Genomic DNA, 57295 nt, shown 5'->3' on the forward strand with positions numbered 1-57295 from the left:
TTTCCTCCATTGTGCAATATTCCCCACTGCTGCCTCCCGTAGGAGTCTGGGCCGTGTCTCAGTCCCAATGTGGCCGGTCACCCTCTCAGGTCGGCTACTGATCGTCGGCTTGGTGGGCCATTACCCCGCCAACTACCTAATCAGACGCGGGTCCATCTCATACCACCGGAGTTTTTCACACCGGACCATGCGGCCCTGTGCGCTTATGCGGCATTAGCAGCCATTTCTAACTGTTATTCCCCTGTATGAGGCAGGTTACCCACGCGTTACTCACCCGTCCGCCGCTCAGTCAAATGCCAAATCCTCCGAAGAGTCAATGGCAAGTGCTTCGCTCGACTTGCATGTGTTAAGCACGCCGCCAGCGTTCATCCTGAGCCAGGATCAAACTCTCTGATAAAGTGTCTGTTCCAGTTCAAGATAACTACTTGGCTATCTATCCCTTTTACTGTTTTGGTTCGTTGAACCTAAGAATAAAATGTAAAAGAATTTTCGATTCATGTGTTCTACTGTTCAGTTATCAAGGTTCCTGTCGCTTTGACAGCTTTGATATTTTATCATATCTCTTTCAGCTTGTCAAGAACTTTTTCAAAAAGTTTTTTCAGCTATTCAGCTGAGCCGTTCTTTTTTTTCGACAGCCATACTAGATTATCACATCTGCATCGCTTTGTCAAGAACTTTTTAAAACTTTTTTATCGACCGAAGTCGTCTTTCTGTTCTTTGTGACAGCTAAATTATATTACCATTCTTTTTTCCTCCTGTCAACAGTATTTTACATTTTTTTCACCAACATCAAACACAACCGTTTCTATATCCATATCAGAAAAACAGACATGAAAGCTGCATAAGGCACTTTATAAACATAACGATACCAAAATGCAGCTCCTACAAAGCATTACTTTCTGTATAAAAGAGGATAACTTTTTCTGTCTGCTCCTGCCAAAAGAACATAAAAGACAATTCCCAGAATACCTGCTCCTGTCACACACTGCCATGCAGTCATTACCGTTCCCGTTTTCAGCACGCCGCCTATCAGCCATTGTGAGCTATACATCGAAGCCCCTAAAAAGATATTGGAAACCGAAGAAATTCTTCCTCTGTGAGATGCAGGAATTCTCCTGGTAAGATAAGGATACGACCCCAGCGTAGTCATAATTTCTCCTATCGTAAACAGAACCATGGACACATAATACATAGGAATTATCCCCTGTATGAATCTATACATAGCAAGGCTGACACTCACCAGTATCTGCCCAATCAGCAGCTTATTCACGTCACCCAGACCTGCTGCCCACTTTGTCAAAAGGGGGGTTCCGATAATCACCACAAGTCCATTCAAGCTGGTCATGAAACCAAAGTAAACTGCCCCTTTCCCACCATACAGGCTTTCCATATTCAACGGAATCAGGAAATTAAACTGTGCATAGGAAAATTCATATACCGCCCAGCAAATCAGAAAAAACAAAATCACCTTCTGTCCGGATAATATCTGCCAGGTAGACTGTCTATCCCGCGCTTTCTCATAAACATTTTCCGCTTCCTGCACCGGTGTAATATCTTTAATAAAGAGCAGAATCAAAATGGTGGACGACAGTGTGGTCAGTCCGTCAATGGCATAAGCCAGCCCCAGATGATTCTGAAACAGAATCCCCCCTATAGAAGGCGCCAGAATCAAACCCAGGTTCAGCCCCAGGTAAATCAGACTGTAGGCCTTCTCCCTGTTTTCAGTAGTGCTCAAATCCGCCACCAGGGCGTCATAAGACGGATTTTCCATGGTTTGGAATACCCCTGCCGTAAAAAACAGGAGAATCTGTGTCATGGATACGGGAAGAAACGCCGCTGTCAGATAGCAGATGACCGTCACCAAATCGCACACCACAATAAGTTTTTTCTTATTGCAATGGTCTGCCAATTTTCCTCCTATCAGATTTACCGGAAACTGTACAATTCCCATAGAAATCGTAATTTTTGCAATTTCTCCGGCATCCATCCCCAACTTATTGCTCAAAATCAACGTCAGCATAGGCCATATCATAGCCCCCATATTGGTCGCTGCCTTCCCCCAGAAAAGCACATACAGTTCCCGCCGCAAGCCTCTATACTGTCCAAACATTTTGTCAAATATCTTTTTCATATGTCTTTTCCCCTTAAATGTATTCCATAGCCTCCTTAATATTGGCTACTCCAATAAGCTTTATCTTATATTTTCCCTGTATTCCCTCCACATTGGTTTTTGGCATAATGCAGGCCGTAAAGCCCAGCTTTTGAGCTTCCCGCACCCTGGTTTCCGCCATGCTGACGCCACGAACTTCCCCCGAAAGTCCCACCTCTCCAAAGATTAAAGTTCCCTCATCTATTACCTGATTTTTATAACTGGACACAATAGAAAGTACAATGCCCAAATCAATGGCCGGCTCTCCCAGTTTCATGCCTCCTGCCAGATTCACATAAGCATCACAATCTCCCAGACGCAAACCGGCTCTTTTTTCCAACACAGCCATCAAAAGATTCACACGGTTGTAGTCAATACCCACAGAAGTCCGCCTTGGCAATCCGAAGTTGGTTCTGGTTACCAGCGCCTGAATTTCTATGAGGATGGGGCGGGTTCCCTCCACAGAACAGACCACCGTAGTTCCGGACGCATCAGTGGGACGCCCATTTAACATGGCCTGGGAAGGATTTTTCACCTCTTCCAACCCTTTTTCCTGCATTTCAAAAACCCCGATTTCATTGGTAGAACCAAAGCGGTTTTTCACTCCTCGCAAAATTCGGTAAGCAAGCTGGCGGTCTCCTTCAAAATACAAAACAGTGTCTACCATATGTTCCAGTACTCTCGGTCCTGCCACACTGCCATCCTTTGTCACATGCCCCACAATAAAGACGGAAATCCCCAGTCCCTTGGCAATCTGCATCAGAATTCCCGTGGATTCCCGAACCTGTGAAACACTGCCCGGTGCAGAAGACACCTCTTCGTTATACATGGTCTGAATGGAATCAATCACCACCGCTTCTGGCTTCAGCCGTTCAATGGTACTGCGGATAATTTCCAGATTTGTTTCACACAAAAGATAAAGATGTTCATTAAATTCTCCGATTCGCTTTGCCCTCAGCTTAATCTGACGCAGGGATTCTTCCCCGGATATATACAAGACCTTATGCTGCTGCAAAGTCAACTGCCTGCACACCTGTAAAAGCAGGGTGGACTTTCCGATACCGGGGTCACCGCCTACCAGTACCATAGAGCCGGGCACAATGCCGCCGCCTAAAACCCTGTCTAACTCCTCCATATTGGTTTTGATTCTGTCCTCTTCCCTGACCTGAATTTCGGAAAGCCGAACCGGTTCGTTTCTCTTTCCTGTCTGACCCTCCGTTCCGGAGATCCCTTTAGCGGCAGCACCTTTTCCTGCCCCAGAAACGCTCTCCTCCACAAAAGTATTCCACTCCCTGCAGCCCGGACACTGTCCCAGCCACTTTGAAGATTCATATCCACAGTTCTGACAAAAAAATACACTTTTTTTCCCTTTTGCCATATCTCTTTTCTCTTCCTCCTGTTCTGCCCACTCAAATACGGTCTGCTGCAAAAGAAAAAAGCAGAGCCGGGAAGTCACTCACCCGACTCTGCATATCGTCTTTTTTATTCTGTAAGACAATCACCACAAAGACCGACCGTTCAGACTCTTTCAATGCTCACAGAAACCTGCTCTGCCTGTTCCAGTTCCACACTGAAAGATAATTTTCCTCCCAGATTTGTCTTCATCTGTCCTGCCTCTTCCCCGTCAATGGTTACTTTATACTCTGCATCTTCTTCCAATTCCACGGTAATCTGCGCATCTTTTGGACCTTCTACAGTAAAACTCATTCCTGTTTCTTCTGTATGCAGATTCAATACAGTAGTGCCTGGTACAGATTCGTAGACAAACATTCCGTTTCGTTCCAGTTTTGTAATTTCATTATATGTTTTAACTTTGTACATATCTCCGTCATACTCAAAATCGGATAATTTTGATTTTTGTGTCAACTCATAGTTGCCAAAGCTGATTTTGCCGTTTTCTTCTGTACGAATTAATTCTTTTACCACTGACATAGTTATGTCCTCCCGCTTACGTCTTTCGTTTCTTCGATTCCTTTACAGAACCGTTCTTTTTTGTATATCAATGTTACCATAAACACACAAATTTTTCTAGTCATTCTGTACATTTACCATAAATTTTATAGTTTGTTTAGACAGTCCAATGGTAACGCTGTTACCGGCCTGAACCCGCCCCTCCAGAATTTCCTCTGCCATAGCATCTTCAATTTTGTTCTGAATGGCTCTCTTTAAAGGTCTCGCCCCATATTTCGGGTCGAAGCCTTCTTTTGCAATAAGCTCTTTCACACTGTCTCTGACTTTTACCTCTATATCCATCTGCACCTTGCAGCGGGTCACAAATTCTTTCAGAAGCAGTCCCGTGATTTTCTTGATTTCCTCTTTATTCAGCATATGGAAGACAATAATATCGTCGATTCGGTTCAGAAATTCCGGACGGAACAGACGCTTTACTTCCTCCATGACACTGTCTTTCATCTTTTTATAATCTGCTGACGCGCTGTCTGCTGCCCCGAATCCCAGCTTTTTGGGCTCTACAATGGACTGGGCGCCTGCATTGGACGTCATAATAATAATGGTTTCCTTAAAATCCACCTTTCGGCCCTGAGCGTCTGTAATATGTCCGTCGTCCAGTACCTGCAGAAGAATGTTAAACACATCCGGGTGCGCTTTCTCAATCTCATCAAAGAGCAGCACGCTGTAAGGATTCCGCCGCACTTTTTCGCTTAATTGTCCGCCTTCCTCATACCCTACATATCCCGGAGGAGAACCTATCAGTTTGGACACACTGTGTTTTTCCATGTATTCGGACATGTCCACACGAATCATAGCGTCTTCTCTGCCGAAAACCGCTTCCGCCAGTGCTTTGGAAAGTTCTGTCTTTCCCACACCCGTAGGTCCCAGAAGGAGGAAAGAACCAATGGGACGTTTTGGATCTTTTAAACCTACCCGGCCTCTTTTTACCGCTTTTGCCACGGCTCTCACTGCTTCCTCCTGACCAATCACTCGCTTATGCAGAATCGTTTCCAGCCTGGCCAGACGTTTGGATTCACCCTCTGTCAGCTTCTTCACCGGAATCTTAGTCCATTCTGCCACTACCTGTGCCACCTGGTCTTCGGTAACAACCAGCCTTTTCCGCTTACACTGTTTTTCAAAACGCTCTCTTGCCTTTTCCAGCTGTTCTTCGGTTTCTTTCTGCTCCTGCTGCAGCTGTTTTGCCAGCACAAAGTCCTGCTGCTTCACCGCTTCCTCTTTTTCCTGATACAGACTTCTGAGATGTTTCTCCATCTCCACCAGACCGTCCGGGGTTTTGTATCCGTCCAACTGCACTTTTGAGCAGGCCTCATCCAGCAAATCCAGGGCTTTATCCGGCAGAAAACGGTCATTGATATAGCGGATTCCCATAGCCACGGCTGCCTTTACCGCACTTTCTTCAATGGCAACACCGTGATGTTTTTCATAATAAGGTACCAGACCTCTCAAAATTTCCTCTGCCTCTTCTTTTGCGGGTTCCTCCACCATGACAGGCTGGAAGCGTCTCTCCAATGCCGCATCCTTTTCAATATGTTTGCGGTATTCTTCAATGGTTGTGGCGCCAATAAGCTGGATTTCGCCTCTGGAAAGAGCCGGCTTCAAAATATTGGAGGCGTCCAGCGCCCCCTCCGCACCGCCTGCACCGATTAACGTGTGCAGTTCATCCAGAAACAGCAGGATTCTTCTGTCACCGGAAACCTCTGCAATCACCCGCTTAATGCGTTCTTCAAACTCTCCCCGATACTTGGACCCTGCTACCATAGCAGACAAATCCAATATCACAATCCGCTTATCTGCCATACTTTCCGGTACCAGACCTCTGACTATCTGCTGGGCAAGCCCTTCGGTAATAGCTGTCTTTCCCACACCCGGCTCTCCAATCAGACAGGGATTGTTTTTCATCCTTCTGCTGAGAATCTGAATCATGCGGTTAATTTCCTTTTCTCTTCCCACAACAGGGTCTAACAATCCTCTTGCTGCCATTTCTGTCAAATCCCGGCCATACTGTGCCAGCATAGGTGTTGAGGATTTTTTGCTGCCTTTTAAAGAGCCTCCGAAAGAGTCCTCCTTCGTCAGCACGCCTTCTCTTCCCAGCGTTTTCATCACTTCTGCATAAAGGGCCTGGATATTGACTCCCATAGTGTGCAGAAGCCGCGCAGCCACACAATCGTATTCTTTTAACATGGCAATCAAAAGATGTTCTGTCCCCACTTCCCGGCTTTCCATCTTTTCCGCCTCTTCTCTAGCCAAAGCAAGCACCTGCCTGGCTCTGGGCGTATAGCCCTGGGGCTCTTCTAAAAGCACACCGCAGGATGGCGCTACCAGGTTTTCTGTCAGTTCCTGCAGCTTTTCTTTTGTCACACCGGCCTCTCCCAAAAGAATGCCCGCTGTAGTCTGCTCTCCTGCCAGAAGCCCTGCCAGAATGTGCTCTGTCCCAATATAATTATGACTGCAGGCTCTTGCTGTCTGTTCAGCAGTTTTCAATGCCTTCAGTGCCCATTTTGAATATTGATTCCTCATGCAAATCTCCCATTCTATTTATACTTTATACTCTTCAAAAATCTCGTCAATTAAGGCATGAACCTCTTCCCGCGTAATGTTTTTACAGCAGCCTTTTGCCAGCACTACCAGAAGATTTTCTTTCATTTCCTCCAAAGCCCGGATTTTATTCTCATCAATAGAAATCACCGCCCCTTTGCGGCGGTCAATGGTAACAAAGCCTTCCTGCCTCAAAACGGAATACGCCTTATTTACCGTATGCATATTAATCCCTACGGTATCGGCAAGCTGCCGCACGGAAGGCAGTGTTTCTCCGATTTTCAGCTGGTCTGTGGCAATGCCCATAATAATCTGGTTACAAAGCTGTACATAAATAGCTTCATCACTGTTAAAATCTATTTCTATCAGCATATTCTCACCCGCTTCCTGTTGTTATATTTAATATAGCATAGATAGCACTTCCGGTCAAATCTAATTTCTTCTCTTTACTGTTTTTTCGAGGCTATGTATCCGTACTGTTCCTTTTTCCGGATGAAATAGTAAACCGACAGCAGAACAGTCATAAATTCCGCGCTTGGCACGGCCAGCCACACACCGTCTACCCCTATCAGATACGGCAGTAGCAGAATATTCAGCACAATCATGACAAAGGTGCGGATAAAAGAAATAATGGCCGATATTTTTCCGTCCGAAAAAGCTGTGAACATGGATGATGCAAAGATATTGATTCCGGCAAAAAAGTAATTAAAAGAAAAAAGAAAAAAGCCTGTACGGGCAATTTCGTAAGTCTTGCTTCCCTTCGGGGTAAAAATTTCCACAATCATTCCCCCGGACAGAAGGGCAAAAATCGTAATCAAAACAGACGATATCCCTATAAACCAAAGACAGATTTTAAAAATCCGCTGCAACAATGCTCTGTTTTTTCTCCCGTAATTGAAACTGATAACCGGCGCAACTCCCATGGAAAATCCCATATACAGGGCATTAAACAGGAACTGACCATACAGCACAATAGTAATAGCCGCCACACCGGCTTCTCCCAAAAGCCGCATCATGACAATGTTAAAGAGAAAGGTTACCACTGCAGTAGACAAATTGGTCACCATCTCAGAGGAACCGTTAAAGCAGCTTTCTTTTAACACCAGAAAATCAAAACGCGGCTTCACCAGGTACAGGGAGTCCCTTACCCAAAGGAAATACAAAAGCCCTACCACGGCCGGAAGAAGCTGTCCGATTCCGGTGGCCCAAGCTGCGCCTGCAATTCCCATCTGCAAGGGTCCCATAAAAACATAGTCTAAAATCATATTCAAAAGACCGCCGCCTATGGTAAGCGCCAGACCAATAACCGGTTTTCCGGCAGTCACAAAAAAAGTCTGAAACAAAAGCTGCAGTACACAGGCCGGTCCCATAAATATAAGAATCCTCAGATATTCTTCACAATAAGGCATAAGCACATCTGTGGCTCCCAGCATTTTCACCAGAGGTGTCAGGAACATATTTCCTGCTATAAGAAAAAACAGTCCTACTGCAATTCCTGTGACCACAAGAAATGCAAAATCTCCTCTGGCTTCCTCCGGCCGGTGTTCTCCCAGCTTTCGGGCAATCACTGCGCTGCCGCCTGTGGCCAGCATAACTCCCACCGCTATCATCAGACTGATAACCGGATACACAATATTCACAGCAGAAAGCGCCTGGGTATTTACCAGCCTGGATACAAAAATCCCATCCACAATGGTGTAAAGGGACATAAAAACCATCATCACCATGGTTGGAAAGGCAAATTTCAGTAAAGAAAACAGCCTGAAATCTTTTGAAATTGCATTTGACATAATTCTAAAAACCCTCTCTTTTTGCATGATTCTCTGATTATAACACAGAGATTTTTTCGGTGCAAGAAATGAAAAAGGGAATACCGCCCCTGCACTGCCTGCAGCGTCATGCGGTATCCCCATTCCTTTCTTATACTTCGTCAATCGCTTTTCCGATATCGTTTCTCTTATACTTATTGGCAAACTGAATCCATTCCGTTGCCTTATACGCATTGGCTCTTGCCTCTTTCAAATCTGCACCCTTGGCGGTAACACCCAGCACACGACCGCCGTTTGTAACGATTTTACCGTCCTTTAAAGCAGTTCCTGCATGGAACACATAGTAACCGTCTTTATCTTTGAAGTTTTCCAAACCTTCAATGGGGAATCCTTTTTCGTAGGATACCGGATAGCCGTCAGAAGCCAGTACCACGCATACGGCTGCGTTGTTTTCAAACTGCAAGTCCACTTCGTCCAGTTTTCCGTCTACACAGGCTTCAAACACTTCCACAATGTCATTTTTCAGTCTCGGAATGACAACCTGCGCCTCCGGGTCACCGAAACGGGCATTGTATTCCAGCACTTTCGGACCTTTCTCTGTAAGCATTAAACCAAAGAAGATAATGCCCTTAAATTCTCTTCCCTCTGCTGCCATAGCGTCTACGGTAGCCTGATAAATATATTTTTCACAGAAATCATCTACTTCCTCTGTGTAGAAAGGACTTGGGGAGAAAGTACCCATACCGCCGGTATTTAAGCCCTCATCTCCGTCCTTTGCACGTTTGTGGTCCTGAGCGGAAGTCATGGTTTTGATCGTTTTTCCATCCACAAAGGAAAGTACCGAAACCTCACGGCCTGTCATAAACTCCTCTACCACCAGTGTATTTCCAGCAGAACCGAATTTCTTGTCCAGCATAATTTCCTTTACGCCTTCTTCTGCTTCTGCTAAAGTATTGCAGATTAAAACACCTTTTCCCAGCGCCAGACCGTCTGCCTTTAACACGATGGGAAAATCTGCCTTTTCCCGAAGATAAGCCAGCGCCTCGTCCGCACTCTGGAAATTCTCATAGGCTGCAGTAGGAATGTTATATTTTTTCATTAAATCTTTTGAAAAGGCTTTTGAACCTTCCAGAATTGCCGCATTCTTTCTCGGTCCGAATACGCGCAGCCCTTCCTTTTCAAAGACGTCTACCACACCGCCTACCAATGGGTCATCCATACCTACAACAGTTAAATCAATCTCCTTTTCTTTTGCAAAAGCTGCCAGCTTGTCAAATTCCATTGCTCCGATATTGACACATTCTGCTACTTCTGCAATTCCCGCATTTCCCGGCGCACAGTAAATTTTGTCCACTTTCGGACTTTTTGCCACCTTCCATGCAATGGCGTGTTCTCTTCCGCCGCTTCCGATAATTAATACTTTCATGTGTTCCATGCCCCTTTCACGCTTTGATACTTTTTATGCTTCACGGATTTTTACAATTCCGTCTGTAATTTCTACCTTCTGGTTGGCAATCAGGTCAATCGCCTGCGGCATAATCTGCCATTCCGCCTCTTCCATCACTCTCCTCTGCAGAGTTTCCGGTGTATCATCCTGCTGTACTTCTACTGCCTTCTGCAGAATAATGGGACCGGTATCCGTTCCCTCATCTACAAAATGCACGGTAGCGCCAGTCACCTTCGCTCCTCTTTGCAGCACACCCTCATGTACCTTCAAGCCATAGTACCCTGTTCCGCAAAAAGCAGGAATCAGAGATGGGTGAATATTGATAATTCTATTTGGATAGGCTTTTACCATCATTTCCGGAATTACCACCAGACAGCCGGCCAGCACAACCAAATCCACATGATACGACTGTATAGTCTCCAGAAGTGCCCGATTGAAAAGTTCTCTGGATTCGTAGCGTTTCGGCGATACGCACTGCGCCGGAATCCCGTGTTTTTTGGCTCTCTCCAGAGCATAAGCATTTGCGTTGTTACTGATTACCACAGACACCTGTGTATTGGTAATCTTTCCGCTGTCTATGGCGTCTAAAATTGCTTGAAGATTGGTTCCGCCGCCGGATACCAAAACCGCTATTTTCATCATTTTTGTCAGCCTCTCTCTTCGACAGGAAAAGGGCTGCACTGCGGCAACCCTGACTCCCCTTATACTTATACTAATTTTACGCCCTTTTCGCCTGCTTCGATTTTACCCACAACATATGGCGTATCTCCTGCTGCTTTGATGGCTTCCATAGTCTTATCCACATCTTTGGCATCTACAGCTACAATCATTCCAAGACCCATGTTAAAGGTATTGTACATCATAGTTTCTTCGATTTCGCCCACTTTTGCCATTAAGGTAAAGACAGGAGGAATCGGATAGCTGTCTTTTTCAATTACTGCGCACACACCGTCTTTTAACATTCTCGGTACGTTTTCATAGAAACCGCCGCCTGTGATATGGCTGCAGGCTTTTACAGCAACCCCTGCTTCTTTTACGTTCTTTAAGGCTTTTACATAGATTCTGGTAGGCGCCAGAAGAGCTTCGCCCAGTGTTTTACCCAGTTCGTCATAGTAAGTATCCAGCGATTCCTTTGTCATCTCGAACACTTTACGAACCAGAGAAAAGCCATTGCTGTGTACCCCGGAAGAAGCCATACCGATAAGCACGTCTCCATCCTTTAAGTTTTCACCGTTGATTAAGTCTCTGCGTTCTACCACACCTACTGCAAAACCAGCCAGGTCATATTCTTCTTCCGGCATAAGCCCTGGATGTTCTGCGGTTTCGCCGCCGATTAAAGCCGCCTCAGACTGCAGACATCCCTCTGCCACACCTTTTACGATTTCTGCAATTTTTTCCGGATAGTTTTTGCCGCATGCAATGTAATCCAGGAAAAACAGAGGTTCACCGCCTGCACAGGCAATATCGTTGACACACATAGCCACTGCGTCGATACCGATAGTGTCATGTTTGTCCATAAGGTAAGCTAATTTTACTTTTGTACCGCAGCCATCTGTACCGGACAGCAGCACCGGGTCTTCCATTTCTTTGATTTTCTTCAGGGAAAAAGCACCGGAAAATCCGCCTAAACCGCCAAGCACTTCCTCGCGCATGGTTTTCTTTACATGTTCTTTCATTAATTCCACTGACTTGTAACCAGCTTCAATATCTACGCCAGCTTTCTTGTAATCCATTTTTATCCTCCTCGCTTCTTTTCCGTGCTTATTTATAGTTTTTATATCCTACTTCCTGCAGTTTTGCATCTTTTGCTACAACCTGGTCTTTTAACTCTTCTTTGTAGTCTTTCAATTTCTGAAGCAGTTCTGCGTCAGAAGTAGCTAAAATCTTGGCTGCCAGAATTGCCGCATTGGCTCCTCCGTTAATTGCTACCGTCGCAACCGGAATTCCGGAAGGCATCTGTACAATGGAATACAGAGAATCTCTTCCGCCCAGTGAGGTGGTATGCATCGGAATACCGATAACCGGCATTGGGAAAATTGCAGCGCACATACCCGGAAGGTGTGCGGCCATACCTGCTCCTGCGATGATAACTTTAAATCCTTTTTCTTCTGCGGATTTGGCATATTCAAAGAATACATCCGGTTCCCTGTGTGCAGAGATGATTGTCATCTCATACTCAATCCCGAATTTTTCCAGCATGTCTGCCGCTTTGCTCATAACAGGCATATCAGAGTCACTGCCCATAACAATTCCAACTTTTGCCATGATTATTCTCCTTTATCTCTATGATTTAGAATTTCTCCATACAGCACAATTTTACATATTGTGACAGGTCTTGTCAAGCAGGAAACGGCTCATTTAATGCTTCTGTTCCGGGAAGTACAAACCTGCCGTCCTCAATAATGGAAACCCAGTCCCCATGCAGGGTCTGCACTCTTATACTGCCCAGCTCATCATAAGGTATAGTAATATCTGTATGACAGCCCAAATAAGCCTTGCTTATATCCTCTTTTCGCAGAATAGACACCTCGTTATCCCTGGCAATAATCTCTTTTCCGTCCGGATTGTAGACTGCTGTATCCTCGCTCCAACTATAGCAGGTATCCCCCACTGCAAAATGCGGCCCCATCTTTTCCGCAATGAGAATGGGAAGGAGATGGCCTATCTGATATTTCTGTGCCATGACATAAGCCGTAGTGTTGGTTCCTATGGCAAATTCCCCCAAAGGCAGGGTATCATGGTGATATAACAGATTTTCCTTTATAAAATTCTGGTTTTCCTCTTCAGAGGCAAAATTGCTGCAGCTGTAACCGGAAATTCTGCCATCCGAAAATTCCACTTTCAGATTTTTGTACTCCAGTCCGTTTAAGAACACCCTGGAAACCGCCAGCGTTCCGTTTGTACCTTTCAATACCGGGGAAGTAAAGACTTCTCCCACCGGAATGTTGACGTCTGCCACACAGTTTTCAAAGTTGGTCTGTTTTGCCGGATTTTCCAGATGATGAAGTTTTACGGTCAAATCTGTGGCATTTTGGCCTTTTCCTTTAATCTGTACGGTCTCCCCTTTGTCTAAAGCGTCAATGATATTCTGCTGAATTCTGCGGTAAAGCTGATTATCCAGGGTATTGATTTTCACTGTCTCCCGGAAAATTTCTTCAAACTGCTCTCCGATTTCCATAACCGGATAGGCAATGATAGTAAAACTTCTTTCTTCCCCTTTAATATAGCGATTTACAATCTGTCCTGCTTCGTTGTCATAAGTGACCTGCAGCTTCTGCTGATGACTGGTAAGGGTGCAGGCCTCCTTTCTTTTTCCGGGAGCAAACGGTGTTTCTCCAAAGGTTTCCATGCAGGCCGGACCGCCGTGTACAGCCGCCAGACCTTTTACCTGTTCATAAGCCACCTGCAGCACTCTCAGCTTTCTCTGGACAAACTCATGGTCCAGATACAAGGCCGCATCGTCTTTGTGATCATATTCAAACTGTGGGTTTGGAATAGCGCCGTAATACCCGATTCTGTGGTGCTGCTTCTTGTTTACGCTATGAACTGCACTCCGGTAAATCACCGGTTTTAAATCCATGGCCTTAAACTGCTCAATAGCTGCCTTTACCATACGCTCAAATCCCAGTTGGAAACGTATATTCACCGTCTTTTTCTTTGTGATGTCTTTTCCTGTCAGCACAAATCCGGTGCGGTAGCCCTCTGTGAAAGTCCGTGCCATAGCCTGAATTTCCTCTTCAGAAAGAGTATTTAAAAATTTTGCCATACCTATTTCATTTTCCGTGATATATTCCCCAAAGCGATACAGATAACGGATATCCGTCAAATCACTGCTGCAGATAATATTGGCGGCAAAATCAAGAGCCGGGTCTACCCCTTCCTGCACTCTGCGGCCCACCATTTCGTCACTGTAATCGCTGACATACCAGTAAATTGCCTCTTTTACATCTTTTGCAGAAACCTCTTCATCCTCAAAAAGATTGTATATCTGTACAAATAATTCCATTGCCACCGTCATATCAAAAAGCCTGTCTTCGTAAGCAAAGACAATCAGTCCCCGGATTTCTGTATACAAAAAACTTAAAAGCTGCCCGAATTCTTCCCCAAGAGTCTCTGCCGCCCATGTTGGATTTCCATAAGAATGTCCATAGTTTTGAGGCAGAATATCTTCATACAGCTTCTGATTATTGGCCTCCAGTTCCGGAAGTTCTGCGCCTTCCAGCCAGCCCTGCTGCAGTTTTTTGTGCAAATCCGCCACCTGCATAATAAAGGCTGCCGTTGTTTTAAAATAAGTCCCATAAGGTTCTTTTACGACTTCTTCTCCGCTGATTTCCCGGATTCTTTCTTTCATAAGAGAAAAACGTTCCATCATCCATGCATCACTCATTTTTCAAATTTCCTTTCTCCACATTTTTATCTAAAATATCCTCTACATAAGCTTTCATTGTCCGGGAGCTTTCCCCCACACGGCTGTTCCGCTTTTCCACCTGTGAACGGCGGATACCTCTTTCCCTCCAGGATTTTCCGCCTGTGGCATGATTCAGCATCAAAGGCTGCACATTGTCGCACACATGGGCAAACTTTGCCTCCGGTGTCTCGTAAGCATCAAATTCTTCCCACAGCGCACGAAATTTTTCCCCCTGGTCTTTGGGCAGCATGGCAAATATCCGGTCTGCAGCCTTTTCTTCCCGTATTCTCTGGGTCTGCTTTCCCGCCTCGTCGTAGGCATATGTATCTCCTGCGTCAATTTCCACCAAATCATGAATCAGTACCATAGTAATGACCTTCAGCAAATCCACTTCTTCGTCCGCATGTTCAGACAGAAGCACAGCCATCAGGGCCAAGTGCCAAGAATGTTCCGCATCGTTTTCCCTGCGTGTTCCGTCAGACAAATACGTCTGTCGGTTGATAAATTTCAGCTTATCCACTTCCAGCAAAAAATCCATCTGCTTTTTCAACCGCTCTTCCATATGTTTTTCCTCCTTCTCTGTGTTTTATGCAAGTCCCAGCAGAAACAGCCCCAGCCAGATAACCATAAGCACGCCGTTTCCTGCTGCTCCAATTTTGCAGAAAAGCTGGTCTCTGTTTTTCTCCGAAAAACTTTTCAGTCCCAGAATAAATCCGTAAATGGAAAGCCCTATGGCAATCAGTCCCATAGCCCCCAGATACAGACCGCCTTTCCCGTGAAATGCAAGGGAACAGATGGCTGCAATACAGAAAATCCCCAGAGAGATTCCGGCAAATACAGAAGACGTAACTCCTTTCTCGGAATGTTTTTTCTTTGCAAAATCATATTTATATCGTTTTTTCGCCATTATCCTGCTCTCCTTTTCCAATTTCTATATAGTAAATGGCTGACAGCAAAAAGCAGATAACCGATTGCTGCCCCCAGTGTATTCATCACCAAATCATCCACATCAAAGCACCCCAGCTTTGTAACCAGCTGAACGGTTTCTACGCAAAGACTTAATGTAAATCCAGAGAAAGTAATAAAGAAAAATCCTCTTGCTTCTCGGCTGATAATGGGAAGAATCAGTCCAAAGGGAATAAATCCCACCACATTGCCCAATAAATTAGCCATAACCGCCAGTGCGCCCAACTGCTTCCGGTATATCCAGAATCTTTTAATTTCCTGGAACAGCACAAGATTATAATGATACTCCCTTTCTGCAAAAGCCAGCTGTCCAAACCTTTCTGCAAAAAAGAGGAAGTATATCAGTGCAAGAATATATATTACAAACAAAACCGCCCCCGCGGCTTTTATTTTCTTCTTTACCCTTTTATTCAATTTTTCAACCTCTTATCACAACTTGCTAAATAAATAATAAGAAGGCTGAAGTATTTCATTTCCATACAACAGCCCCTTATCCTGTCCATTAAAATGTAATCTCAGATTTCCTTTTCAGAAGTCTGGCTCCGGTTACCAGCATGACAACACCTGTGGCAATCCCGGTTACCAATACAACAATCCCAGCTGCAATACTGCCTGCTGCACAGCGGGACATGGTTTTATAAATTTTTTCGTTCATCAGGAATCCTTCCTTCTTTTTTATTTGGCGCCGTACTGTTCATAGTATGCGTCAATGGCTTTCTTAATTTCATGGTCAATGACGACTCTGCCGCCACATTCTTTGTTGTACAAATGCTCAACCACTTCTTCCATAGTAACAATGGCATTGGTATCAAATCCGTAAGTATCCTTTACTTCCTCAAGCGCACTCTTTTCGCCGCCTTTTCCCACTTCCATACGGTTTAGGGAAACCATCAGACCTACGATTTCCACATCGGCTGCACCTCTTACCTTTGGAACAGTTTCTTCCATGGATTTCCCGGAGGTTGTCACATCCTCAATCATAACGACTCTGTCGCCGTCCTGCAGCTTGCTTCCCAGGAAACTTCCCTTGTCTGCACCATGGTCTTTTTCTTCCTTACGGTCTGAACAGTAACGGACTTCTTTTCCGTATAATTCGCTGTAGGCAATGGCCGTTACCACGCTGATAGGAATTCCCTTGTATGCCGGTCCAAAAAGCACATCAAAATCATCGCCATATTTGTCGTGAATAGCTTTTGCGTAATACTCACCCAGCTTTTTCAGCTGAGAACCGGTAACATAAGCCCCTGCATTCATAAAGAAAGGTGACTTTCTGCCGCTTTTCAAAGTAAATTCTCCAAATTTCAAAACATTACTTTCTACCATAAAATCAATAAATTCTGCTTTATATGCTTCCATTTTTCTTAAACCTCCGTATTTGCAGGCCTTTTGTGCCTGCTCATCAAATCTCTTCAATTTTATCACAGTTCTTCACAGAAAACAACCAGGGCAGAACCCCTCTCCTCTGGTATTCTGCCCTATCTTTCCTATTTCACAATTCCAATCAATTCCCGAATGTCTTCCACGCCATTCTCTTTCATATATCGCTCCAGTCCTTCGATAATCTCCACTGTAGCATAAGGGTTGGTGAAGTTGGCGGTTCCCACAGATACTGCTGTAGCGCCTGCCATAATAAACTCCAGCGCATCTTCTGCGTTCTGAATACCGCCCATGCCGATGATAGGAATTTTTACCGCCTGGGCCACCTGATAAACCATACGCACAGCAATGGGTTTTACACAAGGACCGGACACGCCTCCTGTTTTATTGGCCAGCGCAAATGTTCTCCGTTTCACATCAATTTTCATCCCCGTCAGAGTATTAATCAGAGAAACCCCATCTGCACCGCCGGCTTCTGCTGCTCTTGCAATCTCCGCAATATCTGTTACATTGGGAGTCAGCTTCATAATCACCGGCTGCTTTGCGATTTTCTTAATCTGCGCAGTCAGTTCTTCTACATGCCTGGGATCCTGCCCAAAAGCCAGAAAGTTGGCATTGACATTTGGACAGGAAATATTAATTTCCATCATGTCAATAGGTTCCTCTGCCAGGCGCTCTACCACTGCCAGATATTCTTCCGGCGCATGTCCGCATACATTCACAATGACTTTTGTATCAAACTGCTGCAAATAGGGAATATCTCTTTCACAGAACACATCAATGCCCGGGTTCTGCAGTCCGATAGCATTCATCATACCGCTGTGAATCTCCGCAATACGCGGTGTATCATTTCCGGACCAGGGAACATGAGCGACTCCCTTTGTCACCACTGCCCCCAGTTTATTCAAATCCACAAACTCACTGTACTCTGCACCTGAACCAAAAGTTCCCGAAGCTGTCATAACAGGATTTTTCAGTTCCACTCCCGCAAGATTTACTTTCATATTCATTACAGTTCCACCTCCGTGCTCAAAAATACAGGACCATCCTTACATATCCGCTTATTGTGCACATGGGAATGGCTGTCTTTTTCTTTGGATTTACACACACAGGCCAGACAGGCCCCAATGCCGCAGGCCATTTTCTCTTCCATGGAAATATAGCAGAGTATGCTGTTTTCCTCTGCATAATTCTTAATGGCTCTTAACATCGGAGTTGGTCCACAGGCAAAAATCACCTCTGCCTCCAGAGCATTCTCCCGGATAGCATCCATCACATTTCCCTTTGTTCCCACACTTCCATCCTCTGTAGCCACTACGAGACTGCTGTTTTCAGACAACTCCTCTTTCAGGAAAATTTCACTGTTTCTGTAACCGGCAATCACGGTCACGTCTGCATCTGCTTCTTTAGCTGTCTGAACCATTGGTGGAACACCGATACCGCCGCCCATAAGAAACACCTTTTTCCCTTTTACGACCTCCATAGGAAATCCATTTCCCAAAGGACCCATAACATCCAGGTCTTCTCCTGCTTTCATACGGGAAAATTCATCGGTGCCCTTTCCTGCAACTCTGTATACAATGCGCAGTGCGCCCTTCTCTCTGTCAATCTCACAAATACTGATAGGTCTTGGCAAAATTCTGGAATTGTCCCTGCAATACACGGAAATAAACTGTCCCGGCTTCGCTTCTTTTACAATTTCCGCCGCTTCTATCCACATACTGTAAATCTCTGTGGCAATTTTTTCCTGGCTGAGAATTCTGCCCGTCATCTTTACTTTTGCCATAATTCCGCTTTCTCCTTATTTCGCTGCTTCCAATGCACCGTTGATATCTGCCACCATTGCTTCTACGGCTGCTCTTGCTGCATCTGCAAAGTTTTCTTCTCCGAAGTTTGCGTATTTTTCCTGCTTGTAAGCTGCAATGATGCCTCTGGAGGAATTCACAATGGCACCCAGACCGTCTTCATTAAAGAAGTGTACCAAATCCTTGCCCTGTCCTCCCTGTGCACCGTAGCCCGGTACTAAGATATAAGACTTCGGCATGATTTTACGCAGAGTTTTTCCCATTTCGGGGTAAGTTGCGCCTACAACAGCCCCCACATAACTGTAGGAATCTCCCATGAAGTCTTCGCCCCACTGTGCAACTTTTTCGCCTACCAGTTCATACAGCGGTCTTCCGTCTACAAGCTGATCCTGGAAGTCGCCGCTGGAAGGATTGGAAGTCTTCACCAAAATAAACATTCCCTTTTTCTCTTCTTTGCACACATCAATAAACGGATAGATGCTGTCCGCGCCCATGTAAGGATTCAGGGTCACAAAATCTTCATCAAAAGCCGCAATTCTGTTTTTTCCCACCTGTACTTTTCCCACATGTCCGGTGGCATAAGCGGCAGACGTAGAACCGATGTCTCCTCTTTTAATATCTCCGATAACCACCAAATCTTTTTCCCTGCAGTAATCCACAGTTTTCTTAAACGCCTGCAGTCCCGGAATACCAAACTGCTCATACATGGCAATCTGCGGCTTTACAGCCGGAATCAAATCATAAGTTTTATCTACAATTTCCTTATTAAACTGCCAGATAGCTTCCGCGGCTCCTTCCAGTGTCTCTCCGAACTCCTGAAATGCCTTTTCCTGAATATGCTTTGGAATGTAGTTCAGCATAGGATCCAGGCCCACTACAATAGGTGCCTTGGTTTTCTGAATCTTTGCGGTAAGTTTGTTAATCATTGTTTATTCCTCCAAATTGTACTTTTTTCCTTTTTCTTCTCAATCCTGCTGGTATACCACTTCTCCGTCGCAGATAGTAGCCTTTACCAGCCCCTTTACCTTTCTGCCGTCAAATGGTGTATTTTTGCCCTTGGACAGAAAACTCATACTGTCAATGACATACTCTGCTTCCGGGTCAATAATGGTCACATCCGCCGGACTTCCCACTTCCAGACGTCCTCTGTCACTGCCGATAATCTGCGCTGGGTTATAACTCATTTTCTCTGCCATCTGCAGCGGTGTGATGACACCCTTATCTACCAGTTCTGTCACCGTTAATGCCACTGCTGTTTCCAGCCCAACAATGCCAAAGGGTGCCTTTGTCATGGGCTGCTGCTTTTCTTCTCTGGAATGAGGGGCATGATCTGTGCTGATAACGTCCAGAATATCTTCTTTTAAACCTTTTAAAAGAGCTTCTTTGTCTGCCTCCGTGCGAAGAGGCGGATTCATCTTGTAATTGGTATCTCCTGCCACCATATCATCTGAAGTCAGGGTAAAATGATGCGGGCATACTTCTCCTGTCACTGGCAGCTTTTCTTCCTTGGCCAGCTGAATCATGCGCACACTATCCTTTGTGGAGCAATGGCACAAATGCAGTCTTGCTCCGGTTTCCTTGGCCAGTACGATATCTCTCGCCACAATCACGTCTTCCACCGCATTGCTGATACCCGGCAGCCCCAGTTCTTTAGAATGTTTGTCTTCATTGACGCAGCCGCCGTTTACCATATTCTGGTCTTCACAGTGGGCAAACACAGGAAGATCATGCTTTGCGGCAATTTCCATGGCTTCCCGGTAAAGCTTCATATTCATGACAGACTTTCCGTCCTCGCTGATAGCCGGAATCCCAGCCTGAATCATTCCCTCGATGTCAGCCAGTTCTTCGCCTTTCTGCTGCTTTGTCACAGCACCAATCTGCAATACATGTACCGGCGCCAGTTCTTTTGCTTTATTGTGTACATACTGTACCCGGTCTGCGCAATCAATCACCGGCTTGGTATTGGGCATGGCCAGAATGGTTGTAAAGCCGCCTCTGGCTGCTGCCTTTGCTCCTGTTACAATATCTTCCTTATGGGTTAGTCCCGGGTCTCTTAAATGCACATGCAAATCAATCAATCCCGGCATGACATAACAGCCTTCTGCAAAAATCACTTTATCCGGCGTTTCCTCAGGTGTAATCGTCCCTCCTATTTCCTGAATTACACCGTCTTCCATATAAATATCTCCGACCTCATCTCTCTGGTCAGAAGGGTTTAAAATACGCCCTTTTTGAATGAGTATCTTCATAATAAAATGTATCCTTTCTTCCGCATGAAGTTTTTTGTAAAAGCCGCAAAATCCGCTTAATTATATAAATAGTAACATACACATTTTCTTTCGTCAATTACACTTTTCCCTTGACTTTTCCGGTAACAGCGAATATACTTATCATGTCAAAGGTATATTGGATATTAGTATTAAATGGTTTTAGAGAGTATGTTATCATTTTTATACATAATATTTTCTCTAAAACCATTTAACATTTTATCCAAGTAATTTATTTTTTTATGGAGGTAACATTATGAACAAGGGAACTGTAAAATGGTTCAACGCTGAAAAAGGATATGGATTTATTACAGGCGAAGACGGACAGGACGTTTTCGTACATTTCTCAGCAATCAACGGAGAAGGATTCAAATCCTTAGAAGAAGGTCAGTCTGTAACTTATGATTTAACAGAAGGCGCTCGCGGAATGCAGGCAGCTAACGTAGAAAAATTATAATTATAAATGACAAAACCGGGGCTGTCGTTTCATACGGCGGCCCTTTTCTGATATTTTCATTTCTTTTTTCGCTTTTCTTCTATTTTCCATTTTTTTCTAAAAATCAGACTGTCAGTTTGCATTTATGAACCTTTAGTTCTTTTACATTACCATTGGTTTCTGTAATGCTTTTTTCATGAACACTATACTATTGTCGATACCTGTGGTTGAAATAGGAGATTTGTTTATGGATTTTAAAGAAATGGGACAGCAAATAAAGAAAAAACGCCTGGAAAAAAACTGGCGTCAGGAAGACCTTGCAGAGCAGACAGACCTGACGGCTACCTACATCAGTTTAATCGAACGAGGTAAGAAATGTCCGACACTGGAAACGTTTATTATCATTGCCAATGCACTGGATGCTTCCGCAGACGAATTACTGGCCAGCGCTCTGAATAACGGGTATGCCCTTCGTGTGTCCACTTATCTGGAACAGCTGAAAAAACTCAGTGAAGAAAAGCAGAAAACCGTATGTGATATCGTGGAAGTGCTGCTGCGAAATGAGTAGCACTAAAAAGGCTGCTGTACAAAACCTCTCAAGGTACTTTGTACAGCAGCTTTTCTCTTCGTTCTCATTTTGCCTCATTACTCTGAGGCTTCCTCTGTCAGCCCTGTCAGATAATCTGTAATAGCCGTTACATCCATTTCGGTAGTTACCACTTCCTGCTCTGCATCCGGGTCTTCTCTTGTCACCACACCGTATGCAGAATACCCAATCCAGCCCAAAGCCACCAAACAAACAGCGCCGATAGCTAATTTTTCAAAAAACAGAGCTCTCTTCTCTCTCTTCTGAAGTTTTGCACGGTTGGCTTTCTCTTTTTTATATTTGTCTACTTTTTCCTGACTCATACCGTAAATCTCCTTTGTCCCAAACTCGTCAAATCTGTTTTTTAGTATAGCATATTTTTCCTCTGCTGCAAAGAATTATTTCTCCCCTTGACCTATTCCCCTTTTTCTGTGTATACTAATAAACAGAAAAGAGCATTTGCGGATTATAATTTTTTATAATTCGTCAATGCTTTTTCTTTTCCAAGAAGGAGGGCAAATCTATGAATCTCACACACGAAAAATCCTGGTACGCCAGGAAATGGAGTATGGACGTCCTGGTTGACATCATCGGCGGTATTTTCATTGCCGTAGGTACTTACAACTTTGCCGCAGCCGCGGAATTTCCCGTTGTGGGGCTAAACGGTATTGCCCTGATTTTCTACCATTTATTCGGCTGGCCCATCGGACGGGTAGCGCTGATACTGAACATTCCCATTGCCCTGTTCTGTTTCCGTATTCTGGGCCGGAACTTTTTTCTGCGCTCTGTTCGTACCATCCTCATTACTTCTTTTATCATGGACTATGCAGCGCCTTTGTTCCCTGTATATCAAGGCGACCGCATGCTGGCCGCCATCTGCACCGGTGTCCTTTCCGGCCTGGGCTTTGCCCTGATTTATATGAGGGACTCCTCCACCGGAGGCGCGGACTTTATCATGCTTAGCCTGAAAGCAAAAAATCCGCACCTGACACTGGGCAAAATTGCCTTTGTCATGGATACGGTAATTGTCCTTCTGGGTACTGTCATTGTTTCCAAAGATGTAGACAGCCTGATTTATGGTATGATTATCAGTTTTCTGCTTTCTGTGGTGGTAGATAAAGTCATGTACGGCATTGATGCCGGAAAAATGACGCTGATTGTCACGGATTATGCAAAAGAAGTAGCAGAGAAAATCGACCAGGTCAGCGGCAGGGGCTGTACCTTCCTGAAAGCGGAAGGCAGCTTTGCCAGAGATAAAAAAGATGTGGTTTTGTGCGCCTGCAACAATAAACAGATGTATATTATCCGCACAGCCATAAAAGAAGTCGACCCCAACGCTTTCATTATCATCATGGAATCCAATGAAGTGCTGGGGGAAGGATTTAAGGCGCATTAAAGGCAGAGTCCGGATATTTGATCTGCACCAGTGTCAGCCCTCTGGCAGGAGCCGTAGGGCCGGCAGCTTTCCGGTCTTTCGCCTCTAAGATTGCGCGCATATGCGCCGGCGGATATGCCCCGCCGCCTATTTCCATTAAAGTTCCGGCAATGATACGCACCATATTGTAGAGGAATCCGTTTCCCCGAATGCGTATGGTAATCTTATCCGCTTCTTTTGTAATATCCAATGCATGAATGCACCGCACGGTAGTTTTCACCTGGGCGCCGGCGCCGCAAAAACTCTTAAAATCATGTTCTCCCAGAAGATAACCCCCTGCCTCCTGCATTTTTTCAATATCCAGGGGCACATAGGTAAAATGAGAATAAAAACGCTCCGTGGGAATGGGAAAACGGCGATTTAAAATCTGGTATTCATATGTCTTTTCGCTTTCCACATATCTGGGATGAAAGGTTTCCGGCACTTCTCTTGACTCCTGAATACGAATATCCTCCGGCAGCCTCTGGTTTAAGGCAAAGGAGAATTTCTCTCCGGGCATTCTCACCCGGGTATCAAAGACCGCTACATTTCCCAGGGCGTGAACGCCTGCATCTGTACGGCTGGCGCCAATAGTTTCTATGGTTTCTCCTGTAAGCTCAGACAAATGCCGGTTCAAAACCTCCTGCACCGTAATCCCATTGGGCTGCACCTGCCACCCACAGTAGTTGGTTCCGTCGTATGCAACGGTCAGCTTTACTCGTTTCATTATCTACGGTTCTCCTTTTACAGAAATACTCTCAGAGCAATATCGGCTCCCAGATACAGGACAGAAATCACATAAGCCGCGTAATCTCTTCTGTGATAAACCAAAGGCTTCATCTGCGTCCGGTTATCCCCGCCGTGGTAACATCTGGCTTCCATAGCCATGGCCAGATCATCGGCCCGGCGAAATGCGGAGATAAACAGGGGCACCAGAAGGGGCACCATACTTTTAGCGCGCTGAATGATGTTGCCGCTTTCAAAATCCGCACCTCTGGCAATCTGCGCTTTCATAATCTTATCTGTTTCTTCCATCAAAATAGGAATAAAGCGAAGGGCAATGGACATCATCATGGAAATTTCATGCACAGGCACTTTGATTTTATTTAAAGGCGCCAGAATCTTTTCCATGCCGTCGGTAAGCTGATTAGGCGTTGTTGTCAGTGTCATAATGGAAGAACCGATAACCAGATAAATCAGGCGGATACCGATTTTCACAGCCTGTACCACTCCTTCTCTGGTAATCTTTAAAAATCCTGCACTCCACAACACTTCCCCCGGAATCAGAAACAGGTTAAACAGCACAGTAATCAGCAGAATGATAAACAGAGGCTTTAACCCTTTCAGCATAAATTTCACCGGAACCTTGGAGAGTCCAATAGCAGCCGCAAGAAAAACCGTGGCCAGGGCATATCCCCAGAAGGAATCCGCCACAAAAAGGGAAATCAGAAATAAAAAAGTTCCGATGAATTTCACCCGCGGGTCCAAACGGTGCAGAATGGAATCTGCCGGATAAAACTGTCCAATTGTAATGTCTCTAATCATGTTTCGTTCTCCCCAGTGCCTTTAAAATACTCTCTTTTGCCTCTTTTACGGTAATGGCCGATGTATCTGCCGGAATCCCCGCCTTGCGAAGTGCCTGCATAATATAAGTAATCTGCGGCGCTGCAAGACCGATTTCTTCCAGTTCCCTATAGTGGGAAAAGACTGCCTCCGGCTTTCCGTCAAAAGCCTTTTCCCCTTTGTTCATTACCAGAATCCGGTCTACATATCTGGCAATATCCTCCATACTGTGAGACACCAGGATAACGGTAATATTCCTCTCTGTGTGCAGCCAGGCAATCTGATCCAGAATTTCGTCTCTTCCTTTTGGGTCCAGACCTGCGGTAGGCTCATCCAGAATCAGCACCTCCGGTTCCATGGCCAGTACGCCTGCAATAGCCACCCGCCGCTTCTGTCCCCCGGAAAGTTCAAATGGGGAACTTTTATAGTATTTTTCCTTCAAACCAGTCTGCTGGAGGGCCCGAACGGCTCTCTCCTCTGCCTCTTCTTTGGAACAGCCCTGATTCTTCGGCCCAAAGCACACATCAGAAAGTACATCGGCTTCAAAAAGCTGATGCTCCGGGTACTGAAATACCAGGCCCACCTGGCTTCGCAGGCGTTTCAGGGAATATCCCTCCTGCCAGATATCTTCCCCTTTATAATACACAGTTCCCACGGTAGGGCGCATCAGTCCGTTAAAATGTTGAATCAATGTGGATTTTCCGCTTCCTGTATGTCCGATAACCCCCAGAAACTGCCCGGAGGGTATTTCCAGAGAAACATCCTTTAAGGCATGGGTTTCATATACAGAACCGGGGCTGTAAGTATAAGTAACATGTTCTAATCGCAATGACATAACGCATCCACCAATTCCTTTATTGTAAGTATTCCCTCAGGAAGAAAAAGCCCTTCCTGTCTCAGTTCATATGCCAGAAGTGTTACCTGGGGTACATCCAGACGGTATGTTTTTAATTCCTCCACTCTGGAGAAAATTTCCCTGGGTGTCCCCTGCATGACCACATGGCCGTGATCCATGACAAACACTTTATCAGAGTCAATGACTTCCTCCATGTAATGGGTAATAAGCACCACCGTAATGCCTTCCTTTCGATTCAGTTCGTGAACCGCCTGCAGCACTTCTTTTCGTCCATTGGGGTCCAGCATGGCGGTGGGCTCGTCCAACACAATGCATTTCGGGTGCATAGCCATCACTCCCGCAATGGCTACCCTCTGTTTCTGCCCTCCGGACAGCTTATTGGGAGAGCGGTGGCGAAAAGGCGTCATGCCCACGGCTTCCAGGCTTTTATCCACCCGCTTCCAGATTTCTTCCGTGGGAATCCCCATATTTTCCGGGCCAAATCCCACATCCTCCTCTACCACGGTTCCGATAATCTGATTGTCCGGGTTCTGAAACACCATGCCGGCTCTCTGGCGGATTTCCCACAGCTTCTCCACAGATTTAGTATCCATGCCGTCAATCCAAAGAGTTCCCTCTGTAGGAACTAAAAGGGCATTGATATGTTTCGCCAGCGTAGATTTTCCGGAACCGTTATGTCCCAGAATAGAGATAAACTGTCCCTTTGAAATGTCCAGATTCACATCATCTACAGCCCTATAGATTTCCGAGGGCTGTCCGCTGTCGTCATATTTTATGTAGTCATATTTTACGTTTCTGGCTTTAATGATTCCCATGGCAGGCACACCTCCACACTTCCATATCTTCGCTGTCTCCCTCCAGGTGATAGTCTATTTTCTGGAATCCCAGCTTCCGCGCCAGTTCCAGCGACGGCATATTGGCGCTTTTTATCCTGCAGTACAGATAAAAAGCCCCTCTTTTTTTTGCTTCCTCCACAATGGCTCTGCAGGCCTCGTAGGCAAATCCCCTTCTCCGGAATTTTTCATCTATCATATAGCCAAGCTCCACCACTGTTTTGTTATCATTCCAGAGTTTAGGTTCTACCCCTGCTCTCCCTATAATTTCCCCGGAAGCCTTTTCCAGTATGCACCAGTAACCCATGTCACAGAGTTCATACATATAGCGCCGATACATCTCAAAGTCTTCCAGTTCTTCCTTCAGGGGTTTTGCCACACCCTCACAGGCATCTGCGGAGGTTTCCTGAGAACAGATTTCCATCATTCTAGGAATATCTCCTTTTTCCATTTCCCGAATAAGAAGCCGGTTTGTCTCACACACTTTGGCTGGTAAATGATGAAAGTGACAGTAAATTTTTTCCACAAAGGCGCTGTCCACCTCTTCAAATCCTTCCACAAGTGCAAAAGCTGTGCTTAAATCCTGTTTCCCGGAATCGGGGTTATAATAAGCCATACAAGCCATACCCGCCGCTTTTGCGGCTTTACAACCGTTTTCCGAATCCTCGATAACCAGACATTCTTCTGGAGACAGCCCCAGTATTTCTGCTGTTTTCAGAAAAACATCCGGTGCCGGCTTGGGGTGCTTCACAGTTTCCCCACTGACCAGTTTTTGAAAATACCTGTCAATTCCCCAGTGCTCTGTCACATTTCTGATATAAGAAAGGGGGGATGAAGAAGCCACAGCCAGCACATATCCCGCCTCCTGCAGCCTTTCCAGAAACTCCTTCACCCAGGGAATCAAAGAAGGATACCCTCTCTCTTCAATCATTTTCTTTTTCATACTCTTCATCTCGGCTATCAGGGCTGTATCCTGTACATCTACCTGATAATGCTCATGCAAAAGTTCCATGAGAAAACCTACCGTTGAACCGATGCAGGGCTTATAAACCTCATAGTCTATGTGGATTCCCCTTGCTTTCAAGGTCTCTTTCCACACCTGGAAATGGAAGGGCTCGCTGTTAATCAGCACCCCGTCCATATCAAAAATAATTCCCTTCAGCATATTTTCAGCTTTCTCCCTCTGTCTGGTCCTCTTTGGGACCGAATAAAAGTTCTTCTGCCAAAGCCCAGATTTCCTCTCTTCCCTGCTTGGTCTGTGCAGAGAAAGGAATCACTCTGGTGCCGGGGAGCAGATTTAAGCCTGTCTTAACTGCCTTCACATGTTTCGCCACCTGGCTTCTTTTCAGTTTGTCCGCTTTTGTTGCAATAATAATGGGCTGGTATCCGTTTTGTACAATCCAGTCGTACATGGTCCTGTCATTTTCAGACGGGTCATGACGGATGTCAATAAGCAGAAATACTGCCTTTAACTGCTTAGACTGGTGCAGATACCGCTCAATCAGCTTTCCCCACTGCTCTTTTACGGACTGGGATACCTTGGCATAGCCGTACCCCGGCAAATCCACAAGATACATCTCGTGGTTTACATTATAAAAATTAATGGTCTGGGTCTTTCCCGGAGAAGCACTGGTTCTCGCCAGGGCCTTCCGGTTCATCAGTGCATTAATCAGCGACGATTTTCCCACATTGGATTTTCCTGCAAATGCAATTTCCGGAACTTCGTTTTTGGGAAGGGTACTGGTGATGCCGCAGACGATGTCCAGCGCTACATGTTTAATAACCATGTGTTTTCCTCCAAATTTTTTCTTTATACCAGGGCATGTTTCAGAACCTCTTTCATGGTTTTCACAGGCACGATTTTCATGCCGCCTGTGATTTCCTCGTCCAGTTCCTCCACATCTGCCTGATTCTCAAAAGGAATGAGAACCTTTTTCATACCTGCGCTCTTGGCTGCCAGAAGCTTTTCCTTCAGGCCTCCGATAGGAAGCACTCTTCCTCTCAAGGTAATCTCTCCCGTCATGGCCACATTGGCTTTCACCGGTGTGTTGGTCATGGCAGAAAGCATGGCCGTAGCCATGGTAATACCGGCAGACGGGCCGTCTTTTGGCACTGCCCCTTCCGGTATATGGATATGTAAGTCATGTTTCTGGAAAAATTCCGGCTTAATGCCATATTCCTCTGCTACGGAACGAATATAGCTGATACCTGCCTGGGCAGATTCTTTCATCACGTCCCCAAGTTGCCCGGTCAGAAGAAATTCTCCTTTTCCCGGCATAAGGTTCACCTCTATCTGCAGGGTATCACCTCCGACGCTGGTCCAGGCCAGTCCCCGTACAATTCCCACTTCATCCGTCTTATTCTTCCTCTGGTATGTGTATCTGGCTCTTCCCAGAAAACTTTCCAGATTGTCCACGTTTACACTGATGGTTTCTTCCTTGTCCTCCAGAATCTTCCTGGCTGTCTTTCTGCAGATTTCACCCAGCTTTCTCTCCAGGCTTCTCACACCCGCTTCTTTGGTATAGCCCGCAATGACTTCCCTCAGCGCTTCATCAGAAATAAGCAGCTGGTTTTCTTTTAATCCGTGGGCTTTTATCTGCTTTGGAATCAGATGTTCTCTGGCAATATGCTCTTTTTCGTTCTGGGTATAGCTGCTGATTTCAATAACCTCCATACGGTCTAAAAGCGGCCGCGGAATAGTCTGCAAATCATTGGCTGTGGCAATGAAAAGCACCTCCGACAAATCCAACGGGATTTCCACATAATGGTCTCTGAATTTCCTGTTCTGCTCGCTGTCCAACACCTCTAAAAGCGCAGAAGAGGTATCTCCTTTGTAATCACTGCTCACTTTATCAATTTCATCCAGAAGCATGAGAGGATTTTTCACCCCGGCCTGTATCAGTCCGTTGGCAATTCTGCCCGGCATAGCGCCGATATAGGTTCTTCTGTGACCGCGGATTTCCGCCTCGTCCCGGACGCCGCCCAGGGACATGCGCACATACTCCTTGTCAAGCGCCCTGGCTACGGAACGTGCAATAGAAGTCTTTCCGGTTCCCGGCGGTCCTGCCAGACAGAGAATCGGACTCTCTCCCTTTTTCGTCAGGGTTCGCACAGCCAGAAATTCCATAATACGCTCTTTCACCTTTTCCAGGCCATAGTGGTCTTCTTCCAAAATTTTCTTGGCTTTTGCCAGATTTTTGTTATCTCTGGACACCTTATCCCAAGGCAGGGAAAGTAAGGTTTCAATATAGCTTCGGATAACTCCCGCCTCTGCCTGCATACCTGCCGCATTTTTAAAGCGGTCAATTTCCCGGTTGATTTTCTCCTTCACTTCTTTGGAGGCTTTCAGTTTTGACACCTGTTCCTTAAACTGGTCTGCCTCTGACAAAGTATCCTGGTCCCCCAGTTCTTCCCTGATAACTTTTAACTGTTCCCGGAGAATATAGTCTCTCTGGTTCTTATCCACCCGCTCCTTGACTTTGCTGTTTAAATCTGTGCGAATCTGCATAATGTCGATTTCATTGCACAGAATTCCGCCCAGCACCTCATAACGCTCTTCCAGATTGACAGCCTCCAGAATTTTCTGTTTATCCTCATATTTCATGGGAAGATTCACGGCAATCTGGTCAATGACTCTCCTGACATCCTCCAGTTCCAGAATCTGTCCTGCCAAATCCTTGCTGAGCTTTGGATTTTCATTGCAGTAACGGACAAAAAGTTCTTTTATTCCCCGCAGCATAGCTTCTTTAACATTGCCCTCCGGTTCTTCCTGTTCTTCTTCAAAAAGGGCAATTTCAGCTTCCAGATACAGGGGATTTTCTTCAAATCTTAAAAGTTCTCCTCTTTCCTGTCCTTCCACCAGAACCTGAATCATGTTTTTCTTTGTCTTTACAAGCTGTTTGATTTCTGCGATGGTACCGATTTTATATAAATCTTCCTGTGCAGGTTCCTCTGTTTCAGGGTCTCTCTGGGTGATGAGAAAGACCTTCTGGTCCTGAACCATGGCCTTTTCAATGGCCTTCATGGATTTTTCCCTGCTTACATCAAAATGGACAATCATGTCAGGAAGAATGGTTGTACCTCTAAGGGCGATTGCCGGTAAATGCTGTATGATGTCGCTCATGCTCGCACCTCCTTATTCCTGTACGATTTCTCTATGCGATTTCCGGTGACTCTTTTTTCTTACGGCTGCCGCTTTTGCTTCTTCTGGCTGTTGCCGGAAGTTCTCTGTATTCCAGCTTTGCTTCCCCTGTGCCGTCCACCAGTTCTTTTGTAATGGTACAGCCGGTAATGCTTTCATCTGAAGGCGCCTTGTACATCAAATCCATCATGGAATTTTCCATAATAGCACGCAGACCTCTGGCACCCGTCTTTCTCTCCATAGACTTATCCGCAATGGCTTCCAGCGCTTCCGGTTCAAAGTCCAGATGAATACCATCCAGATGAAACAAGGTCTGATACTGACGCACCAAAGAGTTTTTCGGCTCTGTCAGAATCTTCACCAGGGCGTCCTTATCCAATGCATCCAACGATACCACTACCGGCACACGGCCCACAAATTCCGGAATCAGTCCGAATTTCACCAAATCCTGGGGCATGACTTCTTTTAAAAGTTCTCCCACATTATGTTTGCCCGGTGTACGGATTTCTGCATTGAAACCAATGGCTTTTGTATCTTTTCTGGTTTCGATAATTTTATCCAGCCCTTCAAAAGCGCCGCCGCAGATAAACAGAATATTGGTGGTATCAATCTGGATAAACTCCTGCTGCGGGTGTTTTCTGCCGCCCTGAGGCGGTACGTTAGCCACCGTTCCCTCTACAATTTTCAAAAGAGCCTGCTGTACTCCTTCTCCGGATACGTCTCTGGTAATGGAGGCATTTTCCGATTTTCTGGTAATTTTGTCAATTTCGTCAATATAAATAATGCCATACTGGGCACGTTCTATATCGTAATCTGCTGCCTGAATGATTTTCAGCAGAATATTTTCCACATCCTCGCCCACATAACCGGCTTCGGTCAGAGTGGTTGCGTCGGCAATGGCAAAAGGCACATTCAGCAGTCTTGCCAGCGTCTGAGCCAGAAGCGTCTTACCAGAACCGGTAGGACCCAGCATAAGAATGTTGCTCTTCTGCAGTTCCACATCCGCGCCTCTGCCTGCCAGCACACGTTTGTAGTGGTTGTAAACTGCAACCGAAAGCACTTTTTTCGCTTCATCCTGTCCAATGACATACTCATCCAGAAATGCCTTAATTTCCTGTGGTTTCAGCAGGTTAATTTCGTCAGAAGCCATGTTGCTGTACTCTGCCCCCAGTTCTTCCTCTATGATTTCCGAACAGATTCCCACACACTCATCACAGATATAGGTGCCGTTTGGACCTGCAATCAGTTTTTTTGCCTGGTCTTCTGTCTTTCCACAAAAGGAACATCTGATTCTTGTATCGTTTCCTTTCATTGCCATGTTTTTTCCCTTTCTGTTTCCATTTTTCTTCTTTTAAAGCCGAAAGACCCCCGCAAATTTCTGCAGGAGTCTTCTCTTCTGTCATTATCTATGCTCGATTACAGAGTCAATCAATCCATATGCCATTGCCTCCTGGGCTGTCATATAATTGTCTCTTTCTGTGTCTCTGGCAATCGTTTCCAGAGTCTGGCCTGTATTCTGAGCCAGAATTGTGTTTAATCTGGTTCTGGTTTTCAGAATCTGCTGTGCCACAATGTCAATCTCTGTTGCCTGACCCTTTGCACCGCCGGAAGGCTGGTGAATCATAATTTCCGCATTGGGAAGGGCCATTCTCTTTCCTTTTGTACCGCCGGCCAGAAGGAATGCACCCATGCTGGCAGCAAGTCCCATACAGATAGTAGATACATCACATTTAATGTACTGCATGGTGTCATAAATCACCATGCCTGCTGTAACGGAACCGCCCGGACTGTTGATATATAAGTGGATATCTTTTCCCGGGTCTTCTGATTCCAGAAAAAGAAGCTGTGCTGCAATCAGGTTGGCTGATACATCGGTTACTTCTTCTCCGAGGAAAATAATTCTGTCTTTTAACAATCTGGAATAGATGTCGTAGTTTCTTTCACCGCGGCTTGTCTGTTCAATGACGTATGGTACTAAACTCATGAAACTCCTCCTATTCTGTCAAACACAGCATGTATTATTCTGCTGCTTCTTCTTTCTTCTCAACAACTTTTGCTGATTCAGCAACTAAAGTAACTGCTTCCTGAACAGCCATGTCTTTCTTAATCTGTTCTTTCTCGTAGTCACCCATTACTTCTTTTAATTTTTCTACTTCCATTTTGTACATTTCAGCCATGGATTTTAATTCTTCTTCTAATTTTTCATCAGAAATCTGAATGTTTTCCACTTCTGCAATTTTCTCTAATACCAGACGGCTCTGGATTCTCTTTAACGCCTGTGGTCTCATCTGTTCCTGGATTTTTGCATTGTCCAGACCTGTGAACTGGTAATACTGGTCAATAGATAATCCCTGGGACTGCATTCTTCTGATGAAATCCTGCATTAACTGCTGAATCTGGTTCTGAATCATAGCTTCCGGAATATCCATCTGTGCGTTTTCAATAACAGCGTCTACTGCTTTGTCTTCTGTTTCGCGTTTTGCAACAGATTCTTTGCGTTCTTTTAAGTTCTTGGCAATGTCTGCTTTGTATTCTTCCAGTGTGTCAAACTCAGAAACATCTTTTGCAAATTCGTCATCTAATTCCGGAAGTTCTTTCACTTTGATAGCTTTTACTGTGCATTTGAATACAGCCGGTTTTCCAGCCAGGTCATTTGCATGATAGTTTTCCGGGAAAGTAACGTTTACTTCTTTTTCTACATTTAATTCAGCGCCTACTAACTGTTCTTCAAATCCAGGAATGAAGGAATTAGATCCGATTGTCAGCGGATAGTCTGTTCCTTTTCCGCCTTCAAAAGCAACGCCGTCAACAAAGCCTTCAAAGTCCAGAGTTACCATATCGCCCTGTGCTACAGCTCTGTCATCTACATCGATTGTTCTGGAGTTGTTTTCCTGCTCTTTTTTCAATTCAGCAGCGATTTCTTCTTCTGTTACTTCTACAGAAGAAATTTCTACTTCCAGTCCTTTGTATTCACCTAAAGTTACTTCCGGTTTTACAGCTACTTCTGCTGTGAAGATAAAGGCTTTTCCTTTTTCAATCTGTACAACGTCGATTTCCGGCTGAGAAACGATATCCAGTCCGCTTTCTTCTGCTGCCTTTGGATATTCAGCCTGAATCAAAGCGTTTGCTGCATCTTCAAAGAAGATACCTGCGCCGTACATTTTTTCAATCATCACGCGAGGAGCTTTTCCTTTACGGAAGCCTGGGATTGTAATTTTGTTTCTGTTTTTCATGTATGCAGCCTGCACTGCTTTTTCAAAATCTTCTGCGGCAACTTCAACAGTAAGTTTTGCCATGTTCTTTTCTAAGTTTTCTACCTGTACACTCATTGTTATGAATTCCTCCTTGAATTTCTATATGCATCTGCCCTGCCAAAACAGCAGAAAACAGCGCTTTTTTCATACTTACAGTCATTAACACAGTATAGCACAAGGGTTTGGAAAACGCCAGTGTTTTTTTTCGTATCCCCCGATTTCTACAGGGTTTTCACGAAATTTTTATAAATTTTCTCTGAAAATAATAGATTTTTGGATTTCCCGGGCTTTTTCTTCCCCGTAAAGCTGGGAAATCAACTCCAATGCAAAGGGAATGGCTGTGCCCAGACCTCTGCTGGTGGTAATATTTCCATCTCTTGCTACCTCCTGCGTCCCCACCTGGGCGCCGGTAAGTTTTTCTTCAAATCCCGGATAGCAGACTGCTTTTTTTTCTTTTAAAATCCCCAGTGCTCCCAACACACTTGGAGCTGCACAGATAGCTGCCACTTTCTTCCCCTCAGCTGCAAAATCCTGCAGAAGTCTGCAAAGCCCTGTATGTTCTCCCAGATGAAGCGTTCCCGGCATACCGCCCGGAAGCACCAGCAGGTCCATCTTGCTGTAATCCGCTTCTTCAAACAGAACGTCTGCCTGGAGAACGATGTTGTGGGAACCTGTCACTGTCTTTGTATTGCTGATGGATACCATCTGCACTTCGGCCCCTGCTCTTCTTAAAAGGTCCACAACAGTCAGACCTTCGATTTCTTCAAATCCATCTGCTGTAAATACACATACTTTTGCCATAATTTTTACCTCTTTTCTATTTTTATCTAAAATACCTCTGTATTCCCCACCTCTTTACGTCTCTTCCCCAAAGCACGATTTTCTCCTGCGTAAACGGCTGATAAAACTCCGCTTTCCCGGCATACAGAGCCAGTCCGTCAAATACCGGATTTTGACCGTCCCCGTAAAGCACATCTCCCAAAAGAGGATGTCCTATCCCAGCCATATGCACCCTGATCTGGTGTGTCCTCCCCGTAAATATCCTGCACTTTACCAGCGTACAATTCTCTCTTTCTTTCAGCACTTCGTATCTGGTGCAGGCCGTTTTGCCCTGTGGGTGAATCTGCATTTTCAGCTTGTCTCCGGGCATAAGGGCAATAGAAGCAGTAATGTCCCCTTCCCTTTGCTCTAATTGTCCTTTCGCCAGTGCATAATAAATTTTCTGAAAACGCCCGTCCTGCTTCTGTGCAGACAGCCGCGCCGCTGCCATCTGATTTTTGGCATACACCATAAGACCAGCGGTATCCTTATCCAGCCTTCCCACAGCCCGGACAACGCCTCCTTCTCCCTGTTTCTGCAGATAATCTGCCACCCGGTTTCCCAGAGAATCCTCATAATGTCCCCGCCCCGGATGGCAGGGTATGCCTCCCGGCTTTTCCACCACCAGCAAATCTCTGTCCTCGTAGAGAATCTCCAGTTTCCCTGCACAGGGTTTCACCCGGCTTTTCTCTTCCTGCATTTCCGCCAGACACACCTCCAGATTCTGCCCCACAGAAGGTCTGTAAGTAATTCTCTGCCGTTTTCCATCTATACAGATACCCTTTGGCTGAAATTTTGCCCGGCTGACTTCCCGCCTGCTCAGTCCCAGATTTTCCCTCAGAATTTTTTCCAGGGATTTTCCTGCCAGCTTTTTGTCTATCTCTAATTTCAGTATTTTCATCTTACCAGCAGAGTACTTCACTGCCTTCTTCAGTCACCAGTACCATAATTTCCCACTGAGCTGAAGGCAGCCCGTCATCCGTATACACGGTCCAGTCGTCCGTGTCATCGGTATAGATTTCATGGGTTCCCATATTAATCATAGGTTCAATGGTGAAAATCATTCCCGGTACCATGAGCATACCTGTTCCGGCTTTCTGGATATATCCCACCCAGGGGTCCTCATGAAACTCCAGGCCTACCCCGTGTCCGCCGATTTCTCTTACCACGGAATAGCCGTTCGCGTGCGCATGCTCATACACCGCCTGACTCATATCTCCCAGATATCCCCAGGGCTTTACTTTTTCCAGACCTTTCTCCACACATTCCTTTGTCACCTCCACCAGCTTTTTCTTCTCGCTGCTGACTTCTCCGATACAGAACATACGGGAGGAATCTGAAAAATAGCCGTCTAAAATTGTAGACACATCTACATTAATAATGTCTCCTTCTTTCAGAACAACATCTTTAGAAGGAATTCCGTGACACACCTGCTCGTTAATAGAAGTACACACACTCTTGGGAAATCCATCGTAATTTAAAGGTGCAGGAACAGCCCCTGCTTTTTCTGTCATGGCAGATACCCAGTCGTCAATTTCCTGTGTCGTAACACCTGCCTTAATGTGCTCTGCCACATAATCCAGAATCTCCACATTGATTTTGGCGCTTTCTTTAATTTTTTCAATCTGTGCCGGTGTTTTCAGAATCTCATGACAAGGTACCAGTACTCCCTGTGACTCATAAAATTTTAATCTTTCATCAAATGCGTAATGACATTTCTTGTATTTTTTACCGCTGCCGCACCAACAGGGGTCATTTCTTTGCAGCAAATGCATCTGCCTGCGCCTCCTTCTGTCTCTGATATCCAATTCTTGGAGAACCGTCCTCCACATAAATGATACCGCATCTTTCAAATCCGTTTTTCTCGAAAACCTGCTGCATCACTGTATTTTCTCGGTGCGTATCTCCCCGCACATTGCCGCACCGGGCATAACACCAGTCCAGACAAAAAGAAGCCACGCCTCTGACTTTTCCTGCAGATGCCATACGGTGCATCACACCATAAGGTCTGTCATTTTTCCATGCTCCGGCTTCGATTCTTTCATAGCAAGGGTCTGGCTGCATGGAAAACATAAACACACCTGCCAAATCTTGTCCTTCCCGGCAGACATACAACTCTCCGTTCTCCAAATCTTTTTTTACCAGTTCTGTGGACGGATATCCTTCTTTCCATTGGCTTGGATTTCCGTGTTCCTGCATAAAAACCCTTGCCCTTCCATATATTTCCATAATTTCCGCTAAATCTTCTGTTTTCGCTTTTGTAATCTGCATATTTTCCACCATGCTTTCTTTTTTCACTATGCATTATACCATTGTTTTTCTCTTTTTTCCACTTTTGAAATTGTTGTAATTTTCTGATTTTTTATATATAAAAAATAATATAACAGTTTTATTTTATTTTTTCTTATTTTTTTCTATTTTTAATATTGACAAATCATAATTTTACTGTTATAATTCAATTATCAAATAAACCAAGAGAAGAAAACACAGAAAGGATTGATTCCACCAAAAGCTTAACGTTTTACTCATAATACAAAAGAAAGGACGGTACGGACCACCAGAAACGTAAACAAACACCCATTAAAATAATTTTTACGAGGTATCTTCCAATGGATATTGAAACACATTAAAAGGGCATCATTCTAAAACAAGTTCAGAATGATGCCTTTCCTTATCACCTTTTCTTTCAAAACATATCTAAAATGCAAGTCTTTTCTTAAAAAATTGCTCCCAACGCACCGAAAGCTCCCATACTTACAGCCGCCATGATAATACCGGCCAGAATTACGCCCAGCATAACGGCAATCACGCTGGATTTGAAATCCATATCCAGAATGCTGGCCGCCAGCGTTCCTGTCCATGCACCTGTTCCCGGAAGTGGAATGCCTACAAAGAGCAGCAGGGCTACAAAGAGGCCTTTTCCTGCTTTCTCCTGCAGCTTTTTACCGCCTCTTTCCCCTTTATCCAGACACCAGGTAAAAAATTTTCCGATAACCGGTTTGTCAGCTCCCCACACCAGCACTTTTCTGGCAAAGAAGTAAATAATCGGAACCGGAAGCATATTTCCGAGAATAGCCACAATATAATACTGTACAAAAGGCAATCCCAGCCCTTCTGCAATGGGAATCGCACCTCGAAGTTCAATCAGGGGTACCATAGAAACAAAAAATACAATCAGGTATTTTTCTAACATAAAACTCTCCTTCTATCCTTTTTCCAACACGCAATGTATCCGTTCCAATATAGCACCCTTTCTCAACCGGCGCAAGCATTTTTCGACAATCCCACGCAGATTTTACACAAGTTTTATATTTTTACATCAGATGGTTCTCTCATCTCCCCAGAAGAACAGAGCCACGGTCCCCGGACCTGTATGGGCACCGATAACCGTTCCGATACTGTTTATTAAGACTTTCCCATCCAGATTCGGAAATTTTTCTTCTATCATATCTGCCACTTTCCACGCGTCTTCTTCGCAGGCTGAGCAGGATATAAAGCACTTTCCGCTGTAAGCCGTTCCTCCCTTGGCATGCTCCTCCATGCGTTTTACCATTTCCCGGATAACCTGCTTCTTTCCTCTGTATTTGCTTCTGGGAATCAGTTTCCCTTCGGAATTGACATTCATCAGCGGACAGATATTTAACGCCTGTCCTACAAAACCGGAGACTTTGGAAATTCTGCCGCCCCGAATAAAACTGGTCAGGTCTGTAGAAAAGAACCAATGGTGCAGCTTGTTTCTGTTTTCCTCCAGCCAGGAAGCGTTTTCTTCCAGGCTCAGTCCTTCCTGCTGCTTTGTCAGGGCCATGTCCACCAGCATACCGTATCCGGAAGAAGCAGACAAAGAATCAATAATCCTGACTTTTCTGCCCGGATATTTTTCTTCCATCTGCACTTTTGCAATATTGGCAGAATTAATACTTCCGGAAATACCGCTTGACAGTGTCAGATGCAAAATATCCAGACCTTTCTGAAGAATCGGCTCAAACAATTCCATATACTGCTGAGTATTTACCTGAGCCGTGGTAGGTTCTGCCCCATCGGCGATTTTTTTATAAAATTCCTTAAAAGGCATGGATTTTCCCAAATCATCGGGATACTGCACGCCGTCCATCAGGAAATTAAAACATACAAAAGGTATCTTTTTCTCTTCAAAATACTGCGCCGGCATATCTGCTGTGGAACAGCAGGTAATCTGATATTCGCTCATAAGGTTTTCCTCCTCTGCATTCTTGCTTTTTGCATTCCTATTTTAACACTTTACCTGGAAATTGACTAGAGCATTTCCAAAAGTCCCGAAAGCCCCTGTTCTTCGTAAATGCCTTTGTAATATTCCACTTCCCGTTCAATAATCCCATCAATGACCTGAATACCCAGCAGTTCTACAGGCGCTTTATCATCTGTAAGAATATATTCCCCTTTTTTGCAGGGCGTCAGCTGCTGTGAAACCTCATACATCAGGTTCTGCAGTTCTCTGTCCCGTATTTTTGCAGTATTCTTTTCCAGATTTTCCTTAATTTCACAGTTGGCCGAAGCGAAAAGTTCCCGGTTGGTGGTTCCTTCCACATCTGCTGTATATACAGCAGGAAAGACCTCAGAAATGGTATCTGACAGATAATCGTTGATATTTCCCTCTCCTTTTGCCTGCATATTCATATTAACCACCATGACTCCGTCTGTATGCAGATGCTCCTTCACCAGAGTAAAAAATTCCCTGCTTGACATCTGAAAAGGAATGGTAATGTCCTGGTAAGCATCCACCATAATCACATCGTATTTTTTATCCACTGCCTGAAGATAGGCTCTTCCGTCATAGGTCGTCACGTTTACATTTTGAGGCAGGTCAAAATATTCTCTGGAAAGATCTGTAATCTTCTCATCAATTTCCACACCCTCCATAGACAGATTGTGAAAATAAGCCTGACACTGTCTGGCATAAGTTCCGCTTCCCATACCCAGAATTAATACTTCCAATTTCTCTTTCTCCCCGGTATCTGCCATCAGGGGCGCAGCCATGGCCGTGTCGTAATACATACCGGTAAGCCCTTTTTCTTTTTGCATTACAGACTGCACACCAAAGAGCACATTGGTAGACAACACCACATTTTCTTCTGTTTCTTTTACCTGCAGATAATTGTAGACAGACTCTCCCTCATATAAAAGGTCCTGTTCCCAGAATGCAAAATGACTGCGGTTTCCCAGCACTGCACATAAAAGAAAAACCACGAGAGCTGCTGCACAGCTGCGTTTTTTCTTTCCTGTCTGAAAGAAATAAATCAGTGCAAGCACCAGCAATACACCGGAAAAAATGAGAAAGGTAACCGCCGTTCCCACAACCGGAATGGTGACAAAGGTAGGAAGAAAGGTTCCGATAATACTTCCGATTGTATTGAATGCACCTAAAGTTCCCACAATCTTCCCGTTGTCTTCCAGACTATCCACCGTGTACTTTGCCAGAGAAGGGGTAACCGTTCCCAGCAGAAACAGCGGAAATACAAAAATAATCATGCAGGCTGCAAAAGCCGCAAGAATCAGAAAATTGTTGCTCACTGTGAATATCAGAAGTCCGGATACTCCCAGAATAATATATTTTCCCACCACGGGAATCAGGGCAATCCATACCGCCGCGATTAAAATTCTTCTGTACAGCCGGTCCGGATTGGGGTCTTTGTCTGCGCTTCGTCCGCCCCAGATATTTCCCAGAGCCATAGCTATCATAATCGTTCCGATAATAATGGTCCACACAATCTGGGAAGAACTGAAATAAGGAGCCAGAAGTCTGCTGGCTCCCAGTTCCACAGCCATAACCGCCATACCTGCAAAAAATTCTGTGAGATACAGATAATATTTATTGCTCAAAATTGATTTCTTTTCCATACACGCCTCCTGCCTGTACTTGAAAACAGACGGGGCTGCCCCATAAACACTTATGAGATAACTCCGCCTGCCTGTTTTTTACTGAAAAGATGCTTTATCCTTATAGTTTAAAGCAATATACGTTTTTCCTCTGTTCAGCTTGATTTCTTTACCGGACTGGTCATAGAAAGACAGATAGGACTCCTCGTTATTACTTTCCTTAGACCAGTGGATTTCCTGAACACCTCCGTTTGATACATAATATCCTTTGGAATTTTCAGAACCATCCCAGTCCAGTTCCTTATGCCCCACCTCATCTCTTACGGAAATGTCGGTTTCCAGTACAAATACATTGGTAAAAGCCAGCTGTTCTCCTGTCTTTCCATCCGTCTGAGGGGTATTGTTAATCTGCTTTAAGTATACCTTTTTCTCTGCATCATAGGTAAACTGGGAAGACTGTGCGCCAAACTGAATATCCACGCTGGTACAGTCTTTTCCCTCCGGTTTCACCTGCTCGTCCATACCGTTAAAGGGAAAAGCAGTTCCCTTTTTCTCCTCTTTTAAATCTGTCCGCAGATGGTTTGCTTCAATATAAGCCGGAAGTTTGGTTCCGTCAAAGTAACCGGTGTGTTCCAGAGAATATCCCTGGTTTAATTTCTCCTGGTCTCTTCCAAACAGTCCCCCTGTGTTGGTAATTCCTTCAATCTGGTCTAAATCCAAAGCTTCCAGATACTCTGCTATGGTATCATCAATTCCCCAGTTGACATAGAAGGCGTCAAAGCCCTGAGATAAAGCCGGGAAGTAATAACGACAGCTTCGGATAGGGCAGATTTGCGGTACTTTGGTGTAGTCTCCGTACAGCGCCATAAATCTGGTGGCATCTCCCTCTACAGGAATTTCAAAAATCACATCCGCCTGGGACACCCCATACTGGGGCATTGCTTTCTGCACATTGTTGACCATAACCGCCACCGGACGCTTGCCAACGGCACCTTCTGATAAATCAGCCAGTCCGGTAAGCAGGTTCTGATTGGCAGGTATCTCTTCCTGCTTCACCTCTGCCCCTTCTACAGACTGGGATTTGTCCTCCTGTGCCTCTTCCTGTACGGTTTCTTTTGGTTCCTCTTTGGAGGTTGTCTCTTTTTTCCCACAGCCTGCTGTACCTAAAAGTACCAGCGCCGAAGCTATCAGAAGTATTTTTCTGTATTTCATAGATAACTTTCCCCCTTTAGATTTCAGCAATAACCTCCACTTCACAAAGCACGTTCTTTGGCAGTGTTTTCACCGCCACGCAGGAACGAGCCGGTTTTCCGGTAAAATATTTTCCGTAAACTTCATTAAAAGCGCCAAAATCTCCCATATCTGCCAGAAAACAGGTTGTCTTCACAGCTTTCTCATAGCTGCTTCCCGCTGCCTTCAACACTTCTCCCAGGTTTTTCATAACCTGCTCTGCCTGCTCCTCTACCGTAGTTCCCATAATTTCACCGGTCGCCGGGTTTAAGGGAATCTGTCCGGAGGTAAATACCATACCGTTTATGACTATTGCCTGTGAATAAGGTCCAATTGCTGCAGGTGCTTTTTCTGTACTGATTACTTTCATGTTCTGTCTCTCCTCGCTTCCTGAATTTTCTTTTTTCTCATTATAAGCCCCACCCTCTAAAAGAGCAAGTATTTCAGATATTTTCTCCCCAGAATCTTTTGATTTTTTCTCCCACATTCTGTGCATTGCAAACCTCATAATGCTGCCATTCCGGCGGGAACAAATCCCGGTAAGTTCGTTGCAGAAACCTCTCATCTAAGAGCAGCACTACCCCTTTATCTCCCTTCGTTCTAATGACTCTTCCGGCTGCCTGTAAAACCTTGTTCATGCCTGGATACCGATAGGCATAATCAAAGCCCCTCTGTTCCCTCTTGTCATAATATTCCTTCAGAATTTCCCGTTCACACCCTACCTGTGGAAGCCCTGTGCCAATGATGGCTGCACCGATAAGCTTTTCCCCTGTAAGATCTATACCCTCTGAAAAAATACCACCCATGACACAGAAACCAGCCAGCGCCGTACTCTGTTCTTCCTCAAAACAGGCCAAGAATTCTTCTCTCTCCTGTTCTGACATACCGCTTGTCTGACAGATGCACTCCACCGGAAGCCCATTCTGCTCTACCTGCTGTTTAAAGATTGCATGAATGTCCTCCAGCATACGGTAAGAGGGAAAGAATATCAAATAATTTCCTTTCTTCGCAGAAACCATCTGCAGAAGATACGCTGCCATCCGCTCATATTCGGACTGTTCCCTTCTGGTGTATTTACTGCTTACATCATTGGCAACCAGCACTTTTAAATGCTCCCTGGGAAATGGGGAACTGGCACAGATGGCATAGTCGTCGTCCCGCATACTGAACAAGGAACGATAATATAAAAGCGGCAGAAACGTCCCGGAAAAAAATACGGTTCCTCTGCCTCTGCTCATACATTCCTGCAGATTTTTCCTTGGATTGACGCAGAACAGGGTCAGCAAAAATCGACCCTCCTCACCGTAATGAGTATAAATCACATAATTTTCATCAGTCAGTTCATACATATTCAGAAAATGACGCACTTCAAAAGAAAATTCCAGCACAGCCTTCTGTACCTTTTCCTCATGCTCTTTCTCCAGGAAGTTTTCCATTTCCCCCAACAAATTCATAAGCTGCAGGGAAAGCCCTCCGATATTTTCCAATACCTCATAGTTTTCACATTCTCTTTTGTATTCTAACATCAGCTTATTACACCGGTTCAAAACCCGGAAAAGCCGGATGCTGTGACCCTTGACGGCCTTGGCGGTTTCCAGAAAATCCTCTTTGCAGAGTATGGCGCTGTACATCTTTCTTCCCCTGTCCACCAGATTATGCGCTTCATCTATGAGAAAAAGATAATCTCCCTTCACACCGTCACCGAAAAAGCGTTTTAAATGCACCTTGGGGTCAAAGACATAGTTGTAGTCACAGATAATAGCATCCGTCCAGGTGGAAATGTCCAGACACATCTCATAAGGGCACACCTGATACTTCTCTGCCTGCAAAAGAAGATCCTCCCGCAAATATGTATCCTTTTCCTGCAGAATCTCAAACACTGCGTCATTCACCCGGTCAAAATGCCCCTTGGCCACAGGACATTTTTCAGGATTACATTCCCCGTCTCCGCTGAAGCAAAGCTTATCCTTTGCAGTAATGGTCAGGGTTTTATAAGAAAGCCCTTTGCTTTTTAAAATGGCAAAGGCTTCCTCCGCCACGGTTCTGGTAATGGTCTTTGCTGTCAGATAAAAAATTTTGTCTCCATATCCTGCTCCTACAGCCCGGACGGCGGGAAAAACCGCCGCCATGGTCTTGCCGATTCCCGTAGGCGCCTGTATAAAAAGCTGCCGGCCGGCCGCCATCGTGTGATACACGCCCGATACCAGACTGCGCTGCCCCTCCCGGTAAGGATAAGGAAACTCCAGCCCTTCCATGGATTCTCTTCGGGCAATTCGCCTGCGGTACTGAAATTCTGCCCATTTATAATATTCATTTATCAAGTCTTCAAACCATTTCTTCAGATAGCTGTGGGGAAAGGTTTCCTGAAAGCGCTTGATTTCTTCTGACTCCAGGTGACAGTAGGTCATCTGCACCTCAATTTCTTCCAGATGATTCTGACTTGCATAAAAATATGCATAACACATAGCCTGTGCTTTGTGTACCAATACAGGCTCTTCCAGAAACTGCAAATCCATGTAAACGCCCTTAATTTCATCAATGGCTGTGCGTTCCTCTTCTTCTATAATACCGTCTGCCCGGCCTTCCACGGCAATCACAAATTCCTGATATTCCTGCTCCCATTTCAACGGCACCTCTGCCCGATAAGAAGTCTTCATCTGTTTTTGGATTTTCCGGTGTATTTTGCTGCCTTTGGTCATAGCATCCCTGTCTGCCTGAAAGGTTCTTCGGTTGTCCAGATTTCCGCTCCTCAGGATAAATTCTACCAGATTGCGGACTGAAATTTTAATCACTTCTTTTTCTTTGTTCATCATACACACCATTATAACACCCGCCTGTGTGTACGTCAAAAAAACCGCTTCTCCCAAAGGAAAAGCGGTCTTAGCCAATACATATTTGCGAATGTGTGTTGTACTGGGCTCCAATACTCATCATGAAATTTTATGCAACAGCAAATTTATCCAGGTAGCTGTTAAATTTCTCGTCGTGGCCATTGCATCTTACGGTAAGAATTCTTGTCAAATCCATGCTCAGGACACCTAAGATTGATTTTGCGTCAATAATTACTCTGTTATAAAATATGTCAATATCAAAATCACATTTGCTGGCTTCGTTGACAAATTCTTTTACATCTTCTTTTGCAGTCAGTTTAATTTTGCGCTCTACCATAAAACAATCATCCTTTCTATCTGTTAAGATTCAGAAAAATTATCTGGTCTGCAGCATTCCTCTTTCTGCATTATCGGTATTATTACACTGAATTTGCCATTTGTCAACAAATTCCGCCTTATCTGGTACTACCAGTTCTCTTCTGTTTTTTTGTTATTTTTTACATTTTCTTAACATAGATTGTCTCCCTTTTCATGAATTTTTTTCAAAACTCCTTTAAAAACGCAAAAAAGAACCGGTTACTTATGTGAATACCGATTCTTTTCCACTTGATTTTTTCTGCGTTTTTTCTGTTATTTATGGGAAGATACAGCACCTTAAGGCAGATATTTTTCCACATCTCCCAGATAAGTATTAACCACGCCTGCAAACTGACCGGCATCTACGGCCGCCGCCATCTCCGGGTCTAAAGGCATCTTGCCCATAACCGGAACCTGTACCTCGGCTGCTGCCGCGTCTACTTTGCTTTCTCCGAATACATAGATGGCTTTTCCGCAGTCCGGACATTTCACATAACTGTAGTTCTCTACCAGTCCCAATACAGGCACGTTCATCATTTTGGCCATATTATAAGCCTTTTTCACAATCATCTGTACCAAATCCTGAGGAGAAGATACAATGACAATGCCGTCAATGGGCAGAGACTGGAATACCGTCAGCGGCACATCGCCTGTTCCCGGCGGCATGTCTACGAACAGATAATCCAGTTCCCCCCACACCACATCTGTCCAGAACTGTTTTACCATATTGGCCAGAATCGGACCTCTCCAAATAACGGGAGCGTCCTCCTGTGGAAGCAGCAGGTTAATGGACATGACCTTAATGTCATTGCCTGTCTCCATTGGATAAATGCCGTTTTCATCTGCTACTGCTGCACCTTTTAATCCATACATTCTCGGAATGGAAGGGCCGGTAATATCGGCATCCATAATGCCCACTTTATATCCCCGGTATGCCATTTCATTTGCCAGAGATGCCGTGACAAAGGATTTTCCCACACCGCCTTTTCCGCTGACAACTCCGATGACCTTTTTAATGCTGGAATGCGCATTCAGAGTTTCCTTGGGAATTCCGCCTCCTTTGGCACTGCTGCAGCCTGCACAGCTTTCTTTGCTGCAGGTCTTGCTGTCACATTGTTTTTTTTCTTCACTCATGACTTTTCCTCCTGGTATCTTTGTTTTCTGTATTATTTCATAAAACGGTCAATGGCTTTATTTAATTCTTCCAAAGCTTCTGTATCTCCGTGTTCGATGGCGTCTACGATACAGTGTTCGATATGATCCTGAAGAATTACTTTTCCGGTATTATTAATCGCTGATTTCACGGCAGAAAGCTGTATCAGCACCTCGCTGCAGTCCCTGCCCTCTTCTACCATACGGCGAATAGATTCCAAATGGCCGATTGCGCGGGAAAGACGATTCAGCACTGCTTTGGTATGTGCATGGCTGTGGGTATGCCCGTGACTGTGAGTCACTACGGTTCCATCTTCCAGCACATGGGTGTGTTCCTGATGATGCTTCTGATATTGCTCCATATCCTGCTCCTCCTTTCTCGCACTCACTTCATTATAACAGACCTTGCCGAAAAAGCAATGTTTAAAAGCTTCAAAACCGGGAAAAGGTGTAACGCTGATGGATGGCCGCAGTCATCACATCAAAGACTACACTGCCGTCCTCTTTATCCGTCCGTTCAATGGTCAGCTGTTCTTCATTTTTAAACTTTTCCCTTACATAGCTTTCCAAATCCGCCTGGTCGGGAAGTGCTATTTCTTCTATAAATATATCTCTCATCTGATTTCCGGGACAAAGATTAAACATCTCCCGAATGACCTCGTATTCCTGCATCTGATTTTCCTCCTGAATAATTTGACTTTATTACTCCATTTTACACCATACCACAACCGAAAGTCTACCTCTTGTACACTTTTTAGAAAAAAAGCGAAAAACAAATTGCCAATCCGCGAAATATATCGTATTATGGTATTTATCGAAAACACAGGAGGAATCACAAATGCAGCTTTTAAAGGAACGCATTTTAAAAGATGGAATTGTAAAACCGGGAAACATTCTGAAAGTAGACAGTTTTCTCAATCATCAGATGGATATTCCCCTTATTAATGAGATAGGAAAAGAGTTCAAACGAATTTACGCCGACGCACCTATCACCAAGATTCTCACCATTGAGGCTTCCGGTATCGGCATTGCCTGCATTGCAGCCCAGTATTTCAACGTACCTGTTGTCTTTGCTAAAAAAACCCAGAGCCTGAATTTGGACGGAGAAATGTACTGTACAAAAATCGAATCCTTCACACATAAGAAGGTTTACGATGTCATTCTGTCCAAGAAATTTTTAAATGCCGATGACCATGTACTGATTATTGATGACTTTCTGGCCAACGGCTGTGCTTTAAACGGCCTGATTGAAATTGTACACAATTCCGGAGCCGTTCTGGAAGGCACCGGTATCGTCATCGAAAAAGGCTTCCAGCACGGCGGCGACCTGCTGAGAGAAAAAGGAATCCGGGTGGAATCTCTGGCTATCATTGATTCTATGACGGATGACTCCCTTACCTTTCGTGAATAAGTATTTAAAAATCTGCGGCATTGAACACCCGGTTATTTTCTCTGTGTTCAATGCCGCAAATCTTCTCCCATAACTGGTATGGTTAAATAATTCGAAACTGGATATTTAACAAGTACCAGTTTTGCAGTATAGTAGGAAAAACAAATTAGAAAGGACGCCAATTTTATGAAAACTCATACAAAAACTCTTGTTTTAACTGCTCTTTTCGCGGCCCTCTGCTGCGTAGCCACCATGTCTGTCCGGATTCCCACACCGGGAACAGGCGGATACATTCACCCGGGAGACGCCATTGTCATTCTCTCCGGTGTGGTTCTTGGCCCTCTCTATGGATTCCTGGCTGCCGGCATTGGTTCCTGCATGTCCGACCTTTTGGGCGGATACCTGACTTATGTACCCATTACTCTGCTCATAAAGGGACTGGTGGCCATGACCTCCGCTTTTGCCTATCAGAAACTTTCCCATGCCGGAAAACATTCCTATGCGGGCGTTGCAGCCGGAGGCATTCTGGACATGATTCTGGTGCCCGGCGGATATTTCTGCTTTGAATATTTCCTGTACGGTGCAGGCGCGGCCGCCAGCATTCCCGCAAACCTCATTCAGGGCGCCAGCGGACTTGTCCTGGCTCTGGTACTCTACCCCGTCTTCGCTGCAATCCCGGACGTCAGACGCATTCTGGCAGCCCGGCAAGCTTAAAAATCCCCATCATTACGGACGGTCTTTTATCATTTGATAATAGTGCAGTTCTTCATACCCCAGACGCTCATACAGAGCGATTGCTCTTTTGTTGGTATAAGTAGCCTCCAGGCGGAAACGCTTCGCCTGGGGGTATTCCTTTTCTACCCATGCAAATACCTTGGTTCCATAGCCTTTTCCCCTACAGCTGCTCTTAAAAAACAATTCTTCCAGCCAAATAGCCATACCTCCGGCTTCGTTACTCCAGGTAATGGCAATAAGGAAGTATCCCACAACTCCTGTTTCGTCCTCCAGCATCAGAACTCTGGAATATTCCCGGCTTCTCATACACTCCTGCAGCGTACGCTCAAAATGTTCCTCCGGTACGTCATGGTCACAGGCCGGTCCGCCGTAAAACTCTTTTGCCATGGCAAAAAATTCCTGTCTGTCTTCTTTCCTGATATCTCTGATATGCAACATATTTTTTCCTCTGCTTTCTCTTTATTAATTTGTGATTCATTATAATTTGCTCAAAAATGAAAACACTTTTTTCATCATTTCACAGTCTTCACTGTAAGGACAATTTCCGTAATCACAGTCAATTCTATCCAGTACAAATCCCTCTTCTCCCTGCTCAAATTCTCCTATCGCAGTTCTTGCCATATCGTAATTTTTGCAGTATCCATTGAAAAATTCTTCTCTGATTTCACTCATGTTTTCCCTGCTTCTCCCTTAATGTTTTTAAGTCTACCTGCCGTCCGTCCGGGTGGCCTCCTGCCATATTTTCAACCCTGGAATTATCCAGAAATGAGGCTCGCATAATAGAATTACTGCCGAATTTTTTCCGTATTTTGTCCACTGCCTGATCCATTTTTTCCATTTTTTCATAGTCCGTGGTGTCGAATAGGCTGAGCTGGCGTCCCCTTTCCTCTCTGGATACTTTGCTGGTGTATACTCCCAAAAGCCGTATGGGGGTTCCGTCCCAAAGTTCATCAAACAACTGGCAAACCGCCTCATAAATCTCTCCTGTCAAATTGGTGGGAGCCTGCATCACCTTCTGATGTGATACAGTTTTCATCTCGAAATCCCGAATAGAAACAGACACAACTTCTGCTCTGGCCTCATCTTTTCTGAGGCGTGAAGCCACTGTTTCACAAAGAGAAAGCAGCACCATTTTGGCCGTACTTTCTTCTGTAACGTCAAAGGCAATGGTGGTGCTGTTGCTGTAGCCTTTATTCCCATGAGCATCGCTTTCCACCAGAGAAGCATCTCTGCCATTGGCAAAATTCCAGATGCTTTCCCCTTGTTTTTTCAAATGATTTTTCAGAATTTCCACATCCGTCCGGGCCAGTTCCCCAATGGTATAGATACCCAGTTTTTTCAGTACCTGCTCTGTAGAACGTCCTACAAACAGCAATTCTGATACTGGAAGCGGCCACATTTTTTTCTGAATTTCCTCTTGAAAAAGTGTATGTACACGGTCCGGTTTTTCAAAATCCGAAGCCATTTTCGCCAGATATTTTTTATCGGAAATGCCTATGTTGACCGTAAATCCCAATTCTTTGCTGATACGGTTCTTCAACCTGTGGGCAAAGGCTACCGGCTCGCCAATCAGGTGTTCCATTCCGCTCATATCCATAAAAGCCTCATCAATGCTGTACTGTTCCACATCGGGGCTGTACTCCCTTAAAATCTCCATAAATTTGGCAGAATACTGGCGGTACATGGCATGATGGGCTGGAACTACCGTAAGTCCCGGACACTTCTTTAAGGCATCTGTCAGAGGCTCTCCGGTTCTCACACCACAGGCCTTGGCAGACAGTGATTTTGCCAGAATAATGCCCCGCCTTTTGCTCTTATCCCCGCCTACCGCACTGGCAATCTCCCGTAAATCCACGGTGCCGCCCTGCTCTCTTAAACGGTACACAGCCTCCCAGGATAAAAATGCACTGTTCACATCAATATGAAAAATGACCGTTTTCATAAAATCCAACCTGCCTTCCTAAAATGCCAGTTTCTTTACCGCCCATGCAGCCTGCAGCGCCTCTTCCTCAGTATTAAACCAGGAGAAAGAAAAGCGAATCGTTCCCTGCTTTTCTGTACCCAAAGCCCGATGAATAAGCGGCGCACAGTGCACCCCGGCCCGGACTGCAATGTCATATTCCCGCCAAAGCACATCTCCCATTTCCTTGGAATCATAATCTCTGATATTCAGAGAAACCACTGCCGTCCTGTCTTCGGCTTCAAAATCTCCATATACAGTAACACCGGGAATTTTTTCCACCTGTTCATAAAAAATACGCATCAGGCAGCTTTCATGCTTCTGTATATTCTCTACTTTTGTTTCTTTTAAAAAGTCAAAGGCTGCGGATAATCCGGCAATGCTATGTCCGTTTGCTGTACCCGCTTCCAACGCCTCCGGTATTATAGAAGGGTGCTCTTTCTCAAAGGAATGGATACCACTCCCTCCTACTTTAAAGGGCGGCAATGTAATGTCCTGCCCTACGCACAACCCTCCCGTTCCCTGGGGGCCCAAAAGCCCTTTGTGTCCGGTAAAACACAAAAGCTCAATGCCTGTTTTCCCCATATCTATAGGAATACATCCTCCGCTCTGGGCCACATCTACACCCAGATGTACACCTTTTCCCCTGCATATTTTTCCAATTTCTACAAGAGGAAGTAGATTTCCCGTGACATTGGAGGCATGGGTGCAGAACAACCAGGAGGTCTCCGGGCATATGGCCTTCTCAATATCTTCTGCCAAGATTCTGCCCTTATTATCTGCTTTTACAATCGTTAGCTTCACACCTTTTCGTGCCTTCCTGTACAGAGGACGAAGCACGGAATTATGCTCTGCTTCTGTAGTTATCACATGCATCCCCGGCTTTATTGCTCCCTCTATGGCAATATTCAATGCCTCTGTGGCGTTGCTGGTAAATACGGTCCTTTCAGCCCTCCCTGCTCCGAAAAAAGCGGCTGCTTTTTCCCTGGCTGCATAGATTTCCCTGGCCGCTGCCAGCGCCGGTCCATGCATACCTCTGGCACTGTTTCCTAGTCTGTCCATAGCATCAAAAACAGCTTGTTTTACACATTGGGGCTTTTTAATCGTCGTAGCCGCATTGTCCAGATAAATCATTTTTCTACTCCTGCTTTTCTGATTTTCATATAAGCCTCCTGCTTTGTCAGGACTCTTCCAATCACAGCAAAAGGCGTTTCCATTTCCTTATTTTTCAACGCTTCTAATATAGCGTCTGCGTACTTTTCCTCCACACTCACCAGAAGGCCGCCGGAAGTCTGAGGGTCAAAAATCAGGTCCTCCATGGCTTCCTCAATACCGCTTTCCAGCAATATTTCCGGCTTTTGGTAACGCTTATTCCGGTAGGTTCCCTCCGGCACCAATCCCATAGACGCATAGTCCAGTGCCTCCGGAAGAATGGGCAGCCTGTCTGCCAGGATTTCCAGAGTCACTTCACTGGCTCTGGCAATTTCCAGGCCGTGTCCTGCCAGAGAAAATCCTGTCACATCTGTACAGCAGTGAATGGGAAATTCCTGAAACACATCTCTGGCCTTTTTGTTCAGGGTTGTCATACTCTCGATGACTTTTTTTCGGGCATATTCCGAGGCCAGCTCTGCCTTTACCGCTGTATTTACCAGCCCTGACCCCAGAGGTTTTGTAAGAATCAGCACGTCCCCGGCACGTGCACCCTGGTTTTTCCAGATTTTTTCCGGATGCACAAACCCGGTGACCGCCATACCGTACTTAGGTTCTTCGTCATTAATGGAGTGGCCGCCTGCCAGAACAGCCCCTGCTTCTTTTACCTGATCGGCCCCGCCTGCCAGGATTTCTCCCAGCACATCGGCGCCCAGGCAGTGGGGATAAGCTACAATATTTAAAGCCAGCTTCGGCTCTCCCCCCATGGCATAAATATCACTTAACGCATTAGCTGCGGCAATCTTTCCAAAGGTATACGGCTCGTCCACCATAGGCGGAAAAAAGTCCAGGGTCTGAATCATAGCCAACTCTTCGGAAATCTGATACACAGCTGCATCATCTGAGGTTTCCACCCCTACCAGAAGATTTTCGTTTTGAAATTTAGGCAGTTTCCCTACAACTTCTGCAAGAATCTGAGGGGAAAGTTTGGCAGCGCAGCCTGCGCTTTTTGCAAATTGTGTTAATTTTATTCTCTCTTTTTCCATCTTCTCATTCCACATTTATCTGTACTTCTACCGGACAATGGTCTGAGCCCAAAACTTCTGTGTGAATGGCTGCGCTAACCAGCTTATCTTCCAGTCTTTTAGACGTGCAGAAATAGTCAATGCGCCATCCTGCGTTCTTTTCTCTGGCCTTAAAACGATAGGACCACCAGGAATAAATTCCCGTTTCCTCCGGATAAAAATAGCGGAAGGTATCTGTAAATCCGCTTTCCAGAAATTCTGTAAATTTGCCTCTTTCTTCCTCTGTAAAACCTGCATTTCTTCGATTGGTTTTTGGATTTTTCAGGTCTATTTCCCGATGTGCCACATTCAAATCTCCACACATAATTACAGGCTTTTTCTCATCTAATTTCTTTAAATAAGCACGAAAATCATCTTCCCATTTCATTCGGTACTCCAGTCTTGCCAACTCACTTTGGGAATTAGGTGTATAAACCGTAACCATATAAAAATTTTCATATTCCAGGGTAATGACACGTCCTTCCTGGTCGTGTTCTTCTATACCTATGCCGTATGTCACGGTAAGCGGTTTCTTTTTTGTAAAAATGGCGGTTCCGGAATAGCCCTTTTTCACCGCATAATTCCAGTAACAATAATATCCCTCCGGTGAAAAGTCTATCTGTCCCTCCTGCAGCTTTGTTTCCTGAAGGCAGAAAAAGTCCGCATCTGTTTCCTGAAAATATTCGGTAAAGCCTTTCTGCACACATGCACGCAACCCATTTACATTCCATGAAATAAATTTCATTATCGGTCTCCTTTTCTTGTCTTTTTGCACATCTTTCTTTTTATTATACACTATTTTTTCTCCCTTGCGAAGTCAAAAACTTTTGGTAAATCACTTTACGAATCCCGAAAGCAGAGTATATAATAAGAAGTACATTAAAATTTGTTATGCAAGAAAAGGAGAACTACAATGGGTGGAATATTTGGAGTAGCTTCTAAGTCAAGCTGTACTTTGGATTTATTTTTCGGAACAGATTATCATTCTCATCTGGGAACCAAACGCGGCGGTATGGCCGTATATGGACCAAACGGCTTCAGCCGCTCGATTCACAACATCGAAAACACTCCCTTCCGTACCAAATTTGACGGAGATTTGGACGAACTGGAAGGAACTGCCGGTATCGGCTGTATTTCCGACAATGAACCACAGCCACTTCTGGTGCAGTCTCATCTGGGCAGTTTTGCCGTTACAACGGTAGGTAAAATTAACAACATGAACGAACTGGTAGATATTTCCTACAAAAATGGCTGTACCCACTTTCTGGAAATGAGCGGCGGCAGCATTAACCCTACGGAAATGGTGGCCTCTTTGATTAATCAGCAGGCAACTATTGTGGACGGTATCCGCTATGCCCAGGAACTGATTCAGGGATCCATGACACTTCTGGTTTTAACTCCGGAAGGCATCTATGCAGCCAGAGACCGTATGGGACGTACTCCAATGATTATCGGGAAAAAGGACGGCGCACACTGTGCTTCTTTTGAAAGCTTTGCCTACTTAAATCTGGGCTATGAAACGTTGCGTGAACTGGGTCCCGGAGAAATTGTTTTCCTGACACCGGAGAGCGTGGAAACTCTTTCCCAGCCATTAAATGAAATGAAAATCTGTTCCTTCTTATGGGTATATTACGGATATCCTACCTCTACCTATGAAGGCATCAACGTGGAAAATATGCGTTACGAATGCGGTAAAAAGCTGGCTCAAAGAGATGCGCAGAGAGATGATGTCAACCCGGACCTGGTTGCAGGCGTTCCGGATTCCGGTATCGCCCATGCCATCGGCTACGCCAATGAATCCGGCATTCCGTTCTCCCGCCCATTTATAAAATATACACCGACCTGGCCCCGTTCCTTTATGCCATCCCGACAGGAACAGCGAAACCTCATTGCCAGGATGAAACTAATTCCTGTGGAAGCTTTAATTAAAAACCGCAGCCTGCTGCTCATTGATGACTCCATTGTCCGCGGCACACAGCTTCGGGAAACCACAGAATTTCTGTACAACAGCGGTGCAAAGGAAGTTCATATCCGCCCGGCCTGCCCGCCACTCCTTTTTGGCTGTCCGTTCCTGAACTTCTCCCGTTCCAAATCCGAAATGGATTTGATTACCAGAAGAATCATTGCAGCAAGAGAAGGGGAAACGGTCAGCCGTGAAGTGCTGGATACCTACGCCGATCCGGATTCCCAGAACTATAAAGAAATGCTGGAGGAAATCGGAAGACAGTTAAACTTTACTACCCTGCATTTCCATCGGTTGGATGACTTGCTGTCCTCTATTAATATTGAACCTTGCAAAGTATGTACTTACTGCTTTAACGGAAAAAAATAGCATAAATAATTGCCGTACGAAATACATAGTTAAACAATTGTTTCGTACGGCAATTTTATTTCCATATGCATCTAAGACTACACCAGCAATTTTAGTATCTCCAGACTCCTAAATTCCTTCTCCACATACCGTTTCCGGTACGCCCGCATAACTCTTCCCACCTCTTCCAGCACTTCCCTATTCACGGTAAAGGAGTACAGTTTTTCCAGTTTGGCTGCAATAATAAACTGCAGAGTATAGAGCGCCGAGGGGCTGATATGTATCAATCCTTTTTCCGCCTGGCCGCAGTTTTCACAGAAAACACCCGACTGTTCTACAGAAAACCAACAGATATTTTCCGTACTTCCGCAGTCTCTGCAGGCAAAAACCGAGGGATATTCCCCGTTTATTGTCATGGCTTTCAGCTCAAATACATAGCGTATGAGGGCGTTCTCCATCTGCTGCTTTACCAGCGCTTTCAGCGTCACATACAGCAGGTTCAGCATCTGCTTTTCGTCCGTATTTTCACTGGAATAATACTCTGCCAGTTCCAGAAAATAAAAGCCATAATACACTCCCGGCTGTATAGAAGCCAGTTCTGAAAAGTATTCCATTACGGAAGCGGAACGCATCTGATACGAAGTTCTGCCCTCATACAAAAAGAACGAGCCAAAAACAAAGGGATTGGCCACCGCCAGAAGGGGGCTGTTCTGTCTTCTGGCCCCCTTGGCAAATACGGTGATTTTCCCTCTCTCCTTCGTAAGCATCACCAGTCTTTTGTCATATTCTCCAATGGGCATGGAAGACAGTACCATGCCGGTCACAGTAATGAAATCGCTCATCAGATTTCCTTCTTGTCGTATCCGAAATTCTTAATCAGGTAATCACTGTCTCTCCAGTCCTTCTTTACCTTGACCCAGAGTTTCAGATTTACTTTCATATCCAGCATTTTTTCAATCTCAAACCGGGCTGCACTTCCGATTTTTTTCAGCATGGCGCCTTGTTTTCCTATGATAATTCCCTTATGAGAATCCCGTTCACAGATAATGGTGGCATCAATATCTACCAGATTTCCCTGAGAGCGTTCTTTCATCCGGTCAATGGTCACTGCAATTCCGTGAGGAATTTCCTCATCCAGTGTACGCAGCGCTTTTTCCCGAATCATCTCTGCCACAATCTGTCTTTGCGGCTGGTCTGTCACAGTGTCCTCATCATAAAACTGCGGTCCATAAGGCAGGTATTTAAAAATACATTCCAGAAGTGTGTCCAGGTTCTGGGAACGAAGAGCCGATACCGGTACAATCTCCGCAAAACTGCAGATATTGCGGTATGATTCAATAAAACCCGCAACTTCACTTTTCTTTACGGTGTCCACTTTATTGATTACCAGAATCACCGGAAGCTTACACAGCTTCAATTGCTCTGCAATATGCCGCTCTCCTGCACCGATAAAATTGGTTGGCTCTACCAGCCACAGAATCACATCCGCGTCTTTAAAAGTTCTCTGGGCAACATTTACCATATATTCTCCCAGTTTGTTTTTAGCCTTGTGAATTCCCGGTGTATCCAGAAATACCACCTGGCCCCGTTCATCTGTATAAACCGTTTGAATTTTATTCCTGGTGGTCTGGGGTTTTCTGGATGTAATGGCAATCTTCTGTCCGATTAAATGATTCATCAACGTGGATTTTCCCACATTGGGCCTGCCTATAATGGCTGCAAAGCCCGATTTAAAATCTGCGTTCATACATTCTCCTTTTTACAGTAAGTGTCTGACCTCGCCAAACACCTTTTTCTCCTGTTCTATTTTCTCTTCACTGCCAATGACACAGATACGGTTCTGTTCCATCATGGCGTCTACAATGCCTGCCAGACGGCGTATATCTTCCGGCTGTGCATTTAAAATTTCGCTGCGCTCTTTCTGTAAGTCCTCTTCCGTCAGATTGGAAAACCAGGCATTTAAAGACATATTCCCCTTGGCTGACGGAGTCAGAGGTGTGTCGATTTCGCTGATTGTTCCGATAATGTATTTTGTCATTTCTCTTTCATCTGCATCAAAAGAGCGGATAAAATCTCCTGTCTTTTTAAACACTGCCAGTGTTTTCGTAAGGTTCGGGTCGCGGTAAGATACCAAAAATCCGTCTCCGTTTCGTCTGAAAGAACTCATACAGCCATACGCACCGCCCTTCACGCGGATATTCATCCAGAGATATTCATAACTTAACATGACTTTCAGTATCCGAAGGGCGCCTGTATAGGCAAAACCTGCCTCTGCAAAATTGCCGGCCGCTGCTACATACTGCACCTGTCCGGAGGTTTTGAAGCCCTCGTTTTTGACTTCAAACTGTGTTTTTGTTGCTCCTGTTTTTACAGCAGAAGTATAAAGAACGCCCTTTAACTGCTCTACTTCTTTTTCCAGATATGCATATCCCTCCTCATCTGCCGTATAGCTTACCAACAGATTTTCCGGTCTGAAAACATAGTGCATCAATCCTTTGAGATTTGCAATAATCTCCTGCTTTTTCTCCTGAAAATTCTTTTCCATCTCATCTACAAATTTGTAAAAATCAATGCCTGCTACTCTTTCCTGGAAATTAGAATTTTCAGAAAAATAGGAAAGTGCCCGCATAACTGCTGTGCTGTGTCCGGCAGAAGCCAGGTTCATCT

General features: G+C 45.0%; 60 protein-coding genes and 1 rRNA gene (1 of these 61 cut by a window edge). 6 read left to right on the forward strand and 55 right to left on the reverse strand.

Features of this window, described 5'->3' with window-relative positions; translation table 11 throughout:
- From WBS51_RS11950 to WBS51_RS12050, 21 genes are all read right to left on the reverse strand, one after another.
- Positions 1-397 (reverse strand): 16S ribosomal RNA (locus tag WBS51_RS11950); the annotation flags it as partial.
- 495 nt (positions 398-892) lie between these two features.
- Positions 893-2131 (reverse strand): MFS transporter, encoded by a 1239-nt coding sequence (locus WBS51_RS11955; protein ID WP_294461297.1) that lies wholly within the window; start codon positions 2129-2131, stop codon positions 893-895.
- 13 nt (positions 2132-2144) lie between these two features.
- Positions 2145-3527, reverse strand: a complete 1383-nt coding sequence (gene radA / locus WBS51_RS11960; protein WP_173747534.1) for a DNA repair protein RadA — start codon at positions 3525-3527, stop codon at positions 2145-2147.
- A gap of 140 nt (positions 3528-3667) precedes the next feature.
- Positions 3668-4081, reverse strand: a complete 414-nt coding sequence (locus tag WBS51_RS11965) for an endosialidase (protein ID WP_173747536.1) — start codon at positions 4079-4081, stop codon at positions 3668-3670.
- Positions 4082-4177: 96 nt separating this feature from the next.
- Positions 4178-6637 (reverse strand): ATP-dependent Clp protease ATP-binding subunit, encoded by a 2460-nt coding sequence (locus WBS51_RS11970; RefSeq protein WP_173747538.1) that lies wholly within the window; start codon positions 6635-6637, stop codon positions 4178-4180.
- A gap of 18 nt (positions 6638-6655) precedes the next feature.
- Positions 6656-7027: a GntR family transcriptional regulator gene (locus WBS51_RS11975; protein WP_173747540.1), complete on the reverse strand. Its 372-nt coding sequence runs from the start codon at positions 7025-7027 to the stop codon at positions 6656-6658.
- Between the two features lie 74 nt (positions 7028-7101).
- The gene (locus WBS51_RS11980) at positions 7102-8445 is read right to left on the reverse strand and encodes an MATE family efflux transporter (protein WP_173747542.1); all 1344 of its coding nucleotides are present in this window, start codon (positions 8443-8445) and stop codon (positions 7102-7104) included.
- A gap of 130 nt (positions 8446-8575) precedes the next feature.
- On the reverse strand, positions 8576-9850 hold the full coding sequence (gene purD / locus WBS51_RS11985) for a phosphoribosylamine--glycine ligase (protein WP_291683408.1): 1275 nt from the start codon (positions 9848-9850) through the stop codon (positions 8576-8578).
- Positions 9851-9883: 33 nt separating this feature from the next.
- Positions 9884-10513 carry a phosphoribosylglycinamide formyltransferase gene (gene purN / locus WBS51_RS11990; RefSeq protein ID WP_173747546.1) on the reverse strand — a complete coding sequence of 210 codons (630 nt, stop codon included), beginning with the start codon at positions 10511-10513 and terminating at the stop codon, positions 9884-9886.
- A 65-nt stretch (positions 10514-10578) separates the two neighbouring features.
- Positions 10579-11604, reverse strand: a complete 1026-nt coding sequence (gene purM, locus WBS51_RS11995; protein ID WP_173747548.1) for a phosphoribosylformylglycinamidine cyclo-ligase — start codon at positions 11602-11604, stop codon at positions 10579-10581.
- Between the two features lie 28 nt (positions 11605-11632).
- Positions 11633-12136 (reverse strand): 5-(carboxyamino)imidazole ribonucleotide mutase, encoded by a 504-nt coding sequence (purE, locus tag WBS51_RS12000; RefSeq protein WP_173747550.1) that lies wholly within the window; start codon positions 12134-12136, stop codon positions 11633-11635.
- 73 nt (positions 12137-12209) lie between these two features.
- Positions 12210-14258: an aminopeptidase gene (locus WBS51_RS12005; protein WP_173747552.1), complete on the reverse strand. Its 2049-nt coding sequence runs from the start codon at positions 14256-14258 to the stop codon at positions 12210-12212.
- Positions 14251-14841: an HD domain-containing protein gene (locus WBS51_RS12010; RefSeq protein ID WP_294461306.1), complete on the reverse strand. Its 591-nt coding sequence runs from the start codon at positions 14839-14841 to the stop codon at positions 14251-14253. The genes WBS51_RS12005 and WBS51_RS12010 overlap by 8 nt, the downstream gene beginning before the upstream one ends.
- A 24-nt stretch (positions 14842-14865) precedes the next feature.
- Positions 14866-15186, reverse strand: a complete 321-nt coding sequence (locus tag WBS51_RS12015) for a DUF6142 family protein (protein ID WP_173747556.1) — start codon at positions 15184-15186, stop codon at positions 14866-14868.
- Positions 15186-15659: a VanZ family protein gene (locus WBS51_RS12020; protein WP_291683411.1), complete on the reverse strand. Its 474-nt coding sequence runs from the start codon at positions 15657-15659 to the stop codon at positions 15186-15188. Before WBS51_RS12020 ends, WBS51_RS12015 begins: the two co-directional genes overlap by 1 nt.
- A gap of 88 nt (positions 15660-15747) precedes the next feature.
- Positions 15748-15900, reverse strand: a complete 153-nt coding sequence (locus tag WBS51_RS12025; protein WP_173747560.1) for a hypothetical protein — start codon at positions 15898-15900, stop codon at positions 15748-15750.
- A 20-nt stretch (positions 15901-15920) separates the two neighbouring features.
- The gene (gene pyrE, locus WBS51_RS12030; RefSeq protein ID WP_291683412.1) at positions 15921-16601 is read right to left on the reverse strand and encodes an orotate phosphoribosyltransferase; all 681 of its coding nucleotides are present in this window, start codon (positions 16599-16601) and stop codon (positions 15921-15923) included.
- A gap of 128 nt (positions 16602-16729) precedes the next feature.
- On the reverse strand, positions 16730-17632 hold the full coding sequence (locus tag WBS51_RS12035) for a dihydroorotate dehydrogenase (protein ID WP_173747564.1): 903 nt from the start codon (positions 17630-17632) through the stop codon (positions 16730-16732).
- Positions 17632-18408 (reverse strand): dihydroorotate dehydrogenase electron transfer subunit, encoded by a 777-nt coding sequence (locus tag WBS51_RS12040; protein ID WP_173747566.1) that lies wholly within the window; start codon positions 18406-18408, stop codon positions 17632-17634. The genes WBS51_RS12035 and WBS51_RS12040 overlap by 1 nt, the downstream gene beginning before the upstream one ends.
- A gap of 15 nt (positions 18409-18423) precedes the next feature.
- Positions 18424-19353 (reverse strand): orotidine-5'-phosphate decarboxylase, encoded by a 930-nt coding sequence (gene pyrF / locus WBS51_RS12045; RefSeq protein WP_294461318.1) that lies wholly within the window; start codon positions 19351-19353, stop codon positions 18424-18426.
- A 39-nt stretch (positions 19354-19392) separates the two neighbouring features.
- A complete protein-coding gene (locus tag WBS51_RS12050) occupies positions 19393-20676 on the reverse strand; it encodes a dihydroorotase (protein WP_173747570.1) in 1284 nt (427 codons plus the stop codon).
- Positions 20677-20950: 274 nt separating this feature from the next.
- On the opposite strand from WBS51_RS12050, the gene WBS51_RS12055 reads away from it, so the two are divergent.
- Positions 20951-21151: a cold-shock protein gene (locus tag WBS51_RS12055; RefSeq protein ID WP_111920171.1), complete on the forward strand. Its 201-nt coding sequence runs from the start codon at positions 20951-20953 to the stop codon at positions 21149-21151.
- Positions 21152-21377: 226 nt separating this feature from the next.
- Positions 21378-21698: a helix-turn-helix domain-containing protein gene (locus tag WBS51_RS12060; protein ID WP_173747572.1), complete on the forward strand. Its 321-nt coding sequence runs from the start codon at positions 21378-21380 to the stop codon at positions 21696-21698.
- 77 nt (positions 21699-21775) lie between these two features.
- Here the strand turns inward: WBS51_RS12060 and WBS51_RS12065 are convergent, their stop codons facing one another.
- Positions 21776-22039, reverse strand: coding sequence for a hypothetical protein (locus WBS51_RS12065; RefSeq protein ID WP_173747574.1), 264 nt, complete (start codon positions 22037-22039; stop codon positions 21776-21778).
- A gap of 200 nt (positions 22040-22239) precedes the next feature.
- Here WBS51_RS12065 and WBS51_RS12070 point away from each other — a divergent pair, with 200 nt between their 5' ends.
- Positions 22240-23112, forward strand: a complete 873-nt coding sequence (locus tag WBS51_RS12070) for a YitT family protein (protein WP_173747576.1) — start codon at positions 22240-22242, stop codon at positions 23110-23112.
- On the opposite strand, the gene truA is transcribed toward WBS51_RS12070, so the two are convergent.
- From truA to WBS51_RS12190, 24 genes are all read right to left on the reverse strand, one after another.
- Positions 23099-23857 (reverse strand): tRNA pseudouridine(38-40) synthase TruA, encoded by a 759-nt coding sequence (gene truA, locus WBS51_RS12075; RefSeq protein WP_173747578.1) that lies wholly within the window; start codon positions 23855-23857, stop codon positions 23099-23101. The genes WBS51_RS12070 and truA overlap by 14 nt on opposite strands.
- A 17-nt stretch (positions 23858-23874) precedes the next feature.
- Positions 23875-24675 (reverse strand): energy-coupling factor transporter transmembrane component T family protein, encoded by an 801-nt coding sequence (locus WBS51_RS12080; protein WP_294461326.1) that lies wholly within the window; start codon positions 24673-24675, stop codon positions 23875-23877.
- Positions 24668-25528, reverse strand: coding sequence for an energy-coupling factor transporter ATPase (locus WBS51_RS12085; RefSeq protein WP_173747582.1), 861 nt, complete (start codon positions 25526-25528; stop codon positions 24668-24670). Before WBS51_RS12085 ends, WBS51_RS12080 begins: the two co-directional genes overlap by 8 nt.
- Positions 25513-26364: an energy-coupling factor transporter ATPase gene (locus tag WBS51_RS12090; protein WP_294461331.1), complete on the reverse strand. Its 852-nt coding sequence runs from the start codon at positions 26362-26364 to the stop codon at positions 25513-25515. Before WBS51_RS12090 ends, WBS51_RS12085 begins: the two co-directional genes overlap by 16 nt.
- Positions 26351-27547, reverse strand: a complete 1197-nt coding sequence (locus WBS51_RS12095) for a GNAT family N-acetyltransferase (protein ID WP_173747586.1) — start codon at positions 27545-27547, stop codon at positions 26351-26353. Before WBS51_RS12095 ends, WBS51_RS12090 begins: the two co-directional genes overlap by 14 nt.
- A 4-nt stretch (positions 27548-27551) precedes the next feature.
- Positions 27552-28169: a ribosome biogenesis GTP-binding protein YihA/YsxC gene (yihA, locus tag WBS51_RS12100; protein WP_173747588.1), complete on the reverse strand. Its 618-nt coding sequence runs from the start codon at positions 28167-28169 to the stop codon at positions 27552-27554.
- Positions 28170-28192: 23 nt separating this feature from the next.
- Entirely contained in the window at positions 28193-30505 is a 2313-nt protein-coding gene (lon, locus tag WBS51_RS12105) for an endopeptidase La (protein ID WP_294542661.1), read from the reverse strand.
- A gap of 31 nt (positions 30506-30536) precedes the next feature.
- A complete protein-coding gene (gene clpX / locus WBS51_RS12110) occupies positions 30537-31841 on the reverse strand; it encodes an ATP-dependent Clp protease ATP-binding subunit ClpX (RefSeq protein WP_173747592.1) in 1305 nt (434 codons plus the stop codon).
- Between the two features lie 84 nt (positions 31842-31925).
- Entirely contained in the window at positions 31926-32507 is a 582-nt protein-coding gene (gene clpP, locus WBS51_RS12115) for an ATP-dependent Clp endopeptidase proteolytic subunit ClpP (protein WP_173747594.1), read from the reverse strand.
- A gap of 34 nt (positions 32508-32541) precedes the next feature.
- Positions 32542-33852, reverse strand: coding sequence for a trigger factor (gene tig, locus WBS51_RS12120; RefSeq protein WP_173747596.1), 1311 nt, complete (start codon positions 33850-33852; stop codon positions 32542-32544).
- Positions 33853-34020: 168 nt separating this feature from the next.
- Positions 34021-34578 carry a DJ-1 family glyoxalase III gene (locus tag WBS51_RS12125; RefSeq protein WP_173747598.1) on the reverse strand — a complete coding sequence of 186 codons (558 nt, stop codon included), beginning with the start codon at positions 34576-34578 and terminating at the stop codon, positions 34021-34023.
- A gap of 22 nt (positions 34579-34600) precedes the next feature.
- On the reverse strand, positions 34601-35497 hold the full coding sequence (locus WBS51_RS12130; RefSeq protein WP_294461345.1) for an RluA family pseudouridine synthase: 897 nt from the start codon (positions 35495-35497) through the stop codon (positions 34601-34603).
- 1 nt (position 35498) lies between these two features.
- Positions 35499-36371: a methionyl aminopeptidase gene (locus tag WBS51_RS12135; RefSeq protein WP_294461348.1), complete on the reverse strand. Its 873-nt coding sequence runs from the start codon at positions 36369-36371 to the stop codon at positions 35499-35501.
- Positions 36349-36894: a GNAT family N-acetyltransferase gene (locus tag WBS51_RS12140; protein WP_302702869.1), complete on the reverse strand. Its 546-nt coding sequence runs from the start codon at positions 36892-36894 to the stop codon at positions 36349-36351. Before WBS51_RS12140 ends, WBS51_RS12135 begins: the two co-directional genes overlap by 23 nt.
- Positions 36895-37312: 418 nt before the next feature.
- The gene (locus WBS51_RS12145; RefSeq protein ID WP_173747606.1) at positions 37313-37789 is read right to left on the reverse strand and encodes a COG2426 family protein; all 477 of its coding nucleotides are present in this window, start codon (positions 37787-37789) and stop codon (positions 37313-37315) included.
- Positions 37790-37915: 126 nt separating this feature from the next.
- On the reverse strand, positions 37916-38803 hold the full coding sequence (locus tag WBS51_RS12150) for a DegV family protein (RefSeq protein ID WP_294461355.1): 888 nt from the start codon (positions 38801-38803) through the stop codon (positions 37916-37918).
- 65 nt (positions 38804-38868) lie between these two features.
- The gene (locus WBS51_RS12155; protein WP_173747610.1) at positions 38869-40470 is read right to left on the reverse strand and encodes a spermidine synthase; all 1602 of its coding nucleotides are present in this window, start codon (positions 40468-40470) and stop codon (positions 38869-38871) included.
- A gap of 78 nt (positions 40471-40548) precedes the next feature.
- Positions 40549-41661, reverse strand: a complete 1113-nt coding sequence (locus WBS51_RS12160; protein ID WP_173747612.1) for a DUF3048 domain-containing protein — start codon at positions 41659-41661, stop codon at positions 40549-40551.
- 16 nt (positions 41662-41677) lie between these two features.
- A complete protein-coding gene (locus tag WBS51_RS12165; protein WP_173747614.1) occupies positions 41678-42049 on the reverse strand; it encodes a RidA family protein in 372 nt (123 codons plus the stop codon).
- A 73-nt stretch (positions 42050-42122) separates the two neighbouring features.
- The gene (locus tag WBS51_RS12170) at positions 42123-44501 is read right to left on the reverse strand and encodes an ATP-dependent DNA helicase (RefSeq protein WP_294461360.1); all 2379 of its coding nucleotides are present in this window, start codon (positions 44499-44501) and stop codon (positions 42123-42125) included.
- A gap of 118 nt (positions 44502-44619) precedes the next feature.
- Complete coding sequence (locus WBS51_RS12175) at positions 44620-44847, reverse strand: HPr family phosphocarrier protein (RefSeq protein WP_111920924.1); 228 nt, start codon at positions 44845-44847, stop codon at positions 44620-44622.
- A 317-nt stretch (positions 44848-45164) separates the two neighbouring features.
- Positions 45165-46001, reverse strand: a complete 837-nt coding sequence (locus WBS51_RS12180) for an Mrp/NBP35 family ATP-binding protein (RefSeq protein ID WP_173747616.1) — start codon at positions 45999-46001, stop codon at positions 45165-45167.
- Between the two features lie 32 nt (positions 46002-46033).
- A complete protein-coding gene (locus WBS51_RS12185; RefSeq protein WP_173747618.1) occupies positions 46034-46381 on the reverse strand; it encodes a metal-sensing transcriptional repressor in 348 nt (115 codons plus the stop codon).
- Positions 46382-46451: 70 nt separating this feature from the next.
- Positions 46452-46691 (reverse strand): hypothetical protein, encoded by a 240-nt coding sequence (locus WBS51_RS12190; protein WP_173747620.1) that lies wholly within the window; start codon positions 46689-46691, stop codon positions 46452-46454.
- Between the two features lie 166 nt (positions 46692-46857).
- Between WBS51_RS12190 and WBS51_RS12195 the strand changes: the two genes are divergently transcribed.
- Together WBS51_RS12195 and WBS51_RS12200 are read left to right on the forward strand one after the other, a co-directional pair.
- Positions 46858-47430 carry a xanthine phosphoribosyltransferase gene (locus WBS51_RS12195; protein ID WP_173747622.1) on the forward strand — a complete coding sequence of 191 codons (573 nt, stop codon included), beginning with the start codon at positions 46858-46860 and terminating at the stop codon, positions 47428-47430.
- A 165-nt stretch (positions 47431-47595) separates the two neighbouring features.
- The gene (locus WBS51_RS12200; protein ID WP_173747624.1) at positions 47596-48123 is read left to right on the forward strand and encodes an ECF transporter S component; all 528 of its coding nucleotides are present in this window, start codon (positions 47596-47598) and stop codon (positions 48121-48123) included.
- Positions 48124-48135: 12 nt separating this feature from the next.
- Here the strand turns inward: WBS51_RS12200 and WBS51_RS12205 are convergent, their stop codons facing one another.
- Genes WBS51_RS12205 through WBS51_RS12230 form a run of 6 tightly spaced genes read right to left on the reverse strand, consistent with a single transcriptional unit; the run spans position 48136 to position 53062 of the window.
- Positions 48136-48582, reverse strand: coding sequence for a GNAT family N-acetyltransferase (locus WBS51_RS12205; protein WP_173747626.1), 447 nt, complete (start codon positions 48580-48582; stop codon positions 48136-48138).
- A 39-nt stretch (positions 48583-48621) separates the two neighbouring features.
- Positions 48622-48816, reverse strand: coding sequence for a ubiquinone biosynthesis protein UbiE (locus WBS51_RS12210; protein WP_173747628.1), 195 nt, complete (start codon positions 48814-48816; stop codon positions 48622-48624).
- Complete coding sequence (locus WBS51_RS12215) at positions 48809-50086, reverse strand: DNA polymerase Y family protein (protein WP_291681324.1); 1278 nt, start codon at positions 50084-50086, stop codon at positions 48809-48811. Before WBS51_RS12215 ends, WBS51_RS12210 begins: the two co-directional genes overlap by 8 nt.
- Before the next feature lie 18 nt (positions 50087-50104).
- Positions 50105-51238, reverse strand: a complete 1134-nt coding sequence (locus WBS51_RS12220) for an aminotransferase class V-fold PLP-dependent enzyme (protein WP_173747632.1) — start codon at positions 51236-51238, stop codon at positions 50105-50107.
- The gene (gene selD, locus WBS51_RS12225; protein WP_294461408.1) at positions 51235-52299 is read right to left on the reverse strand and encodes a selenide, water dikinase SelD; all 1065 of its coding nucleotides are present in this window, start codon (positions 52297-52299) and stop codon (positions 51235-51237) included. Before selD ends, WBS51_RS12220 begins: the two co-directional genes overlap by 4 nt.
- Positions 52300-52303: 4 nt before the next feature.
- On the reverse strand, positions 52304-53062 hold the full coding sequence (locus tag WBS51_RS12230) for an exodeoxyribonuclease III (protein ID WP_173747634.1): 759 nt from the start codon (positions 53060-53062) through the stop codon (positions 52304-52306).
- Positions 53063-53230: 168 nt separating this feature from the next.
- Between WBS51_RS12230 and WBS51_RS12235 the strand changes: the two genes are divergently transcribed.
- Positions 53231-54649, forward strand: a complete 1419-nt coding sequence (locus WBS51_RS12235) for an amidophosphoribosyltransferase (RefSeq protein ID WP_294461397.1) — start codon at positions 53231-53233, stop codon at positions 54647-54649.
- A 77-nt stretch (positions 54650-54726) separates the two neighbouring features.
- Here the strand turns inward: WBS51_RS12235 and recO are convergent, their stop codons facing one another.
- The 3 genes in view from recO to WBS51_RS12250 are tightly spaced (at most 12 nt apart) and all read right to left on the reverse strand, a layout consistent with a single transcriptional unit that may run on beyond the window.
- Entirely contained in the window at positions 54727-55470 is a 744-nt protein-coding gene (gene recO / locus WBS51_RS12240) for a DNA repair protein RecO (RefSeq protein ID WP_173747638.1), read from the reverse strand.
- Positions 55470-56375 (reverse strand): GTPase Era, encoded by a 906-nt coding sequence (era, locus tag WBS51_RS12245; RefSeq protein ID WP_294461402.1) that lies wholly within the window; start codon positions 56373-56375, stop codon positions 55470-55472. The genes recO and era overlap by 1 nt, the downstream gene beginning before the upstream one ends.
- A 12-nt stretch (positions 56376-56387) precedes the next feature.
- Positions 56388-57295: the end of an insulinase family protein gene (locus WBS51_RS12250; protein WP_173747643.1), read on the reverse strand. The gene runs 2011 nt beyond the window's last position; only the last 908 of its 2919 coding nucleotides appear in the window; its start codon lies off the right edge, out of view; it ends in the stop codon at positions 56388-56390.

Source organism: Blautia acetica (assembly GCF_038739805.1).
In the GTDB taxonomy this organism is placed as follows: Bacteria; Bacillota; Clostridia; order Lachnospirales; family Lachnospiraceae; genus Blautia.

Excerpts from the sequence above, each read along its gene's own strand:
- WBS51_RS12205 (WP_173747626.1), bottom strand. The coding sequence starts at position 48,582 with ATGTTGCATATCAGAGATATCAGGAAAGAAGACAGACAGGAATTTTTT.
- WBS51_RS12145 (WP_173747606.1), bottom strand. The coding sequence starts at position 37,789 with ATGTTAGAAAAATACCTGATTGTATTTTTTGTTTCTATGGTACCCCTG.
- WBS51_RS12220 (WP_173747632.1), bottom strand. The coding sequence starts at position 51,238 with ATGATTTATCTGGACAATGCGGCTACGACGATTAAAAAGCCCCAATGT.
- purN (WP_173747546.1), bottom strand. The coding sequence starts at position 10,513 with ATGATGAAAATAGCGGTTTTGGTATCCGGCGGCGGAACCAATCTTCAA.
- WBS51_RS12165 (WP_173747614.1), bottom strand. The coding sequence starts at position 42,049 with ATGAAAGTAATCAGTACAGAAAAAGCACCTGCAGCAATTGGACCTTAT.
- era (WP_294461402.1), bottom strand. The coding sequence starts at position 56,375 with ATGAACGCAGATTTTAAATCGGGCTTTGCAGCCATTATAGGCAGGCCC.
- WBS51_RS12160 (WP_173747612.1), bottom strand. The coding sequence starts at position 41,661 with ATGAAATACAGAAAAATACTTCTGATAGCTTCGGCGCTGGTACTTTTA.
- truA (WP_173747578.1), bottom strand. The coding sequence starts at position 23,857 with ATGAAACGAGTAAAGCTGACCGTTGCATACGACGGAACCAACTACTGT.
- WBS51_RS12080 (WP_294461326.1), bottom strand. The coding sequence starts at position 24,675 with ATGATTAGAGACATTACAATTGGACAGTTTTATCCGGCAGATTCCATT.
- clpX (WP_173747592.1), bottom strand. The coding sequence starts at position 31,841 with ATGGCAATGAAAGGAAACGATACAAGAATCAGATGTTCCTTTTGTGGA.
- clpP (WP_173747594.1), bottom strand. The coding sequence starts at position 32,507 with ATGAGTTTAGTACCATACGTCATTGAACAGACAAGCCGCGGTGAAAGA.
- WBS51_RS12090 (WP_294461331.1), bottom strand. The coding sequence starts at position 26,364 with ATGGGAATCATTAAAGCCAGAAACGTAAAATATGACTACATAAAATAT.
- purM (WP_173747548.1), bottom strand. The coding sequence starts at position 11,604 with ATGGATTACAAGAAAGCTGGCGTAGATATTGAAGCTGGTTACAAGTCA.
- WBS51_RS12170 (WP_294461360.1), bottom strand. The coding sequence starts at position 44,501 with ATGGTGTGTATGATGAACAAAGAAAAAGAAGTGATTAAAATTTCAGTC.
- WBS51_RS12095 (WP_173747586.1), bottom strand. The coding sequence starts at position 27,547 with ATGCTGAAGGGAATTATTTTTGATATGGACGGGGTGCTGATTAACAGC.
- WBS51_RS12210 (WP_173747628.1), bottom strand. The coding sequence starts at position 48,816 with ATGAGTGAAATCAGAGAAGAATTTTTCAATGGATACTGCAAAAATTAC.
- WBS51_RS12130 (WP_294461345.1), bottom strand. The coding sequence starts at position 35,497 with ATGAAAATACTGAAATTAGAGATAGACAAAAAGCTGGCAGGAAAATCC.
- WBS51_RS12235 (WP_294461397.1), top strand. The coding sequence starts at position 53,231 with ATGGGTGGAATATTTGGAGTAGCTTCTAAGTCAAGCTGTACTTTGGAT.
- selD (WP_294461408.1), bottom strand. The coding sequence starts at position 52,299 with ATGGAAAAAGAGAGAATAAAATTAACACAATTTGCAAAAAGCGCAGGC.
- WBS51_RS11980 (WP_173747542.1), bottom strand. The coding sequence starts at position 8,445 with ATGTCAAATGCAATTTCAAAAGATTTCAGGCTGTTTTCTTTACTGAAA.
- WBS51_RS11955 (WP_294461297.1), bottom strand. The coding sequence starts at position 2,131 with ATGAAAAAGATATTTGACAAAATGTTTGGACAGTATAGAGGCTTGCGG.
- WBS51_RS12150 (WP_294461355.1), bottom strand. The coding sequence starts at position 38,803 with ATGAGCGAATATCAGATTACCTGCTGTTCCACAGCAGATATGCCGGCG.
- WBS51_RS12230 (WP_173747634.1), bottom strand. The coding sequence starts at position 53,062 with ATGAAATTTATTTCATGGAATGTAAATGGGTTGCGTGCATGTGTGCAG.
- WBS51_RS12180 (WP_173747616.1), bottom strand. The coding sequence starts at position 46,001 with ATGAGTGAAGAAAAAAAACAATGTGACAGCAAGACCTGCAGCAAAGAA.
- WBS51_RS12185 (WP_173747618.1), bottom strand. The coding sequence starts at position 46,381 with ATGGAGCAATATCAGAAGCATCATCAGGAACACACCCATGTGCTGGAA.
- WBS51_RS12200 (WP_173747624.1), top strand. The coding sequence starts at position 47,596 with ATGAAAACTCATACAAAAACTCTTGTTTTAACTGCTCTTTTCGCGGCC.
- WBS51_RS12125 (WP_173747598.1), bottom strand. The coding sequence starts at position 34,578 with ATGGCAAAAGTATGTGTATTTACAGCAGATGGATTTGAAGAAATCGAA.
- WBS51_RS12040 (WP_173747566.1), bottom strand. The coding sequence starts at position 18,408 with ATGGCAAAAGTAAAGATGACGGGCAGAATTCTCAGCCAGGAAAAAATT.
- WBS51_RS12070 (WP_173747576.1), top strand. The coding sequence starts at position 22,240 with ATGAATCTCACACACGAAAAATCCTGGTACGCCAGGAAATGGAGTATG.
- yihA (WP_173747588.1), bottom strand. The coding sequence starts at position 28,169 with ATGGTTATTAAACATGTAGCGCTGGACATCGTCTGCGGCATCACCAGT.
- WBS51_RS12060 (WP_173747572.1), top strand. The coding sequence starts at position 21,378 with ATGGATTTTAAAGAAATGGGACAGCAAATAAAGAAAAAACGCCTGGAA.
- WBS51_RS12215 (WP_291681324.1), bottom strand. The coding sequence starts at position 50,086 with ATGAAAACGGTCATTTTTCATATTGATGTGAACAGTGCATTTTTATCC.
- WBS51_RS12055 (WP_111920171.1), top strand. The coding sequence starts at position 20,951 with ATGAACAAGGGAACTGTAAAATGGTTCAACGCTGAAAAAGGATATGGA.
- pyrE (WP_291683412.1), bottom strand. The coding sequence starts at position 16,601 with ATGGAAGCATATAAAGCAGAATTTATTGATTTTATGGTAGAAAGTAAT.
- purE (WP_173747550.1), bottom strand. The coding sequence starts at position 12,136 with ATGGCAAAAGTTGGAATTGTTATGGGCAGTGACTCTGATATGCCTGTT.
- WBS51_RS12005 (WP_173747552.1), bottom strand. The coding sequence starts at position 14,258 with ATGAGTGATGCATGGATGATGGAACGTTTTTCTCTTATGAAAGAAAGA.
- WBS51_RS12085 (WP_173747582.1), bottom strand. The coding sequence starts at position 25,528 with ATGTCATTGCGATTAGAACATGTTACTTATACTTACAGCCCCGGTTCT.
- WBS51_RS12195 (WP_173747622.1), top strand. The coding sequence starts at position 46,858 with ATGCAGCTTTTAAAGGAACGCATTTTAAAAGATGGAATTGTAAAACCG.
- WBS51_RS11975 (WP_173747540.1), bottom strand. The coding sequence starts at position 7,027 with ATGCTGATAGAAATAGATTTTAACAGTGATGAAGCTATTTATGTACAG.
- WBS51_RS12135 (WP_294461348.1), bottom strand. The coding sequence starts at position 36,371 with ATGCATTTGCTGCAAAGAAATGACCCCTGTTGGTGCGGCAGCGGTAAA.
- WBS51_RS12065 (WP_173747574.1), bottom strand. The coding sequence starts at position 22,039 with ATGAGTCAGGAAAAAGTAGACAAATATAAAAAAGAGAAAGCCAACCGT.
- WBS51_RS11970 (WP_173747538.1), bottom strand. The coding sequence starts at position 6,637 with ATGAGGAATCAATATTCAAAATGGGCACTGAAGGCATTGAAAACTGCT.
- recO (WP_173747638.1), bottom strand. The coding sequence starts at position 55,470 with ATGAGCGATTTCATTACTGTGACCGGCATGGTACTGTCTTCCATGCCC.
- purD (WP_291683408.1), bottom strand. The coding sequence starts at position 9,850 with ATGAAAGTATTAATTATCGGAAGCGGCGGAAGAGAACACGCCATTGCA.
- WBS51_RS12025 (WP_173747560.1), bottom strand. The coding sequence starts at position 15,900 with ATGAACGAAAAAATTTATAAAACCATGTCCCGCTGTGCAGCAGGCAGT.
- WBS51_RS12050 (WP_173747570.1), bottom strand. The coding sequence starts at position 20,676 with ATGAAGATACTCATTCAAAAAGGGCGTATTTTAAACCCTTCTGACCAG.
- WBS51_RS12190 (WP_173747620.1), bottom strand. The coding sequence starts at position 46,691 with ATGCAGGAATACGAGGTCATTCGGGAGATGTTTAATCTTTGTCCCGGA.
- WBS51_RS12155 (WP_173747610.1), bottom strand. The coding sequence starts at position 40,470 with ATGGAAAAGAAATCAATTTTGAGCAATAAATATTATCTGTATCTCACA.
- WBS51_RS11965 (WP_173747536.1), bottom strand. The coding sequence starts at position 4,081 with ATGTCAGTGGTAAAAGAATTAATTCGTACAGAAGAAAACGGCAAAATC.
- WBS51_RS12010 (WP_294461306.1), bottom strand. The coding sequence starts at position 14,841 with ATGGAAGAGCGGTTGAAAAAGCAGATGGATTTTTTGCTGGAAGTGGAT.
- radA (WP_173747534.1), bottom strand. The coding sequence starts at position 3,527 with ATGGCAAAAGGGAAAAAAAGTGTATTTTTTTGTCAGAACTGTGGATAT.
- tig (WP_173747596.1), bottom strand. The coding sequence starts at position 33,852 with ATGAGTGTACAGGTAGAAAACTTAGAAAAGAACATGGCAAAACTTACT.
- WBS51_RS12035 (WP_173747564.1), bottom strand. The coding sequence starts at position 17,632 with ATGAATATGAAAGTAAATCTTGCGGGAGTGGAACTGAAAAATCCTGTT.
- lon (WP_294542661.1), bottom strand. The coding sequence starts at position 30,505 with ATGAGCGACATCATACAGCATTTACCGGCAATCGCCCTTAGAGGTACA.
- WBS51_RS12175 (WP_111920924.1), bottom strand. The coding sequence starts at position 44,847 with ATGGTAGAGCGCAAAATTAAACTGACTGCAAAAGAAGATGTAAAAGAA.
- WBS51_RS12015 (WP_173747556.1), bottom strand. The coding sequence starts at position 15,186 with ATGGCGAAAAAACGATATAAATATGATTTTGCAAAGAAAAAACATTCC.
- pyrF (WP_294461318.1), bottom strand. The coding sequence starts at position 19,353 with ATGATTAACAAACTTACCGCAAAGATTCAGAAAACCAAGGCACCTATT.